The sequence below is a fragment of the Streptomyces botrytidirepellens genome, assembly GCF_003721215.1.
In the GTDB taxonomy this organism is placed as follows: domain Bacteria; phylum Actinomycetota; class Actinomycetes; order Streptomycetales; family Streptomycetaceae; genus Streptomyces; species Streptomyces himastatinicus.
In genome coordinates this window covers 1-47,458 of record NZ_RIBZ01000063.1, presented here as the reverse complement: position 1 = coordinate 47,458, position 47,458 = coordinate 1, and the positions used below count along the sequence as shown (strand labels likewise).

Annotated in this window: 37 protein-coding genes and 2 pseudogenes; 30 read left to right on the top strand and 9 right to left on the bottom strand. The window is 70.5% G+C overall.

The genetic code is table 11. The features are described 5' to 3' along the window. Positions 1–115 precede the first annotated feature (115 nt). The 3 genes from EEJ42_RS04560 to EEJ42_RS04545 form a co-directional block, all read right to left on the bottom strand. Positions 116–2,530 carry a beta-glucosidase family protein gene (locus EEJ42_RS04560; protein ID WP_246096044.1) on the bottom strand — a complete coding sequence of 805 codons (2,415 nt, stop codon included), beginning with the start codon at positions 2,528–2,530 and terminating at the stop codon, positions 116–118. 270 nt (positions 2,531–2,800) lie between these two features. Continuing rightward, positions 2,801–4,195 (bottom strand): prolyl oligopeptidase family serine peptidase, encoded by a 1,395-nt coding sequence (locus EEJ42_RS04555; RefSeq protein WP_123098712.1) that lies wholly within the window; start codon positions 4,193–4,195, stop codon positions 2,801–2,803. Positions 4,196–5,013: 818 nt separating this feature from the next. Further along, the gene (locus tag EEJ42_RS04545; RefSeq protein WP_342778241.1) at positions 5,014–5,535 is read right to left on the bottom strand and encodes an Hsp20/alpha crystallin family protein; all 522 of its coding nucleotides are present in this window, start codon (positions 5,533–5,535) and stop codon (positions 5,014–5,016) included. Between the two features lie 502 nt (positions 5,536–6,037). Here EEJ42_RS04545 and EEJ42_RS04540 point away from each other — a divergent pair. The 3 genes from EEJ42_RS04540 to EEJ42_RS50625 all read left to right on the top strand — a co-directional run bounded on the left by EEJ42_RS04540 (position 6,038) and on the right by EEJ42_RS50625 (position 8,029). Next, positions 6,038–6,499, top strand: a complete 462-nt coding sequence (locus EEJ42_RS04540; protein WP_123098711.1) for a CBS domain-containing protein — start codon at positions 6,038–6,040, stop codon at positions 6,497–6,499. A gap of 193 nt (positions 6,500–6,692) precedes the next feature. Beyond that, positions 6,693–7,094 carry a DUF2267 domain-containing protein gene (locus EEJ42_RS04535; protein WP_123098710.1) on the top strand — a complete coding sequence of 134 codons (402 nt, stop codon included), beginning with the start codon at positions 6,693–6,695 and terminating at the stop codon, positions 7,092–7,094. Between the two features lie 782 nt (positions 7,095–7,876). Beyond that, a complete protein-coding gene (locus EEJ42_RS50625; protein ID WP_184502929.1) occupies positions 7,877–8,029 on the top strand; it encodes a hypothetical protein in 153 nt (50 codons plus the stop codon). 600 nt (positions 8,030–8,629) lie between these two features. On the opposite strand, the gene EEJ42_RS51675 is transcribed toward EEJ42_RS50625, so the two are convergent. Both EEJ42_RS51675 and EEJ42_RS04520 read right to left on the bottom strand, forming a co-directional pair. After that, a complete protein-coding gene (locus EEJ42_RS51675) occupies positions 8,630–8,848 on the bottom strand; it encodes a hypothetical protein (protein WP_221179321.1) in 219 nt (72 codons plus the stop codon). 251 nt (positions 8,849–9,099) lie between these two features. After that, entirely contained in the window at positions 9,100–10,509 is a 1,410-nt protein-coding gene (locus EEJ42_RS04520; RefSeq protein ID WP_184502928.1) for a purine-cytosine permease family protein, read from the bottom strand. A gap of 460 nt (positions 10,510–10,969) precedes the next feature. On the opposite strand from EEJ42_RS04520, the gene EEJ42_RS04515 reads away from it, so the two are divergent. The 4 genes and pseudogenes from EEJ42_RS04515 to EEJ42_RS52450 all read left to right on the top strand — a co-directional run. Further along, on the top strand, positions 10,970–11,437 hold the full coding sequence (locus tag EEJ42_RS04515; RefSeq protein ID WP_123098708.1) for a DinB family protein: 468 nt from the start codon (positions 10,970–10,972) through the stop codon (positions 11,435–11,437). Continuing rightward, a complete protein-coding gene (locus tag EEJ42_RS04510) occupies positions 11,434–12,660 on the top strand; it encodes a MalY/PatB family protein (RefSeq protein WP_123098707.1) in 1,227 nt (408 codons plus the stop codon). Before EEJ42_RS04515 ends, EEJ42_RS04510 begins: the two co-directional genes overlap by 4 nt. 60 nt (positions 12,661–12,720) lie before the next feature. Next, positions 12,721–13,143: a RidA family protein gene (locus EEJ42_RS04505; protein ID WP_123098706.1), complete on the top strand. Its 423-nt coding sequence runs from the start codon at positions 12,721–12,723 to the stop codon at positions 13,141–13,143. Positions 13,144–13,405: 262 nt separating this feature from the next. Next, positions 13,406–13,504, top strand: a pseudogene (locus EEJ42_RS52450) (transposase domain-containing protein); the annotation flags it as partial. An 899-nt stretch (positions 13,505–14,403) separates the two neighbouring features. Here EEJ42_RS52450 and EEJ42_RS04495 read toward each other — a convergent pair. The 3 genes and pseudogenes from EEJ42_RS04495 to EEJ42_RS04485 all read right to left on the bottom strand — a co-directional run bounded on the left by EEJ42_RS04495 (position 14,404) and on the right by EEJ42_RS04485 (position 17,867). Continuing rightward, entirely contained in the window at positions 14,404–14,967 is a 564-nt protein-coding gene (locus EEJ42_RS04495; RefSeq protein WP_123098705.1) for a CGNR zinc finger domain-containing protein, read from the bottom strand. A gap of 284 nt (positions 14,968–15,251) precedes the next feature. Continuing rightward, positions 15,252–15,696, bottom strand: a pseudogene (locus tag EEJ42_RS54145) (IS3 family transposase); the annotation flags it as partial. Between the two features lie 122 nt (positions 15,697–15,818). Continuing rightward, complete coding sequence (locus tag EEJ42_RS04485; RefSeq protein ID WP_184502927.1) at positions 15,819–17,867, bottom strand: AfsR/SARP family transcriptional regulator; 2,049 nt, start codon at positions 17,865–17,867, stop codon at positions 15,819–15,821. Positions 17,868–18,144: 277 nt separating this feature from the next. Between EEJ42_RS04485 and EEJ42_RS04480 the strand changes: the two genes are divergently transcribed. From EEJ42_RS04480 to EEJ42_RS04370, 23 genes are all read left to right on the top strand, one after another. Beyond that, positions 18,145–19,260, top strand: coding sequence for a phosphotransferase (locus tag EEJ42_RS04480; RefSeq protein WP_246096043.1), 1,116 nt, complete (start codon positions 18,145–18,147; stop codon positions 19,258–19,260). 38 nt (positions 19,261–19,298) lie between these two features. Next, on the top strand, positions 19,299–20,618 hold the full coding sequence (locus tag EEJ42_RS04475; protein ID WP_123098703.1) for an aminotransferase family protein: 1,320 nt from the start codon (positions 19,299–19,301) through the stop codon (positions 20,616–20,618). Beyond that, positions 20,615–22,429, top strand: coding sequence for a 1-deoxy-D-xylulose-5-phosphate synthase N-terminal domain-containing protein (locus tag EEJ42_RS04470; protein WP_123098702.1), 1,815 nt, complete (start codon positions 20,615–20,617; stop codon positions 22,427–22,429). Before EEJ42_RS04475 ends, EEJ42_RS04470 begins: the two co-directional genes overlap by 4 nt. Further along, positions 22,410–23,789: a glycosyltransferase gene (locus EEJ42_RS04465; RefSeq protein ID WP_123098701.1), complete on the top strand. Its 1,380-nt coding sequence runs from the start codon at positions 22,410–22,412 to the stop codon at positions 23,787–23,789. Before EEJ42_RS04470 ends, EEJ42_RS04465 begins: the two co-directional genes overlap by 20 nt. After that, entirely contained in the window at positions 23,786–24,643 is an 858-nt protein-coding gene (locus EEJ42_RS04460) for an SDR family NAD(P)-dependent oxidoreductase (protein WP_246096042.1), read from the top strand. Before EEJ42_RS04465 ends, EEJ42_RS04460 begins: the two co-directional genes overlap by 4 nt. Then, the gene (locus EEJ42_RS04455) at positions 24,640–25,254 is read left to right on the top strand and encodes a DUF1349 domain-containing protein (RefSeq protein WP_123098700.1); all 615 of its coding nucleotides are present in this window, start codon (positions 24,640–24,642) and stop codon (positions 25,252–25,254) included. Before EEJ42_RS04460 ends, EEJ42_RS04455 begins: the two co-directional genes overlap by 4 nt. A 2-nt stretch (positions 25,255–25,256) precedes the next feature. Further along, complete coding sequence (locus EEJ42_RS04450) at positions 25,257–26,480, top strand: MFS transporter (RefSeq protein WP_246096041.1); 1,224 nt, start codon at positions 25,257–25,259, stop codon at positions 26,478–26,480. After that, a complete protein-coding gene (locus EEJ42_RS04445; protein WP_123098698.1) occupies positions 26,477–27,472 on the top strand; it encodes a methyltransferase in 996 nt (331 codons plus the stop codon). The genes EEJ42_RS04450 and EEJ42_RS04445 overlap by 4 nt, the downstream gene beginning before the upstream one ends. A gap of 47 nt (positions 27,473–27,519) precedes the next feature. Further along, entirely contained in the window at positions 27,520–28,341 is an 822-nt protein-coding gene (locus EEJ42_RS04440) for an endonuclease/exonuclease/phosphatase family protein (protein WP_123098715.1), read from the top strand. Between the two features lie 24 nt (positions 28,342–28,365). Then, complete coding sequence (locus EEJ42_RS04435; protein WP_123098697.1) at positions 28,366–28,974, top strand: sugar O-acetyltransferase; 609 nt, start codon at positions 28,366–28,368, stop codon at positions 28,972–28,974. 47 nt (positions 28,975–29,021) lie between these two features. Next, positions 29,022–29,717 carry an HAD family hydrolase gene (locus tag EEJ42_RS04430; protein ID WP_123098696.1) on the top strand — a complete coding sequence of 232 codons (696 nt, stop codon included), beginning with the start codon at positions 29,022–29,024 and terminating at the stop codon, positions 29,715–29,717. Between the two features lie 38 nt (positions 29,718–29,755). Further along, positions 29,756–31,405, top strand: coding sequence for a glycoside hydrolase family 13 protein (locus EEJ42_RS04425; protein ID WP_184502925.1), 1,650 nt, complete (start codon positions 29,756–29,758; stop codon positions 31,403–31,405). After that, complete coding sequence (locus EEJ42_RS04420) at positions 31,398–32,285, top strand: prephenate dehydrogenase (RefSeq protein WP_123098714.1); 888 nt, start codon at positions 31,398–31,400, stop codon at positions 32,283–32,285. Before EEJ42_RS04425 ends, EEJ42_RS04420 begins: the two co-directional genes overlap by 8 nt. 36 nt (positions 32,286–32,321) lie before the next feature. Continuing rightward, positions 32,322–33,098, top strand: a complete 777-nt coding sequence (locus tag EEJ42_RS04415; RefSeq protein WP_123098694.1) for an AfsA-related hotdog domain-containing protein — start codon at positions 32,322–32,324, stop codon at positions 33,096–33,098. 19 nt (positions 33,099–33,117) lie between these two features. After that, a complete protein-coding gene (locus EEJ42_RS04410) occupies positions 33,118–33,765 on the top strand; it encodes a methyltransferase family protein (RefSeq protein WP_123098693.1) in 648 nt (215 codons plus the stop codon). 7 nt (positions 33,766–33,772) lie between these two features. Further along, on the top strand, positions 33,773–36,517 hold the full coding sequence (locus EEJ42_RS04405; protein WP_123098692.1) for a PEP/pyruvate-binding domain-containing protein: 2,745 nt from the start codon (positions 33,773–33,775) through the stop codon (positions 36,515–36,517). Beyond that, on the top strand, positions 36,514–37,446 hold the full coding sequence (locus tag EEJ42_RS04400) for a UbiA prenyltransferase family protein (protein ID WP_123098691.1): 933 nt from the start codon (positions 36,514–36,516) through the stop codon (positions 37,444–37,446). Before EEJ42_RS04405 ends, EEJ42_RS04400 begins: the two co-directional genes overlap by 4 nt. A 55-nt stretch (positions 37,447–37,501) precedes the next feature. Continuing rightward, positions 37,502–38,536: an MDR family NADP-dependent oxidoreductase gene (locus EEJ42_RS04395; RefSeq protein WP_123098690.1), complete on the top strand. Its 1,035-nt coding sequence runs from the start codon at positions 37,502–37,504 to the stop codon at positions 38,534–38,536. Positions 38,537–38,739: 203 nt separating this feature from the next. Further along, complete coding sequence (gene ccrA, locus EEJ42_RS04390) at positions 38,740–40,083, top strand: crotonyl-CoA carboxylase/reductase (RefSeq protein ID WP_123098689.1); 1,344 nt, start codon at positions 38,740–38,742, stop codon at positions 40,081–40,083. 122 nt (positions 40,084–40,205) lie between these two features. Beyond that, positions 40,206–40,994, top strand: a complete 789-nt coding sequence (locus EEJ42_RS04385; RefSeq protein WP_123098688.1) for a thioesterase II family protein — start codon at positions 40,206–40,208, stop codon at positions 40,992–40,994. Between the two features lie 10 nt (positions 40,995–41,004). Next, a complete protein-coding gene (locus EEJ42_RS04380; protein WP_123098687.1) occupies positions 41,005–42,186 on the top strand; it encodes a cytochrome P450 in 1,182 nt (393 codons plus the stop codon). 48 nt (positions 42,187–42,234) lie between these two features. Further along, positions 42,235–43,407 carry a cytochrome P450 gene (locus tag EEJ42_RS04375; protein WP_123098686.1) on the top strand — a complete coding sequence of 391 codons (1,173 nt, stop codon included), beginning with the start codon at positions 42,235–42,237 and terminating at the stop codon, positions 43,405–43,407. Between the two features lie 68 nt (positions 43,408–43,475). Continuing rightward, positions 43,476–44,315, top strand: coding sequence for a phytanoyl-CoA dioxygenase family protein (locus EEJ42_RS04370; protein ID WP_123098685.1), 840 nt, complete (start codon positions 43,476–43,478; stop codon positions 44,313–44,315). Between the two features lie 146 nt (positions 44,316–44,461). Here the strand turns inward: EEJ42_RS04370 and EEJ42_RS04365 are convergent, their stop codons facing one another. Then, positions 44,462–47,455 (bottom strand): type I polyketide synthase, encoded by a 2,994-nt coding sequence (locus EEJ42_RS04365; protein ID WP_425472845.1) that lies wholly within the window; start codon positions 47,453–47,455, stop codon positions 44,462–44,464. Positions 47,456–47,458: the final 3 nt, after the last annotated feature.

Below are 47,458 nucleotides of genomic sequence, written 5' to 3'. Positions count from 1 at the left end.
GGTGCCGGCCGCACGGTGCGGCCGGCACCCTTGGTGGTGGAGGGAAGGAGCCGGGCCGGGGCCGGCCCGGCATCAGACGCCGCTCGTCACCCGGCCGATGTCGCGCGCCGGGCGGTCAGCGGGTGACCTTGACGCCGCCGTGCAGGGGGAGCGTCCGCGACGAGGAGCCGACCCACACCTCCCGGTGCCCGGTGCCGAGCTCCCAGGCGTGGGAGGAGGCGTTCCAGTACTTCAGCTGCTGTGCGTCGACCTGGATGCGTACGGTCTTCGACTGACCGGCGCGCAGATGCACCTTCTGGTAGCCGCCGAGCGAGCGCACCGCCTGGGGCGCGGTGGTCTCCGGGCTCGCACCGACGTAGACCTGGGCGACCTCGTCACCGTCGCGGGTGCCGGTGTTCTTCAGCGTGAACGAGACGGTCAACTTGCCGTGACTCTGCCGAACCGCGAGGTCGCGGTAGGCGAAGGAGGTGTACGACAGGCCGTAGCCGAAGGGGAACAGCGGGGCGGCCTTCTCCTTGTCGTACCAGCGGTAGCCCACGTAGATGCCCTCGGAGTAGTTCTCCTGGTTGTCCACTCCCGGGTACCTGAGCGGGTCGCCGGCGACCGGTGTGGCGGACTCGCTCGCGGGGAACGTCTGGGTGGTCTTGCCCGACGGGTTCACGTCGCCGTAGAGCAGGCGGGCGGTGGCCTCGGCCCCGTTTTGCCCGGGGTAGTACGTGTCGAGCACCGCCTTGACCTTGGACAGCCACGGCATGGTGATCGACGATCCCGTGTTGAGGACGACGATCGTGTTCGGGTTGGCGTCGGCGACGGCGGAGATGAGCCCGTTCTGGTCGGCCGGCAGAGAGAGGTTCTTCCGGTCGACACCCTCGGTACCGTCGTCGTAGGCGAAGACGATGGGGGTCTCCACCTGGCGGGCCAGGGCCACGGCCTGCTTCCGGGCGGCCTGCGCGGCCTGCGGGGTGACCCAGTTCAGCCGGATCTTGGCCGGTGCGCCCTGGATGGCTTGGGCGTTGGCCGCGAAACGGTGCGTTCCCGCCGTGAGGTGCACCGTGGCGCTGCTGGAGCCCAGGAAGCCGGTGATGACGCTCTTGCCGTCGATCTTCAGCGCGCCGTACGCGGCGGGAAGGTCGTAGACGAAGGAGTAGTCGCCGTCGGCCGGCACCGTGAGGGTGCCGCTGTAGTCGAAGGAGGCGTCCGGGGTGACGGTGATCGTGCCGTCCGAGCCGACCGGCAGGGCGGGGCTGAGGGCCGTCGTGGGAAGGGGGGCGCCGGTGTTGTCGACGCCGGCCGCGTAGCGCACTGTGGCATTCCGGCCGGCCCGCTGCGTGATGGTGGCCAGCGGCGAGGCCGCGGAGTCCGGTACGACGTTGGAGCTGCCGCCGCCGGTGACCTTCGGTGTCTTCGCGGTCGGGCCGATGAGTCCGATGTTGGTGTCCTCGCCGGTCAGCGGAAGCGCCTTGCCGGTGTTCTTCAGCAGGACCGATCCGGACTCGGCCACCTTCTGCGCGACCTTGGCGCCGCCCTTCGGGTCGCGTGCGGGCCGCTGGCCCGCGGTGCCGTCGAGGAGGCCGAATTTGTTCATCTGGCCCAGGATGCGGGCGACCGAGTCGTTGAGCTCCGAGACCGGAATGGTGCCGTTCGTTATCGCGGTCTTCAGTTTGTCGCCCAGAAAGACGCCGCTCGGCATCTCCTGGTCGAGGCCGTTCACGATGTCGGTCGTCGCGTGGGCCGCGCTCCAGTCCGACATGACCCAGCCCTGGAAGCCCCACTGCTCTTTGAGGATCGAGTTGAGCAGTTCGTCGCTGCCGCAGCCGTGACTGCCGTTCACCGAGTTGTACGAGCACATCACCGAACCGGCGCCGGCCTTGACGGCGGCCTCGAACGCGGGCAGCTCGATCTGACGCAGGGTCTGCTCGTCGACGTTGACGTTCACCCCCATGCGGTTGTCTTCCTGGTTGTTCTCCGCGTAGTGCTTGACGGTGGCCATCAGGCCCTGGCTCTGAACGCCCCCGATCTCGCCGGACACCATGCGGGAGCTGAGCAGCGGGTCCTCGCTGAAGGTCTCGAAGTTCCGCCCCGCGTACGGCACCCGGATGATGTTCGTCATCGGTGAGAGGAGGACGTCCTGGCCGAGCGCACGGCCGTCGCGCCCGATGACCTGGCCGAACGTACGGGCCAGTCGGTCGTCGAAGGACGAGGCGAGCGCGACCGGCGCCGGCATCGCGGTGGCGTGCGCGTTGACCCGTACGCCCGCCGGACCGTCGGTGAGCCGCAGTTCGGGGATGCCGAGGCGGGGAACCCCGGGGATGTATCCGGCCTGGCCGAGGGCACGGGGGTCGGTGCCTCCATGGACGAAGGACAACTTCTCGTCCAGCGACATCCGGGCGATGAGGGCAGCGACGCGGGGAGACACGCTGACGGTGCCCCGAGCGTCACCCGCGCCCACGCCCGAGGCGCCAGGGGCCACGGCCGTGCCCGCGGCAAGGAGCATCGCGCTCGCTCCCGCGATCAGGGCCGTGCGGCGCAACCGGCTTTTCCTGCGACGTCGTACCGATGTCCGATTGAACTCCATGCGGACTCCTCACCAACGAAAGCACTCGACGATCTGAGTCTGAAAATTCAGGCTCTGATGGACGGAATGGAGATGGGCGAATCGGGCTGACTGCACACGACAGCAAGCAACATTTCTCGCCGGGGCCGAGACTGCGCCGACGCTGCCGGACTTGCCGGGGCCCTGAGGTCGGACTGGGGTGTGTCCGCCACGGTGGTGGACCGGGTGACCGCCGCGTGCGGCCGGCTACCGGGACTGTTCGAAGAGCCAGTCGATGACCACGTCGTTCTCGTACGTCTGGGCCCATGCGAAGTGCGGGTTCACCGGTGTCGTTCCGGACGTATAACTCGTGAACAGGACGTGACTGTGCGCTGCCCGGGCCCGCCGTAGGAGCTCCCGCGACCGGGCCTCGAATTGCGCCTTCGGCAGATCGTTGGCCCACTCTCCGCGGCTGACCGGTGCACCGGCGGCCTCGAGCGCGTTCATCAGTGTCCAGGTACCGGGGTTGCCGAACCGGCCCTCCCGGTAGGGGACGACCGGGTCGTCGACGGAGTGGTCGGCCCACATCGGAATGTGCGTGATCCTCTCCATGGCGGCCGGGTCGCCCCAGCCGGCCGTGGGCAGGGCAGCCGCGAACAGCTCGGGTCGCTTCGCCAGCAGGCTGTAGATGCCACGCCCCCCTGAGGACAGGCCGACGACGTAGAGCCGGTCCGTGTCCACGTTGCGGGAGTGCTCGCTCACGAAGGTGTCAATGAGTTCGATCAGCGCGGCCTGGACCTTGGCGTCGGTCCAGTCCGTGCCGTCGGGTCCGTCCATGGGACGGGGCAGGGGGATCTGCGGAGCGAGGACGAACGCGGGGTTGCGGCGCTGTCGTTCCGGCTTGGCGAACGTGACCGCGATCCGGTTGGACGTGAGCTGCGTCATGTTGTTGTCCGCGACTTCGCCACCGCCGTGCAGGGTGAGGACGAGCGGGTACCGCGTGCGCGTCTGAGGATTGTGTACGAATCCCTCGGGCAGGTACAGCCGGAAGTCCAGTTCGAAGCCCGAGGAGTCGGTGAAGGAACCGGCGGCGAAGTCGTCGACCACGGGAGTGAGGATCTCGTTGTTCCGGCTCGCGAACGGACCAGCCCTGAGCACCAGTTCACCTCCCGGGGTGCGCACGTCGGCGACCTGTCTGACGGAGTATGCGCGGTCGAGCGGAAGGGGATCGGTGCCGGCGGCCCGCGCGTTGGAGTCGTTCGGGTCGAGTTCGACGATCAGGCGGTCCCCCGGCCGTCCGGGATCGGGTCGGTCGTCCACTTCGGCGACGGTGTTGGGGTAGACCCGGGTCACCGTGCGAGCCGCTGTCTGCTTGCCCACAGTGGCCTTGACCTGGAAGGCAGTGGGCGGGATCACCCCGCCGCGTAAGTCGATGCGATGCGAGTATTGGACAGCGACGGCTGTCACCAGCCAATTGTTTCTCGGCGTCACCCGCGTGACGAGGTCCGTTCGCAGGACCGGATTGGGTCCGGAGGCCGCCTGTCGTCCTTCGGATGTCGCTGTCGTGGTGTCGGCGGCCGCGGCGGTCGCCGTGCTCACGGCCGGAACCGTGACCGCACCTGTCGCGACGGTGAGCACCGTGCGTCTGGTGATCCCTCTCATGGGTCCTCGTCTCAGTCGGTGGGGCACCCGGACCAGGTGCCTCTGTGTGGTCCCGGCGGACGGCCCTCGGCGGCGGTGGGCGGGGCTGGGGGGACAGACCGAGGTGTTACGCGAGAGTGTCGAAGCACCAACGGATCCGTGTCCAGCATCGAACCGAGATCTGTTCATGCGATAAGCGCATCAATGCAAAGAGATGCGCCCTGTACTCGTGGGCCGTGGACCACCTTGCGTCAACTGGCGGCGTACGCGGCTGTCGCCCGGTCCGCGACCTCGACTGCGGCAAGCAGTCGGGCGGCCTGAGCGGGGTTCGGGACGCAGCACGCCGGGGGGCCACGGCCCGGGACTGCTTCAACCTGTTGATCGCCCGCTCGACCACCGCCATCGGCTGGTCACCCCAGGCACACTGCTGACCTGGCACCGTCGTCTCGTGCGCTGGAAGTGGCGCCAGACGGCGGTCAGATCCGGTCGGCCACCGTTACGGGAAGAGACAGTCGCGCTCATCCAGGGCCTGGCGAGAGAGAACCCCACCTGGGGATACGTCAGAAGCCAAGGCGAACTGCGACGGCTTGGCCATCGGGTCGCCGCCGCGACGATCCGGCGCGTTCTGCGCCGCTCCGGCCTGCCGCCCGCACCGCAACGGGACCTCAGCGACAGGGCTGGGTGCTTCCGGTTTTTCATCCGGGACCGGGACAGCAAGTTCACCGCCGCATTCAGCGCCGTCTTCGCTCTTCTCGGCTGGTACGTGCGGGCCGGGGCCCGGCGCCCCTCGGCAGAGCCCCAGCTCCGGCCCGCTTGGCTCACCAGTGGCGGGGAAGGGGTCAGTCGCCTGAGGTGATCTCGATGTGCCGGGGCTTGGCCGTCTCCACCTTAGGGATCTCGACGGTCAGCACACCGTCGCGAAGGGCCGCGCTGACGCCTTCGGCGTTGACCTCGCCCGGAAGAAGGGCCCGGTACTCGAACCGGCCGGTACGGCGGGTGCCGCGCCGCAGGAAACCGGCACGTTCGCGTTCCCTGAGCTCGCCGCTGATGACCAGTTCCTGCCCCGCCATCTCGATGTCGATGTCCTCGCGCTTGGCGCCGCGGAGGTCGACCTCGATCTGGTAGGCGTCATCGGTCTCGGAGACATCGGCCAGCGGCGACCACGTCATCCCCGCGGCCACCGGCGCCAGGGTGCCACCCACCGTGGATTCCAGCAGGCTGCTCATGCGGCTGAACAGATCGTCGAACTCCGCGAGCGGGCCCGTGGCCCAGCTCGGGGCACGGCGTTCGGCCAGCGGCGCCTGCCTGCCTGGGGCGGTCTGGAGGCCAGCCTTACGGGGAGCGCTCAGGAAACACGGCAAGATCGGATCTCATCAAGCGGAGGAGTTCGAACCTGCCCGGCATCCTGCCGGGGTCCGGGGTGAGATCATGGACGCGCTGAAGATTTCCTTCCACCGACAAAACGCATGGCCGGTCTGCGCTTTTGTGACGCGAGCGGCCTGAGCACGCGCGTAGCCGCAGACCGGGAAGCCCGGAGGCGTCACGGTGGACTGAGATCGCCGCATGGACCATACAAGCCGCTCTGGCAGCATCCCGGTCAGCGACTCCCCAGGCCCGGATCTCTCCGGCAGCTGCTCAGCTGAGCGGCACCCGCGGGGCGACGCCTTCACTGGTCCATGTCCGGACGATTGGCGGGCGATGCGTTACCTCGGCCGATTCTTGATCCCTGTCTTTGGCCCCCACCTCCGGGGACAGAAACCTTCCCACAGAATGAGGCACAAGCCGTTCGCCGGGTACTCGGAGCCGCGAAGGCTGCTGTACAGGCCAAGGGGATTGCACCTTCAGGCACTGAGGAGCGTTTCCATGGCACAGCGCATTCGAGAGATCATGACCAGTCCTCCTGTCACGGTTCAGCCGCAGACCCCTGTGGCCGATGTCGCCCGCCGCATGCGGGAGGAGGATATCGGCGACGTCCTGGTCACCGAAGGCGATCAGCTTCGCGGCCTGGTCACGGACCGGGACCTGGTGGTACGGGCGCTTGCCGAGGGCGGGGACGTCGGCGCCAAGCCCGTTCAGGAGATCTGCAGCGAAAACCTGANCGGCGCCAAGCCCGTTCAGGAGATCTGCAGCGAAAACCTGATCGCCGTCTCCCCCGACGATGACACCGACCGAGCGGTGCAGCTGATGCGGGAGCGGGCCATGCGCCGACTGCCCGTCGTCGAAGAGAACCGGCCGGTGGGCATCGTCTCCCTGGGCGACCTCGCCCTTGAGCGCGACCCCGACTCCGCGCTCAGCGACATCAGCGCCGCCCAACCCAACCAGTAGCCACCTGGCCCCTGCCACCGGGCAGGGGCACCCCGGCATCGCCCACCGCGCAGATCGCCGGCCGCGCCGCGTTGGCGCGGCCCCCAAGGCCGCGCCGACGAGACGGCAAACCGCCGGAAGACAACGCCCCCGCCGTCCCAGCGGTCACGCCAGGTGCACCGGCGAGAGCACCGGGCCCGACACATCAGGAGGAATGATCGTGCGCACACAGTGGGACGCCTTCCTGGCAGCAGTCGAGGAGCGAGGCGAATACGGCTCACGGCAGGAGGCAGAGCGATCATCGCGCGTCGTTCTCGCTCTGCTGGGGGCGCACCTGGTGGGCGATGTGCGAGCGGAACTCGCCGCCCGGCTCCCGGAGACGTTCGCGCTGGTACTGCTCAACCCACTCCAGGCGCATGAACCTCTCTCCCCCGAGCGGTTCATCCGCGCGACAGCGGCATGGATTGAAGGAGCCACCGAGAAGACCGCGACGTGGGATGTCAGCGCCGTGCTCAGCGTCGTGGCCGACCTCGCCGGCGAAGACCTGACGAACCAGATTCTGCTCCAGCTCCCCCGGGGCTACGACCTGCTGTTCGGCCGGCCAGAACCCATCTGACCGAGACAGGCCTGCGCCGTTCAGGAATGCGTCGCTAGGTCGTAGGCGGTCTGGCGGGGTTTGCGGGCGCGCTGGGACCACGTCCAGGTGATCGTCTCACTGGTGTCGCAGGTCACACGGAAGCTGCTCTCGGTTCCAGCGGTGTTGCTGCGTCGGCGGACGGCCGGGGAAGCTGAATTGCTCGTGCTCCGGCACGAGAACGCGGTGCTCCGCTGGCATCGGCGTCTCGTTACACGCAGGTGGGACTACAGCGAGTGCCCTACAGCGCATCCGCGCCGACCACCACCTCAACCGGCCCCGCAACGCCCTGCTGCGCCTCTCCCTGATCCGTAAGACCACTCGCCACAAGGAGCTCCGCGACGGTGCGCGCACCACCCAGTATGAGCCGATCAGAGAAGCCGCGGCCCGATCAGCGCGATGAGCGCCAGCACACGGCGGCCCCTGGCGGGCTTGATGGACGCCAGCGACCGGACGGTCGGAGTTTCGGCGGGGGCAGCGCTGCCCCGACGCGTCGAGGTCGATGCGTCCGACGAGTTCACCGATTGTGAGAGTCATGTGAAACCCCCCGTTTCTTTTGGTGCTTTCTGTCGAAATGCGCCATGCGCGCACGGTGGCTCGACTGGTTCGGTCAGTACTTGGCGTGTTTTCATCGCGTCGGCACGGGCTTACGTGAATGCCCATCGGCAGCAGGCCGGCAAATGGCGGTCATGTGGCTGGTGAGCGCTTATTCAATCGTCCGTGTGTCATTTGTGAAACATTCCATTACAAAGGAAGGGAAAGTCATGGACTTCACCCGAGTCGAGACCGCCGAGATTTCCGACGCCGAGCTGGACAACGTCGCCGGCGGCATCGGCGTTGACGTCAACGCCGACGTCAACGCTGACACCCCCCTCATCAGCATCGAGGCCCCTGGCATCGGCCTCGTCACCGTTTGAGTGAGTCGGGCATGCGGCGCCTAGTCAAGAGCGGGCGCATTGCTCGGCCTATTGCTGCACGAATTCATTTTTGAGGATGTAGCGATAGATTCTTTCACGGGCGCCGGCACATAATGCGGCGCTGCTTCCGCGGTCTCTGCGGGCCCAGAATCGACGAATGTGTCTCTGTCCGGCCGAGAACCCGGGCACGGGCACATTCGTTTCTGCGTTACGAGCGGCGGCGTTGCGCCGGGCGGCATGACGGTCTTCATGCGCATGATCAGTCGCAGGTCGCAGTGGCAGAAGACGGCTCTGGCGCCTGAACCCGTAGGTCGATCATGCCGTCGCGAGGCCACCGGGCGAGCCCGGCCTAGTGTCAGATCGTGGACGACCCTGTGGGTGCCGGAAATCATGTCACCCGGGCGCACCTGATGGCTCGGCTCTGTCAGACCTCAGCAGGCCCCAAGCCACTCTGAGGCAGCATTGCCCTTGCCGGAAACCTCATCCGTCCTGGTGGGAGTTCACCACACCCAGGTAAGCCAGTCGCAGCAGCACGATCGATCATCATGACGCGCTGACGGCAGCTGCGCGAGAGCGCCAACTCGAGCGACCCGGTCAGTTTTAGGGAAGCCCCATGCACAGGCTGAACGCGTTCGCGATGCTGCGCCTGTGCTGGAACGCCAACTCGGCAAAGAAAAGATCCGGTTCACGCCGAGCGATCGGGCGTTCCTGGCGGCGCTGCTGCACCGGCTGCCACCGCACGTCTTGCGAAGTGTACGGCTGCTCGTACGCCCCGACACGGTGCTGTGTTGGCACCGCAACCTCGTCAAACGCCGCCATGCCGCCTCCTGCCGGCCCACACGCCCGGGACGGCCACGCACAGTGCGCTCGATCCGCCTCCTGGTGCTGCGCCTGGCGAAGGAGAACCCGAGCTGGGGGTACAGGCGTCTGCACGGCGAGCTGCATCGCTCCACGGTTCACGACGTCTGCCCCCGCTGACCTCACAACAGGCGGTGCACGCCGGTATGGGCGGCCACAGAGAGGTCGTGGCCGCCCACACCGTCGTTGGGTACCCCTGATGCGCCGGTGGTTCAGCTCACCTTCTGGGTGAGAGCCGGGTCGATGGCGGAGGGCTCCGTGGCGGCGTGGGGCTTTCTGAGGAGTCCGTAGGTCACGGTGGCCACAGCGAAGGAGGTCGCGTAGCTAATGTCGGCGCCGCCCAGCATGTGGCCTATCGGCCCGGTGTAGGCGTCGGTCGCCATGAAGGGCACCGCCGCTCCGATCCCCAGGAAGAAGGCCAGGAGCGCGCGTGGGCGTGTGCCCCGGTACGGGCCGTTCTTGTCGTGGAACACAGTGGGCCTGGGGTAGCCGCGGCCGCCCTGGTGCGTCCGGTAGAAGTCGATGAGCAGGATGGCCAGCCAGGGCATGACGAAGTACGACACCATCAGCAGGAACGTGTTGAAGTGCGACTGGAAGTTCGAACCGCCCATGACAACGGACAGCGCACAGCCGACCGCTCCGCCGGCCACGACGACGGTGGTACGGCGCAACGGGAGGTCGCACGTCAGACCTGCCATGGCGCCGCTGTAGAGGTTGACGGCGTTGTGCGACAGAGCCCCGATCACCAGCACGACCAGCACCGTCTTCAGTAGCGGATCCGGCAGCACGATGCCGAGCCCGGCGAGCGGATCGCCGCCCGCCAGCATGGTCAGCGCGGCTCCCAACACCATCATCCAGGTGGCAGACGTGAAGATCCCGCCGAACGCCCACAGGAACATGCTCCCGGCGCGGCCGCTTGCCGGGAGGTAACGCGAGTAGTCGGAGGCGTAGATGGTCCAGCTGACGGTGTAGGAGAAGACGATGCTGCACACCAGCAGCCACGTCGTCAAGTAGTGGCCCGAGGCGGTGTGCGAGGAGGTGGCGGGTCCCGTTCCGTGCAGCACCACGGCGACGGATACGGTGCCGAAGACGACCAGGCTGACGCGGGTCAGCCACTGGCCCACGGCCTGGAGGGTGTCGTAGCCGAAGACGGCGATCAGCACGCTCAGGCCGCCGACCACCGCGACCATGGGCGGGTACGGCAGCCCGGTCAGGTTCGCCAGTGAGCGTGCGCCGAGCACGGTGCCGAGGCTGAAGTAGCCGATGAACAGCAGGATGCCGAGGAATGCGGGGAGGTAGTTCCCGCGGTAGCCGAACGAGGCCCTGCTCATGGTGACCTGCGGTATGCCCAGGCGCGGGCCCATCACTGCGCAGGCGGCGGTGGCCAGTGATCCGAGGAGGTTGCCGACCACGATCGCGGTGACACTGCCGATCAGCCCCAGGCCGAGCGGAATACCGGCTCCGCCGAGCACCACCGGCGCCAGGTAGACGACGGGCGCGAAGCGCATGGAGAACTGGTCCCGCTCGCGGCCGTGCCGGCGGCTGTCGTCGATCCAGCTGATTCCGTGATGCTCGGTGAGTGGTCTCTTCGTCGGGTCTGCCGGGGCATGGTTTTCGTTCATGGTGTAGTCCTGTGGGTCCGTGGTGGGGTTGGGGCATGACGGGACACAGGCGCCGCTCGGCGGTGTGCCTGGTGTGCTGGTCCGCCACTTCGAGGAGTTGTGGACCTCGGTGTACGCGCGGTGTCGGCGCGGCGTGTGGGGACGAGCGGTCTCGGGGGACGACGGGCGGCCGTGTCGGCGCCGGCGCATGAGCGGTAGCCCTGCCGCTCCAGTCGATGGCTCACCGTGACACTCAAGAAATAACCTGTCAATGGAGTCACGCATGTTCCACGCTTCAAGCAGGCAGATCACTCACCCAGACTGCATCCGTCGGCGACGATGACGGCACGTAGTGGCGTGACCTGCATCGTTCCCGAGGTGGTTGCCCTATTGACAGGGGGCACAACGGCGCTCCACTCTGCATTAGTAACCGCATATAGTGGTTACACCATCGTCCCCCCGCCGATGAGGAACCTTCCCCATGCAAGATCAGAACGAGTACCTGTACTTCTTGCGTCGCGCCTTCGACGGCATGCTCGACGTGCTGGAGGAGCTGGGCGACGACCTGGCGAACACCCGCCCGCCGCTTCCCGGCGCGAACTCCGTCTACGCGATCGCCTACCACTGCGCGGCGGTCGCCGACTACTGGACCGGCCACGTCATCGCGGGACGTGAGATCGACCGTGACCGCGCTTCGGAGTTCACGGCCACCGGGCACGGAAAGGACCTTCACCGACAGGTCGACGAGCTGTTCGAGCAGCTCAAGGCCGACCTCGCTCAGGTGACCCCGTCATCGTCGCCTCGCAACACACCGCCCGCCGACTTCGAGGGCCCGGACCGCCCGTTGAGCGTGCAAGGCGTCCAACTCCACGTACTCGAAGAACTGGCCCAGCACTACGGCCAGATCCAGATCACCCGCGATCTGCTCAAGCAGGGAGCTTCCTCGTGACTTTCGTTGTGAACGCCGAGTCAGCCGAGTCGACCGGGTCCTCCGAACCGCTGCGGCTGCCCGGCTTCGACGACCTGGACCGTGACTGGCTGCGCGCCCGCGCCAGTGTGAAGTGGCATCGTCCGGGACCGGACCTGCTGCCCGCCTGGGTGGCGGACATGGACTTTCCCACTCCCCCGGCCGTCACCGACGCGCTGCGTGACGCCGTCGAGCGACGCGACCTCGGCTACCCGGACTGGCCGGACGGCAGCCCGCTGCGCGTCGCCTTCGCCCGGCGGATGACCGACCGCTACGGCTGGTCGGCAGGGGCGGACCGGGTACGCGAGCAGACCGACCTGATCCAGTGCCTTCAGCTCATCCTGCACCTGGCGACGAGCCCGGGCGATGCGGTCGCCGTGCAGACGCCCAACTACCCACCGTTCCTCGCCACGTTGTCGACCATGGGACGGCTCGCCGTGCCCATCCCGATGCAGGACACGGACGAGGGCTGGCGCATGGATTTCGCCGCCCTGGACGCCTCGGTGACACAGTCGGGCTGCAAGGTCCTGGTGCTGGTCAACCCGCACAACCCGACGGGCCGCGTCCTGACCCGCCCGGAGCTGGAAGAGCTCGCCGCTCTCGCCCGGCGCCACGACCTGCTCGTCATCAGCGACGAGATCCACTCCGAACTGGTCTACGCCCCGCACCGGCACATCCCCTTCGCGAGCCTGTCCCCCGACACGGCCCGCCGGACCGTGACGCTGACGTCCGCCACCAAGGCGTTCAACCTCGCCGCGATCCGTTGCGCCGTCACCCATTACGGCCCGGACCGGCTGCTCGCGCTGCGGGACGCGCAGCCGCCGGATCTGTACGGCACCGTGTCCCCGCTCGGCGTGGTCGCCACCGAGGCCGCGTGGCGGAACGGCGACGCATGGCAACGTGAGCTGCTGACCGTCCTGGACCGCAACCGTCGCCGGGTGGAGCAGGTGCTGCGTGCACAGCTGCCGCACCTGCGTCATCACACGCCGGAAGCCACCTACCTGGCCTGGATCGACGCCCGCCCGCTGGGACTGGAAGAACCGCCGGTGGAGCGGGTACGCAAGGCCGGTGGCGTTCTGCTGGACGGCGGCAGCCCCTTCGGGCTCGGCGCCGACGGGTTCCTGCGGCTGAACTTCGCGACGTCCCACGCCGTTCTGGAAGACATCCTGGCCGGCCTCACCCGGGCGTTCGAGGCCGACGTGTGACCCCGCGAACCGAGCGACCGGCCCTTGCTCCCACACACCATCCCCGAAGGAAACCACTCCATGAACCACACGGCAACGCCGACAGCCATCGTCCCCGCCTCCCGCACCAAGACCGTCGGCCCCTTCTCGCCCGGTGTCTCGATCGGGCCCCTGCTGCAGGTGGCTGGCCAGGTCGGTGTCGCACCCACCGCGCCGGACGCTTCAGCACCCGCCCCCGTAGCGTCGGTGCGCACCCAGACCCTTCAGGCGCTCGACAACGTGCGGGAGGTCCTCACCGAGGGGCGAACCGATTGGGAGGACGTTCTCATGATCCGCGTCTATCTCACGGATACCAGCCACCTCGAAGAGTTCAACGACACCTACCGCGAGTACTTCAGCGGACACGGGTGCGAGACACTGCCGGCCCGCACGACGGTCTACGTCGGTCTTCCGGCAGGGCTGCTGGTAGAGATCGACGCGCTCGCGGTCCACGGCGACCACTGATCGGGCGCGCTGCGAGGGGGCCAGCGCCAAGGCCGTGAAGTTGCGGCTCGGGTGGGGTTGTCCAGGGCCTTTGAGCTGTGGATTCGCCTGACGGTGAGGAACGGAGCCCCGGTAGAACTGGCAGTCGTCCAAGACAAGCCGTTCACAAAGACCGGAGGCTCCGCTGTCCGAACAGTCTGCCATCGCTCGTACCCCCACGGTGGCCGGAGGGCGGTTTGCGCCCGGTCATCTCGGTGAACTCACCCAGCTCGTTCCGTTCGAGATGGTCGACGAGGCCCTGAGCGCTGCCAAGGCCGTGCAGCAGCGGGTGCGGGATCTGCCCTCCCAGGTCGTAATCTACCTGGTCCTGGCCGCGTGCCTCTTCCCCGAGGTGGGATACCCCGGCGTGTGGCGCAAGCTCACCGGGGCACTGTCCGGGCTTACCGGTGGCCGCGCCGACACGATCTTCAGCCCCACCACCGCGGGCGAGACCACCTACGCCCCGTGCCTGCTGCCCCGCCCGCGCCCCGGGATGATCCTGCTCGCCGACCGCAACTTCGGCGCTCAAGGGCTCCTGGCGGACATCGCGGCCACCGGTGCCGAGGTCCTGGTCCGGCTCAAGAACGGCCGCCGGATGCCCGTCCCGGCCCGCTACCGGGACGGCTCCTACCTCTCGACGCTCGGCCCGGTACCTGTCCGCGTCGTCGACTGCGAGACCACCGTCACTACCACCGCCGGAAAGCACACCGGCCTCTACCTGCTTGCCACCACCCTGCTCGACCACCACCGCCACCCACCAGCGCTGGGAGATCGAAACCGCCTACCGGGAACTGAAGTCGACCATCCTCGGCAGCCGGGTCCTGCGCGCCCGCACCACCGAAGGCATCGACCAGGAGATCTACGCCCTTCTCGTGGTCTACCAGCTGCTGCGGACCGCCATCGCCGACGCCACCAGCACCCGGCCCGACACCGATCCGGATCGGGCAGGCTTCAGCATCCGCTGGCAGGCCGCCCGCGACCACGTCATCCTGGCCACAGGCGTCATCGTCGGCACTCATCGATCCTGGCCGGGCACCATCAGCCGACACGTCCTGACCGGCCTCGCCCCAGCGACGGGCTCCGCGTCAGCCCCGGATCGTCAAACGCGCCATTTCCAAATACCAGGCCCGAGGCCCCCGCATCGACCGCACCAGCTACAAAGCCACCAAGAGCTAGCGCGCCAGCCCCCTCGTCTCCGGTCGTCAGGAAAGACGAGGCATCAGGACGATCCCCGGACGCCGGTCACACCGCAGACTGCTGCTTCTGCCGCTTCCGGAAAGTGGCGGCCTTGTTCCTGTTCCCGCACTCCGCCATCCCGCACCATCGCCGCGCACCGGAGCGCGACAAGTCCACGAACAGGCGCGTGCAATCGTTGTTGGCGCACTCTCTCATCCGCGAGAACTGGGAAGAGCTCAACAAGTCCACGGCATCGTAGCCAACCGCACCGAGGACCTCGTCGACACTGCCGGTCCGCGTCGCCCGACCCGACTCGTCGAGCTGACGCTTGGGCAGCGGAAGCCGGGCCGCTTCGTTCACCTCCGCAAGAGCATCCTTGACGGCGGTATCCGCATCGTCGCCCAGGGGCCAGTGGCCGACCAACAGATAGACCGCCTCACGCAGGCGACGGACTCGCTCCAGCCCTCGGGAGTCCACGGAACCAGGATCATCCACGACGCCCGCCGAACAGATCCAGCGCCGCAGGTCATCGGGGGAACCCAGCAACTCGGTGCGGACGCTGCGCCGCCACAGCATGGTGCCCGCCAGATCGAGGCACAGCCGACCACTCACAAAGACGAACTCATTCACGTATCCATACTGACAGGTGACGCCTTCTCCGTCCAGGAGCCTAAAGTAGTGGTCTCGGGAACCATGAAAGCAAGTGCAATCCCCTTCTTCCTCGCTATTACCTGCGTAATTGCCTGCGTAAACCTCGTCCGTCAGCCCGTTGACAGGTTCCCGAAAGAGGGTGAGCCACCAAAAAAAATAACCGCATAAAGCAGTTACCTGGTCTCTCGCTAACCTCCGCTAGCCTCGATCTTGCATGACGGTCCGTCGGTTACCGGCGGACCGTTTTGCTGTTGCGAGCGGGTCGTGGGAATGGGCATGAAATCGCAGGCCAGAAGCGTGTGAGCCTGGGAACGGAGGAAAGTACGCCAGGCCTGCTGGGATGCACGCTGCGGTGCGGGCGGTAGACCGGAGCGGCGCAGGACGCGCCGGATCGTGGCGGCAGCAACCCGATGGCAAGCCGTCGCAGTTCACCTTGGATTCTGACGTATCCCCAGGTTGGGTCCTCTCGAGCCAGGCGCTGGATCAGCGCCGCAATCTCCTCTGCCAGCGGTGGCCGACCGGGTCCGATCGCCGTCTGACGCCACTTCCAGCACACCAGACGGCGGTGCCAGGCCAGCACCGTTCCCGGGGTGACCAGCCATGGCGAAGCACGAGGATCTCGGCGTTGTTCGCGGCGGTCGAACGGCCCAGCAAGAGGAGGCAGCCCAGTAGCCGGCAGAAGATCAGGTAGAGCAGTCGCAGACCCACGATCACTGATCATGCCCATACGCGGACGATCACAAAGCCCCAGGTCAACGACCGTACAGCATAAAGACACCCTTCAGGCGCAGGGCAGGTCTTCCAGCGCCGCGTAGAGCCGCTGTGTGCGCTCAGCTCGTGAGAGAGCAGCTCCGGCACGTGCCCTGGCTTCTCGCGGTCCACACGGCATCGCGCCGGGCCGGTGCGGTCGGCCGGGCGGGGTGCCGACCGCTGTGGGGCTCGGGACCGCTCCGGGCGGCCGACTCGGGTCGAGTCGAGGTCCAGGCCGCGAGGCGGGTGCGGACCTCCTCCTCGCGGCCGGAGGCCACGAGCTGCTGATGCGCGTAGATGCGCACCGTCTCCAGCATCCGGAAGCGTGAGCTGCCCGCTCCCCGCAAGGGGGCCAGGAGCGACTTGCCGACCAGCCGGCCGACGGTGTCGACCACCTCCGCGCCGGACAGGGTCGTGTCGGCGCAGAAGTATTCCGCGGCGTCGAGGTCCCAGGTGCCCACGAGCACGGACAAGTCGTGGAAGACCCGCTTCTCGTCGGCGCCGAGGAGTTCATGGCTCCAGTCCAGCGTCGCGTACAGACTGCGATGCCGCTCGGGAGCGGGGACCGGGGTCTGAGCGAGGATATGGAGGCCGTCGGCGAGCCGCGCCTCGATGTCCGGGACGGTGAGCATGCGGGTGCGGCCGACAGCCAGTTCGATGGCCAGCGGCAGGCAGTCCAGCCGGCGGCACACCGCTGCCGCGCTCGCCCGCGTGGCGTCATCCCACCCCAGGTCCGGCGTGGCCGCGGTCATCCGGGCCCGGAACAGCTCGACCGCCTCGCCGAGCGGCAACGGGCGCAGCGGGAAGGCCGTTTCGCCGGGCACGGCCAGCGCTTCCCTGCTCGTGGCCAGCACAGTCACAGCGGAGCAGCCGCGCATGAGTGCGTCGACGGTGTGGGCCGCGCCCTGGCGTACGTGTTCGCACGTGTCGACCACAAGGAGCATCCGCTTCCCGGCCAGCGCGGCTTTCAGTCGCGCGAGTTGAGGGATCCAGTCGGGCGAATCCGGGACGCCGAGCGCCTCGGCGAACGCCGCGACCAGCCGGTCGGGGCCGGCGCCGGCGGGAAGTGGGGCGAGTTCCACCAGGCAGATGCCGTCCGGGAATTCCTCGCGCAGATTGTCTGCCGTCTGGAGGGCGATCCGGGTCTTGCCCACGCCGCCCGGACCGACCACGGTCACCAGGCGGTTCTGCCGCACCGCTTCCGTGATGGCCCCCAGGTCCGCGCGCCGTCCGACGAACGCGTCGAGCGGCGGGACGAGTCCGCCCGTCCGGCCCGCCTCACCGGTGGTCCGGGAACCTGACCCGGGAACCACCCGGCTCGGGGCGTTCCGGGGCCCCGGCGGCGGCGGCGTGGCGGCGGGCCCCCTTCGCGGGGCGTTCAGTGCGTGGGTGTCGTGGGCCAGTAAAGCGGCGTGCAGTGCGCGCAAGGGAGGGGAAGGACTCACTCCCAGCGCGTCGCGGAGTACTCCGCGCGTGGCGTCGAAAACCTCCAGCGCCTCGGCCTGGTGGCCCGCTCCGTAGAGCGCCCGCATCAGCAGCCCGCGCAGACTCTCGCGCAGCGGGTGCTCGGCGACCAGCGCCTTCAGCTCGGGCACCAGGGCGACGTGCTGCCCCTGGGCCAGCCGCGCCTCCGCGAGGTGCTCGGATGCCACGAGGCGCAGTTCGTGCAATCGCGCCCGCTCACCGGCGATGGCCACGGAGTCGCCCGCGCCCTCCAGCGCCGGGCCCCGCCACAGCCGCAGTGCCTCCTGAAGCACCGCCGCCGCGTCGGCCGGGCGCCCTTGGTCGAGGTGGTCGTTGCCCTCGGCGGCGAGCCGTGCGAAGCGGGTCGCGTCGAGCATGTCCGCCGAGAGCCCCATGCGGTATCCGAGGCCCTTCCGGGTCTGCAGCAGGCCGCTGTTCCTGCCCAGCAGGACGCGCAGCTTGGCTATGTGCAAGTGCAAAGCGTTGACCGGGTCCTTGACGGGTCTGCCGGCCCATAATTCCTCGATCAGAACATCCCGCTTCACCACCGCCGGCGCATTGACAAGCAGCAGGGCCAGCAGTGTCGACAACCGGGCGCCCCGAAGGGGGAGGGCGGCACCGTGCTGCACCAGCATCTGTACCGGCCCCAGGACCTGGAAGAACATACGAACAGTATCCAGAGCGTCACTGTCCAGAGCGACCAGCTCTCGCCCGCGATGCCGTAGTTGCATCCTAACGTCCACAAAAGACTAGTCATCTTCATAGGACAACAGATCGAGCACAGACCGCGGCGGCAGCGCGACAGGTGCGCCACAGAGCCACGACAGAACCGTTTGCTGGGATTGCTGCACAGCCCAACGCCACCCACCAGATTCAGCCAGGGGAGGGTCCCATGCACACGTCGTGGAGCTCCGGTCGGCCACCGCGCCCGCGGGATCGCCGATGACCGCTGCGGTGCCGCCCCGCGTGGAGGCGGCCGGGAGCGCGGGATGGGTACGCCAGGTGCTCGCCACCCGCTGGGGACCGCGGTGGTCCGGTGTCCCCGTGCGGCCGCTCTCGGCCGGTGACACCGCGCCGCTCAGTCACACCGCGGGCCTGTGGTACGTGGAACGGCCCGAGGCAGGCTACGTACTGAAGGTCCAGCTGAATCCCGACGCCGCACGGGAGCCGCGGTTCTATCCGCTCAAGGAAGAGGTCCTCGCGCACTGCCGCAGCCACGGGGTGCCCGCCCCGGCGGCGGTGGCGGCCTCGGACGGCGCCACCAGCGTCTGGCACGACGGGCTGGTGTGCGAACTCGCTCCGCTCGCACCGGGCGCCGCGTCCGGCGAGCTGACGCTCGCCCAGGCCGCCGCCGTCGTACGCACCGGGCTCGGGCTGCGCCGCGCCCTGGACCGGCCGCCGAACGGGGTGGCGGACACGCTCGCCCCGATCCGGCTGCCCCGGCTGGTCGACGAGGAACACTGGCCGTCCGCCCTGCGGGACGCCGAGGAGCGGCTGCTGCCCCTCGCGGAGCGGCGCGGCGACAGCTGGGGGCGGGCGGCCGCCTCGGCGCTGCGCGGCGTCATCGCGTCGGGTCGGCTGCTGCGAGAGGCCGGACCGGCCGCGGCGGGCGAGCAGCCCGCCAGGCCCGCGGTGGTGCACGGCGATCTGCACTACCACCACTTCCTGTTCTCCCCCACGGGCGACGGTGAGGGCGAAGCCGATCACCCTGACGTCGTCGCCGTGCTGGACTTCGACAATCTGCACGTCGGCGACCGGCTGCTGGACCTCGCCTGGCTGGCCGAGATGGCGGGGCGGGTGGCCGGCGAGACCGGCCGCCGCCGCTCCCTCGCCGCGTTCCGGGAGGCGGCGACGGCCGCCGGCCTGCTCGCACCGGGCGAGGAGCGGCTGTTGATGCCGCTCCTGATGGCCCACTCGCTGCCGGTGATCGTCGACATCGCCAAGGACATCCTGCTCAGGGACATCCTCAGTCCTGCGTGGACCGAGTACTTCGACCTGCTCGCACCCCCGCGCAGGCTTCGGATCCACCAGTCCCTCGTCTCTCCGCTCCCGCGCTGAGCGCGTCGGGGCACCCCCCTCACAGAGAGAGGTTCCTCATGTCTGTCCAAGAGTCCACGCTGTCGTCGTGGCCGACCGACCTGTCCGCCTACTGCTTCGAGGTCCCGCACTCCGAGGACGCGGTGCTCTTCACCTCCGGCAAGGGAATCCGGCTCCAGGACGCCGGCGGCCGCAGCTATCTGGACGGCCTGTCGGGCGTGTTCGTCACCTGCTTCGGCTACGACTGCGAGCCCATCACGCGGGCGGTGGAGGACCAGCTGCGGACGCTCCCCTTCAACCCACCCCTGCACGGCACCAATCACGCCGCGCTGGAGCTGGCCCGGGGCCTGGTCGACCTGGCGCCGCCCGGCATCACGGCGGCCAAGCTGGTCAACGGCGGTTCGGAGAGCGTCGAGGCGGCGGTCCGGCTGGCCCGGCTCTACCACCGCGACCACGGCAATCCCGACAAGATCAAGGTGCTCAGCCACTACCACGGGTACCACGGCGCCACCTTCGGCTCGCTGTCGCTGACCGGGCGTCCCGATGTCGGGCGCTTCGGCCCGGGCCTGGGCGGCTTCCTCCACGTCTGGCCGCCGGACTGCCTGGAGTCCTTCTGGGGCGTGCCGCCCGAGGAGTCGGGAGCGCTGGCCGCCTCGATCATCGAGCGGACGATCGAGGCCGAGGGGCCGGATTCGGTGGCCGCCCTGGTCATCGAGCCGGTCATCCATCTGCGCGGCATGGCGATCCCGTCGGCCGACTACCTCACGCGGCTCCGGGAGATCTGTGACCGGCACAACGTGCTGCTCGTCTTCGACGAGATCGTCACCGGATTCGGCCGCACCGGAAAGCCGTTCGCCGCCCAGACCTTCGGCGTCACCCCGGACATCATGTGCGTCGGCAAGGGCATATCCGGCGGTTACGCTCCGCTGGCCGCGGTGCTGATGGCCGAGCGAATCGCCGCGATTCTCGGTGACTCCGGCGGTCCGCTGGCCTTCGCCCCCTCGCACACGTACGCGGCCAACCCCATGGCCTCGGCCGCGGGTCTGGCCGCGGTGAACCTGTTCCGGGACGGCGACTTCCCGGTGCGGATCGGCAAGCTGTCGGAGTACATCGAGCCGCGGCTGCGGGAGCTGGTCGGCGGGCGCGGCACCGTGCGGTCGATCGGACTGCTGTACGGGGTCAAACTGCTGGAGGACGGCGGCGAACGGCCGATCGGCGAACGGTTCGCCCGGGCGTGCCTGCGGCGCGGCCTGATCATCCGCGGCCAGGACGACTGGTTCGTCATGGCTCCCGCCTTCGTGACGACCGAGACCGAGGCGGACGAGATGCTGCACGTCCTCGCCGCCGCCCTCGACGAGGTGTGCGGGAGCGGTCGATGACCGGGCTGAGCAGTCTCTTCGCCGAGCCGGGTCGGGCCGCGCTGCCCCGGCTGACGCCGGAGGAGAGCGAGGTGGTGCGGCGCGAACTGGCCGAGCTGGAAGCGGGCGATTACAGTGGTCCGCTGCTCGACTCGCTGCGCAAGCTCGCGGCCGCCGTTCCCGAGCGGGTCCATGACGACAGCGCCCGGGTCCTGCTGCGGATGCACGAGATCGCGGGCTCGGGGAACTACCAGAGCTGCCTGTCGTCCCTGCCGCTCGTACGCGCCTGCTTCGAGCTCGGACTCGTATCCGCGGACTCCGACGAGGGCCGGGGCCCGGCCGAGCTGATCGTCGGCCGGGGACACATCGCCCCGAGCTTCTACGCCGAGCACTACGTCCGTGGCACCTTCCCGTTCACCCCGCTGGCCACCCTGCACCAGGGCGGACTGACCGGGGTGATCCACCGGGACCTCGGCTTCCGCAACACCATGCGGTACAGCCTCGGTGTGGGCGTCGCGCAGGCGGTGAGTCTCGCGAGCGCGATGGCCGAGCGGGGCGACGACCGCAAGGTGGTCTGCCTGGCCGGCGACGGCGAGTTGCAGGAGGGCGTGGTCTTCGAGTGCCTGCGCTTCGCCCACGACGCGGGTCTGACCAATCTGGTCCTGGTCGTGGACGCCAACGACAAGGGCATCGAGCCGCTCCCGAGGCCGCTCAGCCGCGACTACCTGGCCAGCTATCTGCACCGCGTCAAGGAGGTCGACGGTCTGGACGCGGAGGCCGTCGCGGACTCGCTCGGCGAACTGCTGGCCGCTCCGGCGTCGGCGGCGCTGGTGTGCCGGACCCGCAAGGGCGACCACAGTTTCAAGCCGAAGCCGGCCGAGGGCTCGGCCGCACCGGCGAAGCCCGCCAAGGTGTCCTTCGCCGCGACCACCGGACGGATGCTGGCCGACCGCCAGGAGCGCACCGGCCGGGAACTCGCGGTGTTCACCCCCGACATGGCGAACCGCTTCGGGCTGCGCGGCAAGGTGCCGTACACCAACACCGGGCTCGCGGAGACGCTCAGCCTCGGCCTGACCCTCGCGCTGCCCGAGCGGACGCTGAAGGTGGTCGCCACCGACGCGATGTACTACATGGACTCGCTCAGCATGCTCACCGAGGCGACCACCAGCGTGCGCAATCTGCTGGTGCTGGCCGGGCGCAGCTGGGGGGCCTGGGGCGGCGCGCACAACGCCGCGAACCTGCTCGGCCTGGTGATGAACACCCGCGTCTACGAGCCGGTGACCGAGGCGGAGTTCGACGCCTGCCTGGACCGGCTGGACCGCAACCCGGACACCACGCACGTCCTCAGCACGGTCGACGCGAAGTTCGACCCACCCGGGGCGGACTGCTCCGCCGACGTGGACGGCGGAGTGTGGATCACCCCGCCCGCCCCCGGTGACCTGGGGACCGCCCTGGTCACCTTCGGCTACGCGACCGTACTCGTCGCGGAGGCCAACCGGGACCTCCGCCTGCCGCACCTGCACTGCGCGGCGCTCGACCCCGAGCTCGACGCGGAGACCGTCGCGCGCCTGCGCGGCAGCGAACGGCTGCTGGCCATCGAGTACAACGGGGCGCACGGCGGCTTCGGCGAGCGGCTGCGCACGAAGTACCTGCTCCCGGCCGAGGTGCACGGCGTACAGCGGGACATCGCCAACCGCGTGCACGACAAGCAGCTCCGGCTGCACCGGATGAGCCCGGCGCAGCTGCGCGAACTGCTCGGCGGAAGGCCGTCCGACACGGACGGCGGGGACCGTCACAGGGAGGAGGTCCGCCGTGCGGCTGCACGCGCATGACTACCGGGCGCCGGACACCTCGGGCATCGTCGACGGCGCCATCCTCATGCATCGTGAGGTGGCCGAACTGCTGGCCGGCCACCGGAGCGTGGCCTGGCACGATCTGACCCGCGGCGCCGAGAGTGTCGCATCGGCCGCGCCGGGCGAGGTGGTGTACGCCGGGGCAGGTCCGTACGCCTTCCTGCACCACCTGTGGCGGGAGCGTACGAAGGGCCGCTTCCGGATCGTCCGCGAGGTGCACACGGCGCTGTGGTCCGGCTACTGGGCGCAGGAGGAGCTGTGCGCGCCGCTGCTGCGCCCCGGTGACCTGGTGCTGTTCCCGACCGAGTACACGCGCCGGCTGTTCATCCGGCATCTGGCGTCGGTCACCGAGGACAACTCGGCGGTCGCCTACCCCATGCTCGACCGGCTGCCCCGGCTTCCCCGGGCCCGGATACCGACGCCCGACGAGCCGCTGCGCATCGGCTATCTCGGTGCCCTGTCCCTGGCGAAGAACTTCGACCAGGTGCTGTCGGTCTTCGCCCGCTGCCACCGGGCGAGCCCGGGGCGCGTCAGTCTGCTGTGCGCGGGCAAGCCGAACCATCCCCGCTGGGAGACCGATGCGGTGCTGGCGGAGCTGGGCCGGCAGGGGGTCGAGCCGGATGCCGTCCGGATGCTCGGCGTCCTGGGGCAGACCGAACTCGCCGGGTTCTTCTCGCAGATAGACGTGCTGCTGTTCCCGAGCACGGCGTCGCGGGAGACGCTCGGCAGGGTGGTGCTGGAGGCGCTCGCCCACGGGATTCCGGTACTGGGCGCCGACATCGGCCCGGCCGTCGAACTGCTGCCCGCGCGCAATCTGGTGCCGACGGTGCTCGACACCGGGACCGCGTTCTCCATGAGCAGGGTCGAGGCGCTCGGCCGGGTCGACGAGGACGCCCTCGTGGACAAGCTGCGCGCCCGCGACTTCGAACCCGCGGATGTGATCGCCGAGTCGCCGTACCAGGACCGGACGTTCCTGCGGGCGCTGTCCGGCGAGGCGGTGCGACAGGAGATCGCCCACGACGCGCGGCTGACCGATCGGCTGACGGTGGAGCGGCGGAAGGGCGTCGACCTGGACCGGGCGCTGGCACGGTCCGAGCAGATCTTCACCGACTTCTTCCGGCACCGGGACGACGGCCTGCTGTCCGCGGTGGACGCCCTGCCGGAGGAGGCGGGGCAGGACCGGCGGGAGCTGCGGCGGCTGATCACCGAAGGAAGCCGCAATCTGGCGGACTACCGGGCTTTCCCCCGGCTCCTGGACGCCCTGGTGCTGCCCCCGCTCGACTACGGCCTGACGCCGGAGCCCGTAAGCACGACGCATCGGAAGGACATGACGGCATGACGACGACGGAACGCGGGACCGGGACCGATTCGGGGACAGGGACGGGGCTCGTCGGCAAGGTCGCGCTGGTCATCGGCGGGGGCCGGGGCATCGGAGCCGCCGCGGTGGAGGCGCTGGCCCGGCAGGACGCGACCGTGGTGGTGGCCGACACCGACCAGTTGCCCTCGGCGTTCAACCACTACCGGTCCACACGGGTGAGCGGGTTCGCCGACGCCCAGAAGCTGGCGGCCCGGCTGAGCGAGGCGGGGCTGCGGGTGACCGCGGCGGAGGTCGATGCCACTGACGAGGCCGCGGTGCGCGAGCTGTACGGGTCGCTGGCAGGCGGGCCGGGGCGGCTCGACGTGGTCGTCAATGCCTTCGGGGTGACCCATGTCAGCCCGGTGGAGCAGATGGAGCTCACGGAGTTCCAGCAGGTGGTGTCCGGCAATCTGGACGGCGTCTTCCTGTCCTCCAAGCACGCCGTGCCGCTGCTGCGCGACTCCGGCGGCGGGGCGATCATCAACTTCTCCTCGGTGTCGGGGCGCAGCGGCTTCGCCAAGGTGGCGCACTACTGCGCCGCGAAGTTCGGGGTGATCGGCTTCTCCTCCTCGCTCGCCCTGGAGGTGGCCCGCGACGGCATCCGGGTCAACGCGATCTGCCCCGGGATGATCCGGACCAATATGTGGAGCTATCTCCTGTCGGCGTTCGTCCGGCCCGGCGAGACCGAGGACGAGTGCTGGGAGCGGATGCGCACCATGATTCCCCAGCGGGAGTTCCAGACTCCCGAGGACATCGCGGAGCTGGTGGTCTTCCTGGCCACGGCGAAGAAGGTCACCGGCCAGGCGATCAGCGTCGACGGCGGGATGACGGCATGACGGCGACGCAGCCCACGGGCGCCGCACAGCCGGAGGTCGTGTTCGGCTTCGACGAGGGCTGGAGCTGGTCGGCCGAGCCGCTCTCCTGCTCGCGTACCGGCGGGTCACTGGAGATCACCGCGCCAGGTGGGGCCGATCTGTTCGCCATGCCGGGCGCCCACGAGGCGAGCGGACTGCCGCTGCTCCAGCGCACGATCCGGGGCGACTTCACCGCCTGGACCCGGATCTCGGTCGACGGCGCCGCGTTCGGCGACGCGGGCGGGATCGCCCTGCACGGCCCCGAGGGCTGGTTCAAGGTCTGCGTGGAGCGGGTCAAGGCGGGTGGCTGGGCGGTGGTCACCGTGCTGTCCCGGCCGGTGTCCGACGAGGCTCTGGGGCCGGCGCTGGCCGGTCCCGAGGCGGAGCTGCTGGTGACCCGCGAGGGGCCCCGGCAGGCGGTGTTCTTCCGTGAGGCGCCCGACGACGACTGGCGGTTCGTACGAACGTTCTTCGGCTTCTCGGAGCCGGAGCTGCGGCTGGGGCTCTTCGTCCAGGCTCCGTTCACCCCCTCCGCCTCGGCCGTCTTCGCCCCGGTCAGTCTCCGCCCCACGGCCCTGCCCGACCGGAGGTGACCATGCCGGTGCCGCCCGCCGCACCCGCCCGGGTACTCGTCGTGGCCCCGCTGGTGCTGTCCTTGCTGCTGGGCGTGGTCACCGCTGCGCTGGGAGCGGCGTTGCCGCTGCTCAGGTCCGCGTACGGGCTGCCCGAGGGGAGCGGGGCCGAGCTGGTCGGGCTGTACAACCTGGGTGCGCTCGCCGGGGTCGCCGCGTGCGGTCTTGGCGGCCGTACCGGCGCCGGGCGGTCCACCACCGGGCGCCCGGTCCTCGCCCTGCTGGCCGCGTTCGCGGGCGGCTGCGCGGGGATGGCGCTCGCGCCCATCTGGTGGCTGCTGAACGCGTTCGCCACGGCGACGGGCTTCGGCTTCGGCGGGCTGCTGCTGTATCTGAACGCCTTCTTCGGCCGCTTCCCGGGGCGGCGCGGGCTGCTGCTGATGAATCTGCTGCACGCGTGCTTCGGCGCGGGCGCCACCGTGGGACCGCTGCTGGTGGGGCGGTTCGGTGAGGTGTCGTGGCTGCTGCTGGTGACGGCGGGGCTGACAGCGCCGCTCGCCTGGCCGGCCCGGCGCCTCGGCACGGCGGGCCCCGGCACCGCGCCCACGGACGGTACCGGCACCGACGCACCGGCCGGGCGCCGGGGCCTGCCCCTGCTGTCCGTGTTCGCGGCCGTGGCCTTCCTGTACGCGGGCGTGGAGGCCGGTATCGGCGCGCTGGAGTCCACCCACCTGGAGGCCGCGGGCCGTTCCGCCGGGGAGGCGGCCGGGCTCACCGCGCTGTTCTGGGCGGGCCTCACCGCCGGCCGGGTGGTGCTGCCGCCCGTGACGTACCGGCTGGCCCCACCGCGGCTGGTCCTGCTCTGCCTGCTCGCCGCCACCGGCCTGCTCCTCACCACGCTCGACGGCCGGTGGGCACCGGCGGGTTACGGGCTGGCCGGGTTCGCGCTGGGCACGGTCTTCCCGACCGTGCTCGTCTGGGCCACCGCCGCCCTGCCGCTCCCACCGGAGCGTGTCAGCGCCGTACTGCTGCTGACCAACCTGATCGGCAGCGCGGCCCTGCCGCCCCTACTGGGCCTGTTCGCCGGCCCGGCCCGGGCAGCCGTGTCGATTCCGCTGTCGATCGCCACTCTCACCCTGCTGTGCGGCCTGGTCGTCACGACCGCCGTCGTCCTGGCCCGGCGGGCGGAACCGACCGTCGCCGGCCCGAACCCCGCCGACCGACCCGACCAGAAGGTAAGGACATGACCTCACCGCAGCCCGTCACCGAGTTGTTCTGGGCGTACTGGAAGACCAAGACGATGCTCAGCGCCATCGAGCTGGGCGTCTTCACCGAGCTGGCCAAGGAGCCGCTGCGCGGAGATGAGCTGGCCGGCCGGCTCGGTCTCGGCCCCGGCGCCGTCGGGGACTTCCTGGACGCTCTGGTGGCGCTCGACCTGCTGGACCGCACCGGCGATGTCTACGCCAACACCCCCGCGGCCGACGAATACCTGGACGCGGGCAAGCCCGCCACCTATCTCGGCGACAGCTACCTGGCCCAGTGCGCGGGCCTGGCCGACGACCTGACGGGGGTGTTGCGGACCGGCGAGGCGCTGCGCGGGGCCCGTACCGGCCGGGACTTCTACGCCGACATGTACGCGACGTCGGACTCGGTCCGCGCCTTCCAGCGGGACATGACGGCGCTGAGCATCGGCTCGGCGCGGGTGATCGCGGAGCGCTTCCCCTGGGACCGTTACCGCACGCTCGCCGACATCGGTGCCTCCGAGGGCGCGCTGCCCGGCCGGATCCTGCTGCGCCACCCGCATCTGACCGCGGTCGGCTTCGACCTGCCGCAGGCCCGCGAGGGGTTCGAGGAGTACACCGGCGCGCTCGGGCTCGCCGACCGGATGAGCTTCAGGCCCGGGGACTTCTTCCGCGACGAACTGCCCTCGGCCGACGTGCTGGTGTTCGGGCACGTCCTGCACAACTGGGGGCTGGAGGAGAAGCGGCTGCTGCTGGACAAGGCGTACCGGGCGCTGCCGGAGGGCGGGGCCGTGCTGATCTACGAGACGCTGATCGACGGCGACCGGCGGAGCAACGCGGTCGGGCTGATCCTCAGCCTCATGATGCACGTGGAGGTCCCCGGCGGCTTCGACTACACCGGCCCCGAGTGCCTGGAATGGCTGCGTGAGGCGGGCTTCCGGGACACCCGCGTGGAACACCTGGACGGTCCGGAATCCATGATCATCGGATTCAAGTGAGCGGGGCGGGGATACGGCCGGCGACGGCCGCCGCGAGCGACCTCGTCATGTTCTGGAACCTGTACGAGGCGGGCATCGACCGGCTGGAAGGCCGGGACGAACGCTGGCTGCTCCAGCGGGACATCGTCGCGGAACACCGGCCCCGGGTGCTGATGACCACCGAGGGGTGGGGCTGGGACCGGGACGGGGGGCGGTTCTTCGAGGACGCCAAGGCCGGGTTCGGCATGGACGGCGCGCTGTTCACCGCGAAGACCGGCTGCCATCAGGCGATCTTCTGGCAGCGGGACATCGAACCGGTGGAGACCGAGCGGACACCGCACGACCTCGCCCCGTGGCACGGCCACGGCAGCGTCACGCTGCGGCTGCCCGGGTGGTCGCACGAGCTGCGGTTCGTCGTGGCCCATCTGGACCCGTTCAGCCCCACCAACCGGCGGATCGAGTCCGACCGGCTGCGCCAGTACGCGAACCCCGGCGCGCCGGCCCCCACGGTCCTGGCCATGGACGCGAACTCCCTCCCGCCGGACGATCCGGAGCCGGACTGGACGACCGTGCCCCGCCACCGCCGCGACGACCACCGGTGGCCCGGCGAGAAGCACGCCGACCGCGCTCCGCTGCGGCGGCTGCTGGGCGAGGCCGAGGACCCGCTGTTCGTCGACGCGGGAGCCCATGCGCGAGATCGCTCGCCGACCTTCGGGCACCACCCGCCGGGCCAGGCGCCGCGCCGCATCGACGTGTTCCTGCTGTCGCCGGCCCTGACCGGGGCGCTGGCCTCGTACCAGGCGGTGGACGACCCCCGGCTGCTCCCGCACGACGGGCGGCCGGGCGCCTCCGACCACCGGCCGATCACCCTCCGGCTCCGCCCCCGGTAACCGGACCTGAGGAAAGGCATCTCCATGGACGATGACGTGCAAGCGACCGATGAGCGGGAACAACTGGCCGCGCTCAAGGCCCGGATGGCCGGCGGGCTGCCGTACGTGTCCACGGAGCCGGCCCTCCTGCCCTACCGGGAGCGCTGTGCCCGGCTCCTGGACGCGTTCAACGCGACGGCACTCACCGACGACGAGGCCCGGCAGCCGATCCTTCACGAGCTGCTCGGCCGGGTCGGGCCCGGCGGCTGGGTGATGCCCCGGTTCCTGTGCGAATTCGGCTTCTTCATCGAGCTGGGCGCCGAGACCAGGATCAACTTCGACGCCGTGCTCCTGGACTGCGCGCCGATCGTGCTCGGTTCGCGGGTCTGGCTGGCGCCCAGGTGCCAGCTCTACACCGCCGACCACGACCTCGACCCCGGGCGGCGGAGCGCCATGTGGGAGCGGGCCCGGCCGATCACCATCGGGGACGACGTGTGGCTCGGCGGCGGGGTGATCGTGCTGCCGGGGGTGACCATCGGCGAACGGACCGTCGTCGGCGCCGGAAGCGTGGTCACGAAGGACCTGCCGGCCGACGTGATCGCGGCGGGCAACCCCGCCCGCGTGATCCGCGAGGTGCCGCGGCCACAGCCGTGAACCCGCTCCCCCGCCCCTGACGTACCCGAGAAAGGTTCCTGACGGACATGGACCCAGCGATCCAGGCCATCGTCTTCGACCACGACGGAGTGCTGGTCGACTCGATCCGCCCCCACTTCCTCGCCTGCTCCGCCCTGTTCCGGGAGCACGGCGCGGAACTCCCCCAGGGGCGGTGGGCGCGGGAGGTCTGCGGCAGCCCCGACGCGCACCCCCTGCTGTTCGCCATGCTGCGGAACTCCGCCGGGGCCGTCACCCGTACCGACGCACAGCTCCAAGAGCGGCTGGATGCGCTGTGGGCCGAGCACTTCACCCCCGAGAACGTACGGTTGATGCCGGGAGTCCGCGAACTGCTCGCCGCCCTGCGGGCCGCGGGCCTGCCGCTCGCGGTCGCCTCGGCGGCGGACGAGGGCTGGGTGCGGCGCTGGCTGCGCCACTACGAACTGGACGGCAGCTTCGCGACGGTCGTCACCGGTGACCAGGTACCGCGACGGAAGCCCGACCCCGCTGTGTACCTGGAGACGGCCGCGCGGCTTTCGGTGGCGCCGCGGCGCTGCGTCGTGTTCGAGGACTCGGTGAGCGGCGTCGCGGCGGCCCGGGCGGCGGGCATGACGGTACTGGCCGTTCCCACCCCGCTGACGAGTTCTTGCGACTACTCGCTCGCCCACCGCGTACTGCCCGACCTGACCGTGGTGGACCTGGCGGAGCTGTCCCTCGCGGAACCGGCCCGGGCGGGGCAGCCGTGACGGCACGAACGGCGCGACCCGCGCGCTCCGTACAGTCCGTGCCCCAGGACCGGGCCTGGTGGCGGAGTGCGGTGATCTACGAGATCTACCTGCGCAGCTTCGCCGACGGCAACGGGGACGGCACGGGCGACCTCGCCGGGGTCCGGGCCCGGCTGCCGTATCTGGCGCGGCTCGGCGTCGACGCCCTGTGGTTTACGCCGTGGTACCCCTCGCCCATGGCCGACGGCGGCTACGACGTCGTGGACTACCACGGTGTCGACCCGCTGTTCGGCACCCTCGACGAGGCCGAGCGGCTCATCGCCGAAGCCCTTGAGCTCGGCATCCGTACGGTCGTGGACATCGTGCCGAATCACGTCTCCAGCGCCCATCCGTGGTTCCGCGCGGCGCTCGCCGCGCCTCCCGGCTCCGCGGAGCGCGCGCTGTTCCACTTCCGTCCCGGGCGCGGCCCGTCGGGTCAGGAGCCGCCCAACAACTGGCGTTCGGAGTTCGGCGGCCCGGCCTGGACGCGGACCACCGGGCCGGACGGAACACCCGGCGAGTGGTATCTGCACCTGTTCTCCCCCGACCAGCCCGACCTCAACTGGGGCCACCCCCGGGTGCGCGACGCCCACGAGGAGGTCCTGCGGTTCTGGCTGGACCGCGGGGTCGCAGGGCTACGCGTGGACTCCGCGACCCTGCTCGCCAAGGACCCGGCCCTGCCCGACCTCGCCGACCCGGGCCTCGCCCCGGAGGACCCCTCGCACCCGTACGCCGACCGCGAGGAACTCCACGGCCTCTACCGGTCCTGGCGGCGGATCACCGACTCCTATCCCGGCGACCGTGCGCTCATCGGCGAGATGTGGCTGCACGAACCCGGGCGCTTCGCCCGCTATCTGCGCCCCGACGAGCTGCACACCGCCTTCAACCTCGACTTCCTGCGCAGTCCCTGGGACGCCGAACAGCTGCGCCGTTGCGTCGACGCCACGCTCGCAGCGCACGGCGACGCCCCCGCCTGCTGGGTGCTGTGCAATCACGACGTGACGCGCACCGTCACCCGCTACGGTCGGACCGGCACCGGCTTCGACTTCGCCGCCAAGGCCCACGGCACGCCGACGGATCTCGACCTGGGGACCCGCCGCGCCAGGGCCGCCGCGCTGCTCACCCTCGCCCTGCCGGGATCCGTCTACCTCTACCAGGGCGAGGAGCTGGGCCTGCCGGAGGTCGAGGACATTCCGGCGGACCGGCTGCGCGATCCGATGCACTTCCGCTCGGGCGGCCAGGACCCGGGGCGCGACGGGTGCCGGGTGCCGCTGCCGTGGAGCGGTGCCGCCCCGCCGTACGGCTTCACGGGTGAGGACACCGAGCCGTGGCTGCCGCAGCCGAAGGGGTGGGCGGAGCTCACCGTCGAGGCGCAGGAGGGCGCGGCCGGATCGACGCTGGAGCTGTACCGGGAGGCGCTGCGCCTGCGTCGGGCGCTGCCCGCGCTGCACGGCGCGCCGCTGGAGTGGCTGCCCGGCCGCCCCGGCGTGCTCGCCTTCCGGCGCGGTGACGTGGTGTGCGTGGTGAACCTCTCGGACCGCAACGTCCCGCTGCCCGAGGGCCACACCGTCCTGCTGACCAGCGAGCCGGGGCCGCCGGGCGGCGCCGCGCTCGCTCCGGACGCGGCGGCGTGGACGATGCGGGACGGGAAGGGTGGCGGCCATGCGTAGCGCGGCAGTGATCGGAACCGGCCTCATCGGCACCTCGGTGGCGCTCGCCCTCACCGGCCAGGGGGTCACCACCTACCTCGTGGACCGGGATCCGGAGGCGGCCAGGACCGCCGCGGCCCTGGGCGCCGGCCTCGCCGCCACCCCGCGCGCCCCGGTCGACTTGGCGGTCGTCGCGGTGCCGCCCGCGCATACGGCGTCGGTGCTCAAGGAGTATCAGGACATCGGGCTGGCACGCTTCTTCACCGACGTGGCCAGCGTCAAGACGCGCCCCCTGATGGACGCCGCGTCGGCCGGCTGCGACCTGACGGCCTACGTCGGCGGGCACCCCATGGCGGGGCGGGAGTTGTCGGGCCCGCTGGCCGCCCGCGCGGACCTCTTCCACGGCCGTACGTGGGTGCTCACCCCCTCCGCGTTCTCCCGCGCCGAGGCCCTGCACCACGCCACCGAGCTGATCGAGCTGTGCGGCGGCCGGCCGGTGATCATGGGGCACGCCGAGCACGACCGGGCGGTCGCCCTGACCTCGCATGCCCCTCACATGGTGGCGAGCCTGCTGGCCGGCCGGCTGCTCGGTGCCGAGACGGCACAGCTGCGGCTGGTGGGCAAGGGGCTGCGGGACGCGACCCGCATCGCGGCGGGAGACGCCGCGCTGTGGGCCGACATCATCGGCTCGAATGCGGGCCCCGTCGGGCGGGTGCTGACCGAACTCGCCGAGGAGCTCTGCGCGGTCGTCGCGGCGCTGCGCGAGCTGGACGACTCCGCCGCGGGTCCCCGCGGGAAGGGGGCGGCGGAGCTTCTGGCCGCGCTCGCACGGGGTGAGGAAGGACGGTCGCGGATCGTCGACGCCGAGCGGCCGGCCGACGCAACTCAGGCCGCCCGCTGAACTTGCCGGACCGGCACACCACGGAAGGAAACCAGGATGAACGACGAGATCGTGTTCATCGTCGGAGACCGCTTGGCCGGGGGGCCGCCACGGAGGGGCATCATGTCGTTGTCCCGGCTCGTAGCGGACCTGCGAGCGGGGCTGCTGAGGGATCCGCTGCCGGCGCTCGTCCCGGGACAGGGCATCGAACGGCACGAGATGGACCTCATACGGGCGGAGCTGAAGCGTTGCCGGCTGCCCGGGACCGCGCTGTGGGACGCGGTCCCACCGGAGCTCGCCGGCCGCGGTGAGGTCCACAAGCACCGTCAGGAGAACGTCCTGATCGCCGGTCTGCGGCGGATCGGCGACACCCACTACCAGGCCGCGCTGCGCCTGTCGAACACGCACGAGATGGTGCTCGACCACACCACCGGCACCCATGTCACGGGAATGGTGGTGACGGAGGCCGTCCGGCAGATGTCGCTGGCTGTCGCCGAGAGGTATCTGCTGAAGCCGGGGCAGCCCGTTCCGCGGTTCCTCATCAACTCCCTTCAGGTGTCGTTCTCCCGCTTCCTGCTCCCGCTGGACGCCGAGATCGACTATCACCTCGACGAGGCCGTGTGGAAGCGGCCGGACGTGCTGCGCTACCACGGGCAGTGCGACGTCCTCCAGGCGGGCGTCACGACCGCGTCCGGTTCCATGAGCCTGTCGGTCCACGAGGAGGGCGCGGCCGAGCGGATCGAGGAGACCCAAAGCGACGCCGTCGTCCAGCGGCTGGCCGATCGCCATCAGGCCGGCCGGTCGCCGGAACCGTCCGAGCACCGCGTCCCGTGACCCGGCCAGGAGGTCGACCATGACATGGCTTCTGCGGAGATTTCCGCTGTTCGTGCTCACCGTGTCCGTCATGGCCACGGCGGTGGCCACCGTCCGTGAGGCGGCCGGCTGGTCCGACCCGGCGCACCGGGTCGGATGCGCCCTCGCGGCGTCGTACCTGCTGTGGCTGCTGCTGGAGAGCTGGACGACGGTGCGCAGTTCGCGAGCCACCGAGGCGACGACCGACCGCGGCACGGTCTACGCCTACGGCGCGGCGCGGGCCGCCACCGTGGCGACCGCTTGCCTGGTACCGACGGACTGGTCCGGGTACCGGCCGTGGATGCCCGTCCTGCCGGTGGCCTTCGTCTGCGCCGTCGCCTTGCGCCTGGCGGCGGTCCGCGCCCTCGGGCGGTTCTACTCGCACCGGGTGCGGGCTCTCGGTGACCACCGGATCGTGGACACCGGCCCGTACCGTCTGGTGCGGCATCCCGCGTACGTCGGCATGGCGGCCGCGCACCTCGCCTTCGTCGGCTACTTCCTCAACCCCGCGAGCGCCGCCGCGCTGGTGGTCCTGCTGCTGCCGGCCATCGTGGTGCGCGTCCTGGTCGAGGAACGGATGCTGTTCTCCCTGCCCGGCTACTCCGACTTCGCGGCGTCCCGGCGCCGCCTCATCCCCTGGGTGTGGTGACATCGGCATGACCATAGAGAACGCACTGCGGGCCGTCCGCCCTGCCGGGCGCCGGGGCCCGGTACTGCGCGGGAGAGCGCTGCTGGACGAGGCGGAGGTGGGCCCGAAGTTCGCCCGCCAGGCCCGGATGGCCTCGGCCGGACTGCCCGTGCCCCACTTCTTCTGCCTGCCCGCGAGTCTGTTCACCCGCACCCTGGCACCCGTACGCCCGCGGCTCCTGGCGATCCTGCGGCAGCTGGACCAGGCCGACCCCGACCGGCTGGCCGAGCAGTCCGACGCCCTGCGCCGCCTGGTCCTCGACGTGCCGGTCCCGCCGTCGGTGGCGCGCGCCGTCCACCGGGCGTACGACGAGGTGTTCGGACCGCACGCCGTGGTGTCGGTGCGGTCCTCGATGGTGGGGCCGCGTGGGCGGGCCGCCGAGGACTCGGCCGAGGACGCCTTCGCGGGCATCGGCGAAAGCTTTCTGTACGTCACCCGCGATCAGGTGCTGGAGCGGGTGCGCGAGTGCTGGGCCTCCGGGTTCGGCACCCGGGCGCTGTTGTACCGGGCGGCGCGCTCCACCGCCGCCACGGAGGACTTCGCCGTCTGCGTGGGCGTCCAGCACATGGTGTTCGGCCGCCGCTCCTTCGTCCTGTTCACCTGCGACCCGCTGACCGGGGCCCGGGACCGGGTGCTGGCGGCCGGGCTCGGCATCGGGGAGGGGGTCGTCCAGGAAAAGGTACCGGTGGACCATCACTTCATCGACCGGCGCACGGGCGCGGTCCGCTCCGTCGTCGCGCACAAGACCGAGCGCATGGAGGAGGATCCCGCGCGGCCGGGCAGCGGGCCCCGGCTGCTCCCGGTGCACGGCCGCGAGCGGGACGAACCGGCGCTCACCGACGGGCAGATCCGGCACATCACGGACGTCGGCGACCGCCTGGAGCGGCTTTTCGGCTGCCCGCAGGACATCGAGGGCACCCTCACCGAGGACGGCGCCCTGCACATCCTCCAGGCCCGGCCGGTCGTCCTCGACCTGGGCGGGCAGCGGCTGTGGAGCAACGCGAACATCACCGAGAGCTATCCCGGCGTGACCACCGCCCTCACCTACTCCTTCGCCCAGCGCTTCTACCGTGAGGACTTCCACGACTTCTACCGGCGGCTCGGGGTCTCCCCCGCCGTGCTGGCACGCCACGAGAACGACCTGAGGTCCATGCTCGGCCTGCTGAACGGCCGGGTCTACTACTCCCTCAGCGCGTGGTACGCGCTGCACCGGCTGTCCCCCACGTTCCCGCTGTGGCGGGCCAGTTTCGAGCGGATGATGGGCATGTCACCCGCCGTGACGGACGTACGCCCCGACCGCCTCGCCACCTCCCCCGGCCGGCTGCCGGAAACCGCCGCGGCCCTGCTGCGCCTGGCCTGGCTGCGGGCCGTGCACGTACCCGCCGCCCGGAGCTTCGACCGCTGGTGGCAGCAGACCATCGCGCGCCACCGCGAGGCCGCCAGGACCGCCGACCCGCTCCACCTGGCGCAGCTGATGCGGTCACTGTGGCGGGAGGCCGGGGAACGCTGGGGCCTCACCCTCGTCAACGACGTGCTGTTGCAGACCACCGAGACCGCCGTCATGCGGCTCTTCTCCCGCTGGCTGCCCGGCGCCGACGCGGGTCTGCACAGCGACCTGCTGTGCGGTGGCGAGGAAAACCGCAGCGTCACCATCCTGATGTCGCTCGTGGATCTCGCCGAACGGATCAGGGCCACCCCCGGGCTGCTGGACGCCCTCGCCGATGAGGACCCCGGCAAGCCCCCCGAGGAGCTGCTGCGGCGGATCGAGGACGGCGCGTTCGGCACGGACATCGCGGACCGGATGCGGGCACACGGGGCGGCCCACGGCGACCGGGGCCTGCAAGAGCTCAAGCTGGAGGTCCCGGTGCCGCGCGAACAGCCTTCCCAGCTGCTGCGGCTGGCCGGCGAGTACGCGCGCAGCGGCCTGACCCGCGAGCACCTGCGCGGCCGGGAGACCGCGACCCGGCGCGCCGCCGAGGAGCGGCTGCGGACGCTGCTGGCGGGCCACCCCGTGCGGCGCCGGGTGCTGCGTACCCTGCTCGCCCAGCAGCGCCGGTACATCAACATCCGGGAGAACACCCGCTACAGCCGCAGCGAGCTGTTCGGATTCGGCCGCCAGATCTACCGCCGGCTGGGGACGGAACTCGCGGCGCGCGGTGCCCTGGACGCGGCGGAGGACGTGGTCCACCTCACCGAGGAGGAGATCCTCGGCCACTTCGACGGGGGCGCGGTCACCGACGATCTGCGGGGGCTGGCGCGGCTGCGCCGAGCCGAGCACCTGAGCCGTGCCACCCTCGATGTCGAACTCCCCGCGGACTTCGCCACGATGGGCCCGGTACGCGACGGGCTGCCCACTCCGGAGCGGGACGCGCAGCCGGGCTCGCGGCTGCGCGGGCTGGGTTCCAGCGGCGGTGTCGTGCGTGGCACCGCCCGTGTGGTCATCGACCCGCACCAGCGTGTCGATCCCACCGACGACCTGATCCTGGTGGCCCGGGAGACCGACCCCGGGTGGCTGTTCCTCATGCTCTCCGCGCGCGGCATCGTCGTCGAGCGCGGCACGCTGCTGTCCCACACCGCCATCAGCGGCCGGAAGTTCGGCATCCCCACCGTCGTCGCGCTGCCCGGCGCGACGAGAAGGATTCCGGACGGGGCACGCGTGGAGATGGACGGGGCGACCGGTACCGTGACGATCCTGGACGAGGTGGCGGAATGAGCGGCACGGTGCGGCGGCTGTACGCGTTCTTCGCCGAACGCGCCCCTGCCCGCGTCTATGTGACGTACGCGGTGCTGTGGGTGCTCGCCCTGGAGGGTGCGCTGGCCCTGGTGGAGCCGGGCGACGCCCGCTGGATGCTGGGGGTGCCCACGCTCGCCGAGATCGGCACGGTGTGGCTGGCCCTGCTCTTCATCCGGGTCGTGGACGAGCAGAAGGACCTGGGTTACGACCGGGAGCACAATCCGGGCAGGCCACTGCCGCGCGGCTCGATCACGGTACGCGAACTGCGACTCGCCATGGCGGTCATCGCGGCCGCGGGCATCGTACTGACCGTGTGGCGGTCGCCCCTGCTCACCGGCTGGCTGCTGCTGGATCTCGCCTACATCTGTTTCCTGGTCGGACTCGAACGCTGGTCGAGGTCGGTCCGGGACGGCATCTTCCGCAATCTGGCGGTGAGCTATCCCGTGCAGGCGCTGCTCAGCGGGCACGTGTGGCTGTCGTACCGGGACGCGACGGGCGCCGGCCCGCACTGGAGCGCCGCCGTGCCGGTTCTGCTCTGCGCCTGTGTCTTCCTGCACTTCGAGTTCGCCCGCAAGACCAGCCACCGGGTCACGCCCGGCGCCACCCTCTACTCCAATGCCATCGGCACCCGGGGCTCCGTCGGGCTGACCGTGGGCTGCGCCCTGGCGGCGGCGGCGCTGGCGCTGCTCGTCGTACGTCCGTGGCAGGTCCACGGTCCGGCGGCGGCCGCCGCGTGGCTGCCGCTGTCGGCGCTCGGCTGTGTCTGGGCGGGCGGCGAGCGGTTCGCGCAGGCCGACGCGCGGGGCGCGACGTGGCCGCGGGGACCGGCGATGGGCTTCCTCGCCTGGTTCTACGTCGGCCTGTTCGTGGCCGCGCTGAGCGTGGCGGACCCGGGCCTGACCGTGTAACACCCCCGCGCCTGACCGTGTACCACCGCCGCCGTCCGAGGATGAGGACCACCCCATGGCCGAATCCGGGCCCGTGCCCGTACCCGTTCCGTCCACCCACCGCGAGGTGCGCCTGGCCGCGCGTCCCGAGGGCAGACTGCGCCCGGACCGCTTCGAGGTCACCGAGGTCCCCGTCCCGGTGCCCCGCCGCGGCCAGGTCCTCGTACGCAATCGGCTGACGCGGGTCGGCGCGGTGACCCGCACCCTCATGGAGGACGCCGACGCCGTCCTGCCGATGTCCCCGTACGAACGGGGCCGGGCGCTGTGGGCCCCGGCGCTCGGCGAGGTGGTCACGGCCCCGGGCACCCGCCTCGACCCCGGCGATCTCGTCAGACACCAGCTCGGCTGGCGGGAATACGCGGTGATCGAGGCGGACGACGCAGGGCGCGTCGACCCGGCCCTGTGGCCCGATCCGGCCGCCTGCCTCTCGCAGGGATTCGCGGGCTGGCTGGCAGTGGTGCGCGCCGCCGAAGTACGGCCGGGCGAGACGGTGTTCGTCACCGGCGCGGCGGGCGGGGCGGGCTCCATCGCCGGACAGTTCGCCCGCGTGCGGGGAGCGGGACGGGTCATCGGGTCGACGGGGTCGCGGCGCAAGGCCGACTACCTCCTGGGGACCCTGGGATTCGACGCGGCCGTCGTCAGGGGCGAGGCACCGATCGAGGAGCAGCTGCGCGCGGCCGCCCCCGAGGGTATCGACGTGCTCGTCGACACGGTCGGCGGCGAGCAGCTCCGGGCCGCGTTGGCACTGGCCCGCCGAGGCGCACGATGCATCGTCATCGGCGCGCTGTCCGCACAGGCCGGCGGCGGCACGACGGCCGAGGTGCCGGTCGACACCCTGGCGCTGTTCTCCCGGGGCATCACCCTCCGCGGGCTCACCACCGCCGACCACCGCGACGCGGCGCCGCGCTGGGAGGAGCAGTTCAGCCGGGGCCTGCGCGCCGGTGTCCTCACCTTTCCGCACACCCGGCTGCGGGGGATCGAACGGGCGCCGCGTGCCCTGGGCGAACTGCTGGACGGCCACCACATCGGTACGGTCCTTCTGGAGTCGTGACCGGAAGGATGTCGCAGGCCTCATCAACGAGTTCCACCGAGCCAGCGCCAAACTTCGAGGCTAGTGATTTCCGGGGAATTGAGACGCTACCTTGCACGGGCCCGTCTCGGCGATCGTGGACGCGGCGTGCGTGGAAGGAACTGTGCATGACGCGGGATTAGTCGAACGCCTTCCTTTCATCCCGAACCGAGGACCGGAATCTCGTGAAAGAAATCATCAGCGCCGTTCTTTCCGATGACGCTGCCTCCGAAGACTTCGCAGCGCTCCCCGTTCCCGATTCCTATCGCGGAGCGCTCACGCTGAAGGAGGAGGCCGGGATGTTCGAGGGGATCGCTTCCTCGGACAAGGATCCGGAGAAATCGCTGCACATCAGCGAGGTTCCGACGCCGTCGCCCTGCGCCGGTGAGGTGCTGATCGCGGTCATGGCGAGCGCGATCAATTACAACACGGTGTGGAGCGCCATCTTCGAACCGCTGCCGACCTTCGCCTTCCTGGAGCGCTATGCCAAGGCCGGGCCGGAGGGTGCCCGGCACGACCTGCCGTATCACGTCGTCGGATCCGATCTGTCCGGGGTCGTGCTGCGCACCGGGCCCGGGGTGCGGCGCTGGAAGCCCGGGGACCGGGTGGTGGCGCACTGTCTGTCGGTGGAGTTGGAGAGCTCCGACGGGCACAACGACACGATGCTCGACCCCGAGCAGCGCATCTGGGGCTTCGAGACCAACTTCGGCGGCCTCGCCGAGATCGCCCTCGTCAAGTCCAACCAGCTCATGCCCAAGCCGGCCCATCTGACGTGGGAGGAAGCGGCCTGCTCGGGGCTGGTGAACTCCACCGCGTATCGGCAGTTGGTGTCCCGGAACGGTGCCGGGATGAAGCAGGGCGACAACGTGCTGATCTGGGGGGCGAGCGGCGGACTCGGCTCGTACGCGACCCAGTTCGCGTTGCACGGCGGCGCCAACCCGGTCTGTGTGGTGTCCTCGGACGCCAAGGCGGAGCTCTGCCGGTCCATGGGCGCCGAGGCCGTCATCGACCGCAGCGCGGAGAACTTCCGGTTCTGGTCGGACGAGCGGACTCCGAATCCCAAGGAGTGGAAGCGCTTCGGAAAGGGGATCCGCGAGCTGACCGGCGGCGAGGACGTCGACATCGTCTTCGAGCACCCCGGCCGGGAGACCTTCGGCGCGTCGGTGTACGTCACCCGCAAGGGCGGCACGATCGTCACCTGCGCCTCGACCTCCGGCTACACCCACGAGTACGACAACCGCTACCTGTGGATGCAGCTGAAGCGCATCATCGGCTCCCATTTCGCCAACTACCGCGAGGCCTGGGAGGCCAACCGCCTCATCGCCAAGGGAAAGATCCACCCCACCCTCTCCACCGTATTCCCGCTGGCCCAGACCCCGGCGGCGGTGCGGCGGGTCCAGGAGAACCGGCACAGCGGCAAGGTCGGCGTACTGTGCCTCGCACCGGCCGAGGGCCTCGGCGTCCAGGACACTCAGACCCGCGCCCGTCACCTGCCGTTCATCAACCGGTTCCGCGAAGCCGCCGAGTAGCGTCCCCGGCCTTCCCGCCGCCCGCACCGAGGCCGGCCAAGACTAAGGATTTGCGGGTGCGGTTCGGACTCCACTGAAGACAGCGCGACAGCGCGATCTGGATCGGAAGGGACCGACGAGACTTGGTTACGAAGGACGACGCCACAACGGCCTGGATCCGCCGGTATCACTCATCCGGTGGCAGTACGGTGCGGCTCATCTGCTTCCCTCACGCGGGCGGTTCGGCGAGCTTCTTCCACCCGGTGTCGGCACGATTCTCGCCCGATGCCGACGTGGTGGCCCTCCAGTACCCCGGCCGTCAGGACAGGCGCCGCGAGCCGTGCATCGAGGACATCGGCGTGCTCGCCGACCTGCTCGTCGAGGAGATCCAGGCCCTCAGCGACAAGCCCACGGTCTTCTTCGGGCACAGCATGGGTGCCGTGCTGGCCTTCGAGACCGCCTTCCGGCTCGAACAGCAAGGGGTCAAACCGCCCCACTCGTTGATCGCCTCCGGGCGGCGCGCCCCCTCGACCCGCCGGGACGAGCAGGTGCACAAGCGCGACGCCAACGGCATCATCTCCGAGCTCAGGCTGCTCAACGGCACCGACTCGGCGGTGTTCGGCGATGACGAGCTGCTGAGGATGGCGCTGCCCGCGATTCGCGGCGACTACCGGGCGATCGAGACGTACACCTGCGAGCCGGGCCGGAAAGTCCGCTGTCCCATCACCGTCCTGACCGGCGACGCGGATCCGAAGACGACGCTGGAAGAGGCGATCGCCTGGCGGCCGCACACCGAGGGCTGGTTCCAGGTCAAGGTGTTCCCCGGGGGCCACTTCTTCCTCGCCGACCATCAGGCCGAGGTGAACAACGAGATCGCCAGAGAGCTCGAAGCGGCCCGTTCGGCGGGACAGAGCGCTCCGGCAGGACGTTGAGGAGAGGTCTGTGCCGACATCCCGAGAGCTGCCCGCCCTGACCACCGAGGCGCGGCCCGTGCTGGACCCGAGCCCGCTGCGGGAGCTGCGGGCGAGCGCTCCGGTCTGCCGGGTCCGAACGCCGGCGGGTGACGAAGCCTGGCTGGTCACCCGGCATGCCGAGGTGAAGAAGCTGCTCCACGACGAGCGGCTGGGCCGCTCCCACCCGAGCCCGGAAACCGCCCCGAGGTATGTCAAGAACTCCCTGCTCGACCTGCTCGTCGCCGACGACCCGCAGGTTGCGCGCGAGGCGCACGCCCGGACACGGGCCCTGTTCACACCGAACTTCTCGGCGAAGCGCATCCGCGTTCTGCGCCCGCGCATCGAGGAGGTGGCGAGTGACCTGGTGGAGGACTTCGCAGCGCGGGAACGGCCGGTCGACCTGCACGCGTACTTCTCGTCGCCGTTCTCCCTGCGGATCCTGTGCGAGCTGATCGGGGTGCCGGACGAGGGCCGGGAGCGGTGCGCGGCGCTGCTGGCCGGTATGGGCCAGATCGACACCGGGCAGTCCACGGTCACCGGGCCGAAAGCCCTGTTCGGCTTACTCGCCGGGGTATCTGCGCGCAAGCGGGTGGAGCCGGGCGACGATGTGATCTCCCGGATGTGCGCGGCGGGCCTCCCGGACGATCATGTCGGTTCGCTGGCCGCGGTCCTGTTGTTCGCCGGGCTGGAGAGTGTCGCGACCCACATCGATCTCGGGGTGGTGCTGCTGTCCGCCCACCCGGAGCAGCGCGACGCGGTGCTCCGGGATCCGGCCCTGCTGACCGGCACGGTCGAGGAGGTCCTACGGTCCGCCAAGCGAGCCGGGGCGACCTTGCCGCGGTACGCGAGCGAGGACATCGAGATCGCCGGTGTGACCATTCGCGCCGGGGAGCTGGTACTGCTCGACTTCGCGCTGGCGAACTTCGACGAGCAGGCGTTCAGCGAGCCGGAGCTGTTCGACATCACCCGCTCACCGAACCAGCACCTGACCTTCGGCCACGGCATCTGGCACTGCGTCGGCGCGCCTCTGGCCCGAGTGGAGCTGAGCACCGCGTTCACCACCCTGTTCTCGAGGCTGCCCGGGCTGCGACCCGCGGTCCCGTTGAACGAACTGCGAACGCGTGGCGGCGAGTTGGTCGGCGGGCTCGCCGAACTGCCGGTGACCTGGTAGCCGGGCCGGACCGGATTGCGGAAGCGGAGAGAAATGGGAACTGCTGACATGTCGGACGCCGCGAAACTGGTCGACTTCCCGCTGAGACGACCCGGTGACCCCCTCCCGCCCCCGCAGTACGAGGACTTCCGCGAGCGCGAGGGGCTGGTCTGGTCCACCATGCCCACCGGTGCCCGGGTCTGGTTGGTGACGCGGTACGAGGACGTCCGCGCGGTGCTCACCAACCCGAAGATCAGCTCCAACCCCGGACACGAGGGCTTCCCCAGCCCCGGCCGGACCGGCGGGCCGCCCGCGCAGGACCAGGTGCCCGGCTGGTTCGCGGCGCTGGACCCGCCCGAGCACGACCGGTATCGCAAGGTCCTGATCCCGGAGTTCAGTGTCCGGCGTATCAGGGAGCTGCGGCCGCGGATCCAGGAGGTCGTCGACGACTGTGTCGAGGCGCTGCTGGCGAAGGGCAGTCCCGCGGACCTGGCCTCCGACTTCGCGGTGCCGATTCCCTCTCTGGTGATCTGCGCGCTGCTCGGGGTACCGCAGGCGGACCGTGGCTTCTTCGAGTCGCGTATCCGTGTCCTGGTCACGCTGAGCGCCACCGACGAGGAGCGCGACGAGGCGTCCAAACAGATCCTGCGCTACTTCAGCAGGATGATCGCCATCAGGAAGCGGCGCCCCGGCGACGACCTGATCAGCGTGATGATCAAGTCGGAGACGATGACCCCGATGGAGATCGGCGGCGCGGCGATGCTGCTGGTCATCGCCGGCCAGGAAACGACGGCGAACAACATCGCGCTCGGCGCGAGCACTCTGCTGTCGAACCGTCAGTGGATCGGCGACGACCGGGTGGTCGAGGAGCTGTTGCGCTACTACTCCGTCGCCGACCTGGTGCCGCTGCGCGTTGCCCTGGAGGACGTGGAGATCGCCGGGCAGATCATCAAGGCCGGTGAGGGCATCGCCCCGCTGGTCGCCGCGGCCAATCACGACGGTTCCGTGTTCTCCTGCCCGCACCAGTTCGACCCCGGCCGCTCGGAGCAGCACCACATCGCGTTCGGCTTCGGCCGCCATCTGTGTCTCGGGGCGCATCTGGTGCGCACCGAGATGGAGCTCGCCTACCGGACGCTGTTCGAACGGATCCCGACGCTGGAGCTGGCCCGGCCCGTCGAGGAGTTGTCGTTCAGGAACAACGGCGTGCTGTTCGGCCTGGATTCGCTGCCGGTCCGCTGGTAGCGCCCTCTGTCCCCCGCCCTCCCTCTGTCCGTGACCCTCCTCCGATGAACAAGGAGCCTGGAATTCCCATGGCCATACGTCTCGCCCGGCTCCCCGCCTCGTCCACGGTGGCCGAAGTCTCCGCGGCCCTCGACCGCGACGGCGGTGTGATCGTGGAAGACCTGATCGACAAGACCACCCTCAGGGGGCTCTGGGACGACCTGGGTCCCGCCCTGGAGAAGACCGGGTACGGGGACAGCTCGTTCGCCGGACAGCGGACCAAGCGGCTCTGCTCGCTGTTCGCGCGTTCCCGGCACATGGCGGAGGTGGCGCTGAACCCGCTGTTCCTCGGCGCCGCCCGCGACCTCATCGAGCGGCCCGTACCCAGCTGGTTCGGTCCGCAGCGGACCGAGCTCGCGCCGAACGTACAGGTCAGCATCACGCAGGTGATCCAGATCTGGCCCGGGGAGACACCGCAGCCCGCGCACCGCGACGACATCGCGCATATGCTGCCCTCCCCCGGGCCGACCAACCGCGTGCAGATCATGCTGGCGATGGACGAGTTCACCGACGAGAACGGCGCCACGATGGTGTACCCGGGCAGCCACGCCTGGGAGGCGGAACGCGGCCCGCGGCCGGAAGAGGCGGTGCAGGCGGAGATGGAGCCCGGCTCCTGCCTGATCTGGGTGGGCGGGCTGTTCCACGGCGGCGGGCCGAACCTCTCCGAGGCTCCGCGGACCGGTCTCACCATGGCCCTGGTGCGCGGCAACCTCCGCCAGGAGGAGAACCAGTTCCTGGCCGTGCCGAAGGAGATCGTCCGGGAGTACCCGGAAGAGTTGCAGCGCCTGCTCGGCTGGGGCCTGTGCCCGCCGTTCATCGGCTGGTACGAGCACGCGGACCCGAACCCCCTGCTCCGCGCCGAGTCCTGAGCGCACCGCGCGCCTGACCGGCCGCGTCAGGGATTTCGAGTGCCGTCCCAGAGGCCGACGACCGGATACCGAAGGCCACCGTGAGGGATTCTCCTCCCGCGCGGTGGCCTTCGGCGTTGATCACCGGTCCGTGCCGCCGCCGCGCTTCATCCTCGCTCGTTCAGCCATTCGTGCACCCGCTGTGCGGTCGTCTCCGCGTCCGCCTCCAGCAAGGTGAAGTGGTTTCCGGTCACTTCGAGCACCTGGTGGTCAACCGGCCAGGACGGCCGCGTGGCCTCGAGGAGCAGCTCGGGCACGAACTCGGCAGCCTGTACGAAGAGCGTCGGGGTTTCGATCGGACGCGGCCGCCAGCCGCTGAACAGCCGCGCGTAATGCGCCATCGCGGTGAGCTGGTCATCGTCCACCGGGATCTGGGGGAATCGCCGCATCAGCCGGTGCGTGGTGGCCGCCATGCCCAGTGCGAGGTTGTCGCCGGCGCCCGCGGGAGTGTCCAGCAGGACCAGCGCGCGCGGCGGTGTTCCAGCCGCCTCCAGTCGCGCGGCGAGGGTGTGGGCGAGCCAGCCCCCCGAGGAGTAGGCGACGAGGGTGAGTGGTTTGTCCCCGAACACGCGCAGCACCGCGTCCGCCTGCCGGGCGGCGGTGGCGTCGAGATCGGCCGGAAGGGCCTCGCCCGGGCCGCAGCCGGGTGTGGGCAGGACCCAGACGTCGCGGGTGCCGCGCAGGGCTTGGGCGAACCGGGCGAACTGGTACGGGCTCGCCGGGGCCACCAGCGACGGCACGCACAGCAGAGGCTCGGCCTCCGAGCCGTCCGACAGCCGCACCGGCTCGGCGCCCGTCGGCCCCTCGCCCCCGGTGTCATGGACCTGGAAGCTGGGGCGTGTTCCTGCCGCGAGGTCGAGCAGGTCCAGCCCGCGCTCGTGCTGCTCCTGGTCGAACGCGTGCCGAAAGAGGTGGGTGACGGTGCCGCCCCGCGCCGTGCCGTCCGCTCGTTCCGGCCCGGCCGCCGTGCCGTCCGCTCGTTCCGGCCCGGCCGTGGCCGCCGGGCCGGCCGACCCGGCCAGTCCGGCCAGCAGATGGGTGGCGAGCGCGCGCGGCGTCGCGTGCTCGAACAGCGCCTCCGCGGTCAGTGCCAGTCCGGTCGCCCGGCTGAGCCTGGTGCGCAGGTCGGTGATCGACAGGGAGGTGAAGCCCATTTCGAGGAACCTGCGGCCGGTTTCCACCTCCGTCACGTCGGTGTGGCCGAGAACGGACGCGATCTGCGAGGTGATCAGACCGAGCAGTGTCCGGTCCTGTTCCTCGGCCGTCATACCCCGGAGACGGGCGGACAGTTCGCGGTGGTCCTCGACGCCCTCCGCCCCCGGAAGGGCCGAACTCCGCTCATGGTCGCCCGCGCCCCACCGCGAGAGGAGCGGTGTCGTCCCCGGCTCGGCCGCCCGGTCCGCCAGCCAGAAGCGGCGGCGCCGGAAGGCATACGTCGGCAGCTCGATCCGCTGGGCGCCGGTCCCGGCGAACAGCGCGGCCCAGTCCACGTCCGTGCCGCGTACGAACATCTCGGCGGCGGCGGTCAGCAGGCTCTCGATCTCGCCGCGGTCCCGGCGCAGGACCGAGACCGCGGTCTCCACATCGGACGGTACGAGGGAGGTGAGCACCGGATCGGGGCCGACCTCCAGCAGGCGGGTGGCGCCAAGCTCACCGGTCGCGGTCCGCACCGCGTCGTGGAAACGGACCGGACGGCGGATCTGTCGCACCCAGTAGTCTCCCGTCGCCCAGTCCCGCTCCCCCACCGGACCCCCGGTGACGGTGCTGACCGCTGGGAGCACCGGCTGCCGGTAGGTGACGCTTTCGGCGATACGGGCGAAGTCCGCCAGCACCGGCCGCATCAGCGGTGAGTGGAAGGCGTGGCTGACCCGCAGCCGGGACACCCGGCGGTCCTCCGCGCGCGCCACCGCCATCGCCCGCTCGACGGCGTCCTCATCCCCGGAGATCACCACCGCCGAAGGGCCGTTCATTGCCGCGATCGCGGCTCGCCCGGCCTCGGGTGCCGCCTTGGCGGCCTCGTCGAGGATGCGCACCACCTCGTCCTCACCGGCCTCGATCGCGGCCATCGCACCACCGGTGGGCAGTGCCTGCATCAACCGGGCGCGCGCCGCGACCAGTCGGGAGGCGTCGACGAGGTCGAGGACGCTGGCGGTATGGGCCGCCACCAGCTCGCCGATGGAGTGCCCGAGCACGACATCCGGGCTCATGCCACAGGAGCGCAGCAGTTCCACGAGGGCGGTCTGCACCGCGAACAACGCCGTCTGGGCATACCCGGTCCGGTCCAGCAGCGCCGCCTCCTCCGAGCCGTCCGGGGCGAACAGCGCCTGACGGACGGTGATGTCGAATCCGGCGGCGCCGTCGAGTTCCGCGTCCAGGTGGGCGCACACCTCGTCCAGGGTCCGGGCGAACACCGGGAACCGGTCGTAGAGTTCGCGGCCCATGCCGACGCGCTGGCTGCCCTGCCCGGTGAACATCCACGCCGTGCGGCCCTCGGATACGACGCCCGACACCACGGAGGCTTCGCCGCCGGCCAGAGCGGTCACGCCCGTACGGAGCGCCGCGTCGTCGGCACCCAGCACCACCGCGCGATGGTCGAGCAGCGCGCGGGTCGTCGCCAGTGAGAAGCCCACGTCGACCGGGGACCGATCCTGCGGTCCCCGCTCGTCGAGGAAGGATGCGAGGCGGCCGGCCTGTTCGCGCACCGCGTCCGGGCTACGGCCGGACAGCACCCACGGCACCACCGGCAACGGTGCCGAGGACCCCTCCTCCACGGAAGCCGGAGCGGTCTCGGGGGCTTCCTCGAGGATGACGTGGGCGTTGGTCCCGCTGATGCCGAACGACGAGACACCCGCCCGACGCGCACGCTCACCCTTCGGCCAGGCACGAGCCTCCGTGAGGAGCCGTACCGCTCCCGAGCCCCAGTCCACATGCGACGAGGGCGAGTCCACATGCAGCGTCGACGGCAACTGCTGCGCGCCAAGCGCCATCACCATCTTGATCAGCCCAGCCGCACCCGCAGCGGCCTGCGTGTGACCGATGTTGGACTTCACCGAACCCAGCCACAACGGATCCCCCTCACGATCCCGCCCATACGTGGCCAACAA

What these genes read in the sequence shown, in the direction of transcription:
- EEJ42_RS04555 (WP_123098712.1), bottom strand. Translation starts at nt 4,195, where the DNA reads ATGAGAGGGATCACCAGACGCACGGTGCTCACCGTCGCGACAGGTGCG.
- EEJ42_RS04535 (WP_123098710.1), top strand. Translation starts at nt 6,693, where the DNA reads ATGATCGTGCGCACACAGTGGGACGCCTTCCTGGCAGCAGTCGAGGAG.
- EEJ42_RS50625 (WP_184502929.1), top strand. Translation starts at nt 7,877, where the DNA reads ATGGACTTCACCCGAGTCGAGACCGCCGAGATTTCCGACGCCGAGCTG.
- EEJ42_RS51675 (WP_221179321.1), bottom strand. Translation starts at nt 8,848, where the DNA reads ATGGCGGCGTTTGACGAGGTTGCGGTGCCAACACAGCACCGTGTCGGG.
- EEJ42_RS04520 (WP_184502928.1), bottom strand. Translation starts at nt 10,509, where the DNA reads ATGAACGAAAACCATGCCCCGGCAGACCCGACGAAGAGACCACTCACC.
- EEJ42_RS04515 (WP_123098708.1), top strand. Translation starts at nt 10,970, where the DNA reads ATGCAAGATCAGAACGAGTACCTGTACTTCTTGCGTCGCGCCTTCGAC.
- EEJ42_RS04505 (WP_123098706.1), top strand. Translation starts at nt 12,721, where the DNA reads ATGAACCACACGGCAACGCCGACAGCCATCGTCCCCGCCTCCCGCACC.
- EEJ42_RS04485 (WP_184502927.1), bottom strand. Translation starts at nt 17,867, where the DNA reads ATGTTCTTCCAGGTCCTGGGGCCGGTACAGATGCTGGTGCAGCACGGT.
- EEJ42_RS04480 (WP_246096043.1), top strand. Translation starts at nt 18,145, where the DNA reads ATGACCGCTGCGGTGCCGCCCCGCGTGGAGGCGGCCGGGAGCGCGGGA.
- EEJ42_RS04475 (WP_123098703.1), top strand. Translation starts at nt 19,299, where the DNA reads ATGTCTGTCCAAGAGTCCACGCTGTCGTCGTGGCCGACCGACCTGTCC.
- EEJ42_RS04470 (WP_123098702.1), top strand. Translation starts at nt 20,615, where the DNA reads ATGACCGGGCTGAGCAGTCTCTTCGCCGAGCCGGGTCGGGCCGCGCTG.
- EEJ42_RS04460 (WP_246096042.1), top strand. Translation starts at nt 23,786, where the DNA reads ATGACGACGACGGAACGCGGGACCGGGACCGATTCGGGGACAGGGACG.
- EEJ42_RS04455 (WP_123098700.1), top strand. Translation starts at nt 24,640, where the DNA reads ATGACGGCGACGCAGCCCACGGGCGCCGCACAGCCGGAGGTCGTGTTC.
- EEJ42_RS04450 (WP_246096041.1), top strand. Translation starts at nt 25,257, where the DNA reads ATGCCGGTGCCGCCCGCCGCACCCGCCCGGGTACTCGTCGTGGCCCCG.
- EEJ42_RS04445 (WP_123098698.1), top strand. Translation starts at nt 26,477, where the DNA reads ATGACCTCACCGCAGCCCGTCACCGAGTTGTTCTGGGCGTACTGGAAG.
- EEJ42_RS04440 (WP_123098715.1), top strand. Translation starts at nt 27,520, where the DNA reads ATGTTCTGGAACCTGTACGAGGCGGGCATCGACCGGCTGGAAGGCCGG.
- EEJ42_RS04435 (WP_123098697.1), top strand. Translation starts at nt 28,366, where the DNA reads ATGGACGATGACGTGCAAGCGACCGATGAGCGGGAACAACTGGCCGCG.
- EEJ42_RS04430 (WP_123098696.1), top strand. Translation starts at nt 29,022, where the DNA reads ATGGACCCAGCGATCCAGGCCATCGTCTTCGACCACGACGGAGTGCTG.
- EEJ42_RS04420 (WP_123098714.1), top strand. Translation starts at nt 31,398, where the DNA reads ATGCGTAGCGCGGCAGTGATCGGAACCGGCCTCATCGGCACCTCGGTG.
- EEJ42_RS04415 (WP_123098694.1), top strand. Translation starts at nt 32,322, where the DNA reads ATGAACGACGAGATCGTGTTCATCGTCGGAGACCGCTTGGCCGGGGGG.
- EEJ42_RS04410 (WP_123098693.1), top strand. Translation starts at nt 33,118, where the DNA reads ATGACATGGCTTCTGCGGAGATTTCCGCTGTTCGTGCTCACCGTGTCC.
- EEJ42_RS04405 (WP_123098692.1), top strand. Translation starts at nt 33,773, where the DNA reads ATGACCATAGAGAACGCACTGCGGGCCGTCCGCCCTGCCGGGCGCCGG.
- EEJ42_RS04400 (WP_123098691.1), top strand. Translation starts at nt 36,514, where the DNA reads ATGAGCGGCACGGTGCGGCGGCTGTACGCGTTCTTCGCCGAACGCGCC.
- EEJ42_RS04395 (WP_123098690.1), top strand. Translation starts at nt 37,502, where the DNA reads ATGGCCGAATCCGGGCCCGTGCCCGTACCCGTTCCGTCCACCCACCGC.
- EEJ42_RS04375 (WP_123098686.1), top strand. Translation starts at nt 42,235, where the DNA reads ATGTCGGACGCCGCGAAACTGGTCGACTTCCCGCTGAGACGACCCGGT.
- EEJ42_RS04370 (WP_123098685.1), top strand. Translation starts at nt 43,476, where the DNA reads ATGGCCATACGTCTCGCCCGGCTCCCCGCCTCGTCCACGGTGGCCGAA.